This window comes from Ruegeria sp. YTSC230 (assembly GCF_059609665.1).
Window position 1 is genome coordinate 279,891 of record NZ_JBXWMC010000004.1, and the last position, 55,836, is coordinate 335,726.

Annotated in this window: 57 protein-coding genes (1 of these 57 cut by a window edge); 35 read left to right on the top strand and 22 right to left on the bottom strand. The window is 58.4% G+C overall.

Going from position 1 to position 55,836, the window contains the following annotated elements; all coding sequences use genetic code 11:
* From AC2FD9_RS10540 to AC2FD9_RS10615, 16 genes are all read left to right on the top strand, one after another.
* A protein-coding gene (locus tag AC2FD9_RS10540) for a phage portal protein (protein WP_496836746.1) crosses the window boundary here: on the top strand, positions 1-79 show its 3' end. Its footprint begins 1,085 nt before the window's first position; the window shows 79 of its 1,164 coding nt (coding positions 1,086-1,164); its start codon lies off the left edge, out of view; its stop codon occupies positions 77-79.
* A complete protein-coding gene (locus AC2FD9_RS10545) occupies positions 72-290 on the top strand; it encodes a GTA head formation protein, RCAP_rcc01685 family (RefSeq protein WP_108860356.1) in 219 nt (72 codons plus the stop codon). Before AC2FD9_RS10540 ends, AC2FD9_RS10545 begins: the two co-directional genes overlap by 8 nt.
* A gap of 26 nt (positions 291-316) precedes the next feature.
* Positions 317-862: an HK97 family phage prohead protease gene (locus tag AC2FD9_RS10550; RefSeq protein WP_496836749.1), complete on the top strand. Its 546-nt coding sequence runs from the start codon at positions 317-319 to the stop codon at positions 860-862.
* 34 nt (positions 863-896) lie between these two features.
* Complete coding sequence (locus AC2FD9_RS10555; protein ID WP_496836750.1) at positions 897-2,075, top strand: phage major capsid protein; 1,179 nt, start codon at positions 897-899, stop codon at positions 2,073-2,075.
* Between the two features lie 169 nt (positions 2,076-2,244).
* Positions 2,245-2,844, top strand: coding sequence for a head-tail connector protein (locus AC2FD9_RS10560; protein ID WP_496836752.1), 600 nt, complete (start codon positions 2,245-2,247; stop codon positions 2,842-2,844).
* Complete coding sequence (locus tag AC2FD9_RS10565) at positions 2,841-3,179, top strand: phage head closure protein (protein WP_496836753.1); 339 nt, start codon at positions 2,841-2,843, stop codon at positions 3,177-3,179. The genes AC2FD9_RS10560 and AC2FD9_RS10565 overlap by 4 nt, the downstream gene beginning before the upstream one ends.
* Positions 3,176-3,589: a DUF3168 domain-containing protein gene (locus AC2FD9_RS10570; protein WP_496836754.1), complete on the top strand. Its 414-nt coding sequence runs from the start codon at positions 3,176-3,178 to the stop codon at positions 3,587-3,589. The genes AC2FD9_RS10565 and AC2FD9_RS10570 overlap by 4 nt, the downstream gene beginning before the upstream one ends.
* A 20-nt stretch (positions 3,590-3,609) precedes the next feature.
* Complete coding sequence (locus tag AC2FD9_RS10575; protein ID WP_282169350.1) at positions 3,610-4,023, top strand: phage major tail protein, TP901-1 family; 414 nt, start codon at positions 3,610-3,612, stop codon at positions 4,021-4,023.
* A gap of 4 nt (positions 4,024-4,027) precedes the next feature.
* Entirely contained in the window at positions 4,028-4,348 is a 321-nt protein-coding gene (locus AC2FD9_RS10580; protein ID WP_496696790.1) for a gene transfer agent family protein, read from the top strand.
* Positions 4,345-4,554, top strand: coding sequence for a rcc01693 family protein (locus AC2FD9_RS10585; RefSeq protein ID WP_282169352.1), 210 nt, complete (start codon positions 4,345-4,347; stop codon positions 4,552-4,554). The genes AC2FD9_RS10580 and AC2FD9_RS10585 overlap by 4 nt, the downstream gene beginning before the upstream one ends.
* Positions 4,541-5,203, top strand: coding sequence for an RcGTA-type gene transfer agent tail tape measure protein (locus tag AC2FD9_RS10590; protein ID WP_496836756.1), 663 nt, complete (start codon positions 4,541-4,543; stop codon positions 5,201-5,203). The genes AC2FD9_RS10585 and AC2FD9_RS10590 overlap by 14 nt, the downstream gene beginning before the upstream one ends.
* 16 nt (positions 5,204-5,219) lie before the next feature.
* A complete protein-coding gene (locus tag AC2FD9_RS10595; RefSeq protein WP_282120465.1) occupies positions 5,220-5,852 on the top strand; it encodes a phage distal tail protein, Rcc01695 family in 633 nt (210 codons plus the stop codon).
* A complete protein-coding gene (locus AC2FD9_RS10600; protein ID WP_496836757.1) occupies positions 5,852-6,739 on the top strand; it encodes a phage/gene transfer agent baseplate hub protein in 888 nt (295 codons plus the stop codon). Before AC2FD9_RS10595 ends, AC2FD9_RS10600 begins: the two co-directional genes overlap by 1 nt.
* Positions 6,736-7,182 (top strand): NlpC/P60 family protein, encoded by a 447-nt coding sequence (locus AC2FD9_RS10605; RefSeq protein WP_496836759.1) that lies wholly within the window; start codon positions 6,736-6,738, stop codon positions 7,180-7,182. Before AC2FD9_RS10600 ends, AC2FD9_RS10605 begins: the two co-directional genes overlap by 4 nt.
* Position 7,183: 1 nt before the next feature.
* The gene (locus tag AC2FD9_RS10610; RefSeq protein ID WP_496836761.1) at positions 7,184-11,158 is read left to right on the top strand and encodes a baseplate multidomain protein megatron; all 3,975 of its coding nucleotides are present in this window, start codon (positions 7,184-7,186) and stop codon (positions 11,156-11,158) included.
* A 7-nt stretch (positions 11,159-11,165) separates the two neighbouring features.
* Positions 11,166-11,462 carry a DUF7742 family protein gene (locus AC2FD9_RS10615; protein ID WP_496836762.1) on the top strand — a complete coding sequence of 99 codons (297 nt, stop codon included), beginning with the start codon at positions 11,166-11,168 and terminating at the stop codon, positions 11,460-11,462.
* On the opposite strand, the gene AC2FD9_RS10620 is transcribed toward AC2FD9_RS10615, so the two are convergent.
* Positions 11,443-11,781, bottom strand: a complete 339-nt coding sequence (locus AC2FD9_RS10620; protein WP_496836764.1) for a TraR/DksA family transcriptional regulator — start codon at positions 11,779-11,781, stop codon at positions 11,443-11,445. The two genes, AC2FD9_RS10615 and AC2FD9_RS10620, sit on opposite strands and share 20 nt — an antisense overlap.
* An 84-nt stretch (positions 11,782-11,865) precedes the next feature.
* Between AC2FD9_RS10620 and cysE the strand changes: the two genes are divergently transcribed.
* A complete protein-coding gene (gene cysE, locus AC2FD9_RS10625) occupies positions 11,866-12,675 on the top strand; it encodes a serine O-acetyltransferase (protein WP_108860363.1) in 810 nt (269 codons plus the stop codon).
* A 6-nt stretch (positions 12,676-12,681) separates the two neighbouring features.
* Here the strand turns inward: cysE and AC2FD9_RS10630 are convergent, their stop codons facing one another.
* The 4 genes from AC2FD9_RS10630 to pdhA all read right to left on the bottom strand — a co-directional run bounded on the left by AC2FD9_RS10630 (position 12,682) and on the right by pdhA (position 16,767).
* The gene (locus AC2FD9_RS10630) at positions 12,682-12,918 is read right to left on the bottom strand and encodes a hypothetical protein (RefSeq protein WP_496836767.1); all 237 of its coding nucleotides are present in this window, start codon (positions 12,916-12,918) and stop codon (positions 12,682-12,684) included.
* Positions 12,919-13,063: 145 nt separating this feature from the next.
* Positions 13,064-14,380, bottom strand: a complete 1,317-nt coding sequence (locus tag AC2FD9_RS10635; RefSeq protein ID WP_496836768.1) for a pyruvate dehydrogenase complex dihydrolipoamide acetyltransferase — start codon at positions 14,378-14,380, stop codon at positions 13,064-13,066.
* Between the two features lie 14 nt (positions 14,381-14,394).
* A complete protein-coding gene (locus tag AC2FD9_RS10640) occupies positions 14,395-15,762 on the bottom strand; it encodes a pyruvate dehydrogenase complex E1 component subunit beta (RefSeq protein ID WP_496836770.1) in 1,368 nt (455 codons plus the stop codon).
* A gap of 15 nt (positions 15,763-15,777) precedes the next feature.
* Complete coding sequence (pdhA, locus tag AC2FD9_RS10645; protein ID WP_058273998.1) at positions 15,778-16,767, bottom strand: pyruvate dehydrogenase (acetyl-transferring) E1 component subunit alpha; 990 nt, start codon at positions 16,765-16,767, stop codon at positions 15,778-15,780.
* Between the two features lie 243 nt (positions 16,768-17,010).
* Between pdhA and AC2FD9_RS10650 the strand changes: the two genes are divergently transcribed.
* Positions 17,011-17,721, top strand: a complete 711-nt coding sequence (locus AC2FD9_RS10650) for a hypothetical protein (protein WP_496836773.1) — start codon at positions 17,011-17,013, stop codon at positions 17,719-17,721.
* Positions 17,722-17,777: 56 nt separating this feature from the next.
* Here the strand turns inward: AC2FD9_RS10650 and AC2FD9_RS10655 are convergent, their stop codons facing one another.
* The 3 genes from AC2FD9_RS10655 to AC2FD9_RS10665 form a co-directional block, all read right to left on the bottom strand.
* On the bottom strand, positions 17,778-18,077 hold the full coding sequence (locus tag AC2FD9_RS10655) for an FtsB family cell division protein (RefSeq protein ID WP_058273997.1): 300 nt from the start codon (positions 18,075-18,077) through the stop codon (positions 17,778-17,780).
* 164 nt (positions 18,078-18,241) lie between these two features.
* Complete coding sequence (locus AC2FD9_RS10660; protein ID WP_472723981.1) at positions 18,242-18,586, bottom strand: lysozyme inhibitor LprI family protein; 345 nt, start codon at positions 18,584-18,586, stop codon at positions 18,242-18,244.
* Positions 18,587-18,647: 61 nt separating this feature from the next.
* Positions 18,648-19,838: a phosphoglycerate kinase gene (locus tag AC2FD9_RS10665; protein WP_496836776.1), complete on the bottom strand. Its 1,191-nt coding sequence runs from the start codon at positions 19,836-19,838 to the stop codon at positions 18,648-18,650.
* Positions 19,839-19,974: 136 nt separating this feature from the next.
* On the opposite strand from AC2FD9_RS10665, the gene AC2FD9_RS10670 reads away from it, so the two are divergent.
* Both AC2FD9_RS10670 and AC2FD9_RS10675 read left to right on the top strand, forming a co-directional pair.
* Entirely contained in the window at positions 19,975-20,481 is a 507-nt protein-coding gene (locus AC2FD9_RS10670; RefSeq protein WP_108860369.1) for a peptidylprolyl isomerase, read from the top strand.
* Positions 20,474-21,022: a peptidylprolyl isomerase gene (locus AC2FD9_RS10675; RefSeq protein ID WP_109311395.1), complete on the top strand. Its 549-nt coding sequence runs from the start codon at positions 20,474-20,476 to the stop codon at positions 21,020-21,022. Before AC2FD9_RS10670 ends, AC2FD9_RS10675 begins: the two co-directional genes overlap by 8 nt.
* Before the next feature lie 39 nt (positions 21,023-21,061).
* Here the strand turns inward: AC2FD9_RS10675 and AC2FD9_RS10680 are convergent, their stop codons facing one another.
* Both AC2FD9_RS10680 and aqpZ read right to left on the bottom strand, forming a co-directional pair.
* Positions 21,062-21,904, bottom strand: a complete 843-nt coding sequence (locus AC2FD9_RS10680) for an alpha/beta fold hydrolase (protein WP_496836778.1) — start codon at positions 21,902-21,904, stop codon at positions 21,062-21,064.
* An 85-nt stretch (positions 21,905-21,989) separates the two neighbouring features.
* Positions 21,990-22,679, bottom strand: coding sequence for an aquaporin Z (gene aqpZ / locus AC2FD9_RS10685; RefSeq protein ID WP_108860372.1), 690 nt, complete (start codon positions 22,677-22,679; stop codon positions 21,990-21,992).
* Positions 22,680-22,776: 97 nt separating this feature from the next.
* On the opposite strand from aqpZ, the gene AC2FD9_RS10690 reads away from it, so the two are divergent.
* Positions 22,777-23,631: a CREC-EF hand family protein gene (locus AC2FD9_RS10690; protein ID WP_496836780.1), complete on the top strand. Its 855-nt coding sequence runs from the start codon at positions 22,777-22,779 to the stop codon at positions 23,629-23,631.
* Between the two features lie 82 nt (positions 23,632-23,713).
* Here the strand turns inward: AC2FD9_RS10690 and AC2FD9_RS10695 are convergent, their stop codons facing one another.
* The 5 genes from AC2FD9_RS10695 to AC2FD9_RS10715 form a co-directional block, all read right to left on the bottom strand.
* The gene (locus AC2FD9_RS10695; RefSeq protein ID WP_496836857.1) at positions 23,714-24,523 is read right to left on the bottom strand and encodes a M90 family metallopeptidase; all 810 of its coding nucleotides are present in this window, start codon (positions 24,521-24,523) and stop codon (positions 23,714-23,716) included.
* 117 nt (positions 24,524-24,640) lie between these two features.
* On the bottom strand, positions 24,641-25,141 hold the full coding sequence (locus AC2FD9_RS10700; RefSeq protein WP_113789478.1) for a bactofilin family protein: 501 nt from the start codon (positions 25,139-25,141) through the stop codon (positions 24,641-24,643).
* Positions 25,131-26,456, bottom strand: coding sequence for a DUF5930 domain-containing protein (locus AC2FD9_RS10705; RefSeq protein WP_496836781.1), 1,326 nt, complete (start codon positions 26,454-26,456; stop codon positions 25,131-25,133). Before AC2FD9_RS10705 ends, AC2FD9_RS10700 begins: the two co-directional genes overlap by 11 nt.
* 178 nt (positions 26,457-26,634) lie before the next feature.
* The gene (locus AC2FD9_RS10710) at positions 26,635-27,450 is read right to left on the bottom strand and encodes a ferritin-like domain-containing protein (protein ID WP_496836859.1); all 816 of its coding nucleotides are present in this window, start codon (positions 27,448-27,450) and stop codon (positions 26,635-26,637) included.
* Positions 27,451-27,535: 85 nt separating this feature from the next.
* A complete protein-coding gene (locus tag AC2FD9_RS10715) occupies positions 27,536-27,997 on the bottom strand; it encodes a peroxiredoxin (RefSeq protein ID WP_496836783.1) in 462 nt (153 codons plus the stop codon).
* Between the two features lie 68 nt (positions 27,998-28,065).
* Here AC2FD9_RS10715 and AC2FD9_RS10720 point away from each other — a divergent pair, with 68 nt between their 5' ends.
* From AC2FD9_RS10720 to AC2FD9_RS10735, 4 genes are all read left to right on the top strand, one after another.
* Entirely contained in the window at positions 28,066-31,449 is a 3,384-nt protein-coding gene (locus AC2FD9_RS10720) for a YhdP family protein (RefSeq protein ID WP_496836785.1), read from the top strand.
* 48 nt (positions 31,450-31,497) lie between these two features.
* Complete coding sequence (gene queA / locus AC2FD9_RS10725; RefSeq protein WP_496836787.1) at positions 31,498-32,544, top strand: tRNA preQ1(34) S-adenosylmethionine ribosyltransferase-isomerase QueA; 1,047 nt, start codon at positions 31,498-31,500, stop codon at positions 32,542-32,544.
* 112 nt (positions 32,545-32,656) lie between these two features.
* Positions 32,657-33,928, top strand: coding sequence for an MFS transporter (locus tag AC2FD9_RS10730; protein WP_058273985.1), 1,272 nt, complete (start codon positions 32,657-32,659; stop codon positions 33,926-33,928).
* A gap of 109 nt (positions 33,929-34,037) precedes the next feature.
* Positions 34,038-34,616: a DUF924 family protein gene (locus AC2FD9_RS10735; protein WP_108860380.1), complete on the top strand. Its 579-nt coding sequence runs from the start codon at positions 34,038-34,040 to the stop codon at positions 34,614-34,616.
* Here AC2FD9_RS10735 and AC2FD9_RS10740 read toward each other — a convergent pair.
* Entirely contained in the window at positions 34,613-35,047 is a 435-nt protein-coding gene (locus AC2FD9_RS10740; protein WP_282120481.1) for a hypothetical protein, read from the bottom strand. The two genes, AC2FD9_RS10735 and AC2FD9_RS10740, sit on opposite strands and share 4 nt — an antisense overlap.
* 216 nt (positions 35,048-35,263) lie before the next feature.
* Between AC2FD9_RS10740 and lpdA the strand changes: the two genes are divergently transcribed.
* Positions 35,264-36,658 carry a dihydrolipoyl dehydrogenase gene (gene lpdA, locus AC2FD9_RS10745; RefSeq protein ID WP_496836790.1) on the top strand — a complete coding sequence of 465 codons (1,395 nt, stop codon included), beginning with the start codon at positions 35,264-35,266 and terminating at the stop codon, positions 36,656-36,658.
* A 132-nt stretch (positions 36,659-36,790) separates the two neighbouring features.
* On the opposite strand, the gene AC2FD9_RS10750 is transcribed toward lpdA, so the two are convergent.
* Positions 36,791-38,176: a dipeptidase gene (locus AC2FD9_RS10750; protein WP_496836792.1), complete on the bottom strand. Its 1,386-nt coding sequence runs from the start codon at positions 38,174-38,176 to the stop codon at positions 36,791-36,793.
* A 334-nt stretch (positions 38,177-38,510) separates the two neighbouring features.
* Between AC2FD9_RS10750 and hemA the strand changes: the two genes are divergently transcribed.
* The 3 genes from hemA to ispG all read left to right on the top strand — a co-directional run bounded on the left by hemA (position 38,511) and on the right by ispG (position 42,271).
* Complete coding sequence (hemA, locus tag AC2FD9_RS10755) at positions 38,511-39,734, top strand: 5-aminolevulinate synthase (RefSeq protein ID WP_058273980.1); 1,224 nt, start codon at positions 38,511-38,513, stop codon at positions 39,732-39,734.
* A 129-nt stretch (positions 39,735-39,863) separates the two neighbouring features.
* The gene (locus AC2FD9_RS10760) at positions 39,864-41,078 is read left to right on the top strand and encodes a helix-turn-helix domain-containing protein (protein ID WP_282120484.1); all 1,215 of its coding nucleotides are present in this window, start codon (positions 39,864-39,866) and stop codon (positions 41,076-41,078) included.
* Positions 41,079-41,149: 71 nt separating this feature from the next.
* Positions 41,150-42,271, top strand: coding sequence for a flavodoxin-dependent (E)-4-hydroxy-3-methylbut-2-enyl-diphosphate synthase (gene ispG / locus AC2FD9_RS10765; RefSeq protein ID WP_108860386.1), 1,122 nt, complete (start codon positions 41,150-41,152; stop codon positions 42,269-42,271).
* Positions 42,272-42,297: 26 nt separating this feature from the next.
* On the opposite strand, the gene AC2FD9_RS10770 is transcribed toward ispG, so the two are convergent.
* The 3 genes from AC2FD9_RS10770 to AC2FD9_RS10780 all read right to left on the bottom strand — a co-directional run bounded on the left by AC2FD9_RS10770 (position 42,298) and on the right by AC2FD9_RS10780 (position 45,567).
* Positions 42,298-43,368 (bottom strand): agmatine deiminase family protein, encoded by a 1,071-nt coding sequence (locus AC2FD9_RS10770; protein ID WP_496836794.1) that lies wholly within the window; start codon positions 43,366-43,368, stop codon positions 42,298-42,300.
* A 61-nt stretch (positions 43,369-43,429) separates the two neighbouring features.
* Complete coding sequence (locus AC2FD9_RS10775; RefSeq protein ID WP_282151464.1) at positions 43,430-44,188, bottom strand: DsbA family protein; 759 nt, start codon at positions 44,186-44,188, stop codon at positions 43,430-43,432.
* Complete coding sequence (locus AC2FD9_RS10780; RefSeq protein WP_496836796.1) at positions 44,185-45,567, bottom strand: M48 family metalloprotease; 1,383 nt, start codon at positions 45,565-45,567, stop codon at positions 44,185-44,187. Before AC2FD9_RS10780 ends, AC2FD9_RS10775 begins: the two co-directional genes overlap by 4 nt.
* Here AC2FD9_RS10780 and AC2FD9_RS10785 point away from each other — a divergent pair.
* The 3 genes from AC2FD9_RS10785 (at position 45,566) to AC2FD9_RS10795 (ending at position 50,598) form a co-directional block, all read left to right on the top strand.
* Positions 45,566-46,729 carry a pyridoxal phosphate-dependent aminotransferase gene (locus tag AC2FD9_RS10785; protein ID WP_496754372.1) on the top strand — a complete coding sequence of 388 codons (1,164 nt, stop codon included), beginning with the start codon at positions 45,566-45,568 and terminating at the stop codon, positions 46,727-46,729. The genes AC2FD9_RS10780 and AC2FD9_RS10785 overlap by 2 nt on opposite strands.
* Before the next feature lie 66 nt (positions 46,730-46,795).
* The gene (locus tag AC2FD9_RS10790) at positions 46,796-48,016 is read left to right on the top strand and encodes an N-acetylmuramoyl-L-alanine amidase (protein ID WP_282120489.1); all 1,221 of its coding nucleotides are present in this window, start codon (positions 46,796-46,798) and stop codon (positions 48,014-48,016) included.
* A 95-nt stretch (positions 48,017-48,111) separates the two neighbouring features.
* Positions 48,112-50,598 carry a penicillin-binding protein 1A gene (locus tag AC2FD9_RS10795; protein WP_282120490.1) on the top strand — a complete coding sequence of 829 codons (2,487 nt, stop codon included), beginning with the start codon at positions 48,112-48,114 and terminating at the stop codon, positions 50,596-50,598.
* Here the strand turns inward: AC2FD9_RS10795 and AC2FD9_RS10800 are convergent.
* A complete protein-coding gene (locus tag AC2FD9_RS10800; protein WP_496836798.1) occupies positions 50,592-51,425 on the bottom strand; it encodes an aminoglycoside phosphotransferase family protein in 834 nt (277 codons plus the stop codon). The two genes, AC2FD9_RS10795 and AC2FD9_RS10800, sit on opposite strands and share 7 nt — an antisense overlap.
* A 76-nt stretch (positions 51,426-51,501) precedes the next feature.
* Between AC2FD9_RS10800 and prfB the strand changes: the two genes are divergently transcribed.
* The 3 genes from prfB to AC2FD9_RS10815 all read left to right on the top strand — a co-directional run bounded on the left by prfB (position 51,502) and on the right by AC2FD9_RS10815 (position 55,030).
* The gene (prfB, locus tag AC2FD9_RS10805) at positions 51,502-52,629 is read left to right on the top strand and encodes a peptide chain release factor 2 (protein WP_496836800.1); all 1,128 of its coding nucleotides are present in this window, start codon (positions 51,502-51,504) and stop codon (positions 52,627-52,629) included.
* A 190-nt stretch (positions 52,630-52,819) separates the two neighbouring features.
* Positions 52,820-54,214 carry an amidase gene (locus tag AC2FD9_RS10810; protein WP_496836802.1) on the top strand — a complete coding sequence of 465 codons (1,395 nt, stop codon included), beginning with the start codon at positions 52,820-52,822 and terminating at the stop codon, positions 54,212-54,214.
* Positions 54,215-54,247: 33 nt separating this feature from the next.
* A complete protein-coding gene (locus tag AC2FD9_RS10815; RefSeq protein ID WP_496735799.1) occupies positions 54,248-55,030 on the top strand; it encodes a DUF2189 domain-containing protein in 783 nt (260 codons plus the stop codon).
* Between the two features lie 5 nt (positions 55,031-55,035).
* Here AC2FD9_RS10815 and AC2FD9_RS10820 read toward each other — a convergent pair whose 3' ends face one another.
* Positions 55,036-55,770, bottom strand: a complete 735-nt coding sequence (locus AC2FD9_RS10820) for a helix-turn-helix domain-containing protein (RefSeq protein WP_496836804.1) — start codon at positions 55,768-55,770, stop codon at positions 55,036-55,038.
* Positions 55,771-55,836 lie beyond the last annotated feature (66 nt).

Below are 55,836 nucleotides of genomic sequence, written 5' to 3' on the forward strand. Positions count from 1 at the left end.
GCGGGTCAACGGCGCCGAGTTCCTGACAGACGCTGAGAAACGCGTGATGCTGGGGCTGCCGGAGCGTACAGATGGCTGAGGGGTATCCGCCGTTCGACTGTGCGCCGGGCCTGCGTCTGGCTGCGCATGAACGGGTGGCCGAGATTCAGCACGCGCATCTATGCAGGCGGCTGGATCAGATCGAAGAGATGATGGAGCGGCTGGAGAAACGGCTGTGGCTGACGGTCTATGGAGTCGTTGCGGTGATCCTGGCGCAAGCGTTTCAGTCAATTCTGGTGGTGTCGCCATGAATTCAAATGCTTATGAGGAGGTGTTCATGGACTTAGAACACAAGTTTGCGCGGTTTAGCGATGGATTGTCGGTGACCGAGGACGCGGTGATCGAGGGCTATGCCAGCCTGTTTGGGCAGGTCGATCAAGGGAGCGATGTAGTGCAGAAAGGCGCATATCGCAGGTCGTTGGCCGGGCTGAAGGCGGCAGGTCAGCGGGTCAAGATGCTGTGGCAGCACGACCCGGCGCAGCCCATCGGTGTCTGGGACGACGTGCGCGAGGATGAGCGCGGGCTTTGGGTCAAGGGACGTATGTTGGAAAGCACGCAGAAAGGTCGTGAAGCCGCGGAATTGATCCGGGCCGGGGCCATTGACGGGCTGTCGATCGGCTATCGCACCAAACGAGCCAAAAAAAATGAAGAGGGCAATCGGGTCCTGACCGAACTGGAGCTGTGGGAGGTGTCGCTTGTGACTTTTCCGATGCTGCCCAGTGCGCGGGTAGCGGCAAAGGGGGCGACCCCGGACGCCGAGGACACCCTGCGCAGTATTGTCGAGGTGTTTGATCACGCCCGGCAGGAGTTGGCGCGAACCTAGCGCGCCTCAATCCCACCCAAATAAGGAAGTTCTGATGAGCAAGACCGAGACCCCGGCCTTGACCGGAGAGGGTGTGCCCCTGGTTCAAGAGGTGAAGCAGGCGATGACTGGATTCGTGAACGAATTCTATGGCCTGAAGGCTGAAGTTAAAACCAAACTGCAACAGACAGAAGAGCGACTTACCATGCTGGATCGTAAATCAATCATCGCGGCGCGCCCGCATCTTGCGGCATCAATCGAGGACGGTGCGCCGCATCAGAAGGCTTTCGACGCCTATGTAAGATGCGGTGACGATGACGGCCTGCGTGGTCTTGATATGGAGGCCAAATCGCTGTCCAGCGCCGTTAACAGCGATGGCGGATATCTGGTCGATCCGCAAACCGCCGAGATGATCAAGTCGGTGCTGAAATCCACGGCCTCGATCCGTTCGATCGCTTCGGTAGTGAATGTCGAGGCAAATTCGTTCGACGTGTTGATCGACCACACTGACGTGGGCGCCGGCTGGGCGGATGAAAGCTCAGCGGCCACCGAGACAGCGACCCCGTCAATTGATCGAATCTCGATTGTCCTGCACGAACTGAGCGCGCTGCCCAAGGCGTCGCAACGTTTGCTGGATGACAGCGCGTTTGATGTCGAAGGATGGCTGGCCGGTCGAATTGCCGACAAGTTTGCCCGTGCCGAAGCGGCAGCGTTCATCTCGGGCGATGGCGCGGACAAACCTAATGGCATTCTGAACCATGCCAAGGTCGACAATGATGTCTGGACCTGGGGCAATCTGGGCTATGTCCCGACCGGCATTGACGGTGGTGTCGATGCGGATGCGATTGTCGATGTGGTTTATGCGCTGGGCGCGCAGTACCGCGTCAACGGCACCTTTGTGATGAATTCAAAAACAGCCGGGGTGATCCGCAAGCTGAAGGACAGTGATGGTCGCTTCCTGTGGTCGGACGGGCTGGCTGCGGGTGAGCCCGCGCGTCTCATGGGTTACCCGGTGCTGATTGCCGAGGACATGCCGGATGCGGGCACCGACAGTTTCTCGATTGCCTTTGGTGATTTCCAAGCCGGGTACACTATTGCGGAGCGCCCTGATCTGCGCGTCTTGCGTGATCCGTTCAGCGCCAAGCCGCACGTTCTGTTCTATTCGACCAAGCGTGTCGGCGGCGACGTGAGCGACTTTGCCGCGATCAAGCTGGTGAAATTCGGCACCGCCTAAGCGGTGACGGATCCGGGGGGTCATTGGCCCCTCGGGTGCGGGCGCGGGCCGGGGTGAGATCCCCTGCGTTGTCTAGCTGCTCCCCTCCGTCCGAGCAACGTGAGGCGGCGCGTGCCCGTCATTTTCTTGAGTGAGGCCCCGGAGGGGTCCGAGATTGCGGAGTGAATGGATGATGTTGATCGAAGAAACCGCCATCGCGGATGCGGCGCTGCCGGTGGATCAGTTTAAGGCGCATCTGCGGCTGGGCACGGGCTTTGCCGAAGACAGCGTACAGGACGATGTGCTGAAAGGCTTTTTGCGCGCAGCCGTTGCGGCCATCGAAGCGCGCACTGGCAAGGTTCTGATCGAGCGCGATTTTTCCTGGAGCCTGAAGGTATGGCGAGACCAATCGGGAGAGGTGCTGCCGGTGGCTCCGGTCACCGAGGTCAAGAGTGTGACGCTGGCAGATGCAGACGATGCAGAGACGGTCGTCACCCCGGATAGATACCGGTTGGAAAAAGATGCGCAGCGTCCCCGTCTTAGGCCAATGGGGCCACTGATGCCGAAGATGCCAAAGGGTGGTTCTGTCAGGATCGTCTTTGCCGCTGGGATGGCAGCGGATTGGGGCGGGTTGCCCGCCGATCTGGGGCAGGCGGTGCTGTTGCTGGCCGCGCATTATTACGAATACCGCGACGAGACAGCGCTGGGTGCCGGGTGCATGCCATTTGGCGTTACCAGTCTGATCCAACGCTATCGCACAGTTCGGTTTGGCGCTGGGGTGATGCAATGAAAGCGCCGCGGTTGAACAGAAAGCTGGAGTTGGAGGCGCCGGTGCGCATGGCCGATGGGTCAGGCGGATACACCGAAACCTGGGTGCCGCTGGGCACGGTATGGGCCGAGGTGACCGCGCGCAGCGGGTCCGAGCGGCAGGTGGCTGGTGTCCCTATTTCGCGAGTCGGCTATCGCATCGTGATCCGGGGGGCGCCCACGGGTTCGACCACGCGGCCATCGCCGGATCAGCGCTTTGCTGAGGGCGCACGTCGCTTTGTCATCCGCGCTGTCGCTGAGCGTGATCCGCGCGGCCAGTACCTGATCTGTTTCGCGGATGAGGAGGTAGCAGCATGAGCTATGGCGTTTCAGCCGCCCTCCAGGCGGCGGTGTTCAAGCAGATTTCAGAGGACGCGCAGGTTAACGATTTGTCGGGTGGCGCAATATATGACGCGCTGCCAGTCGGAGCAGTACCACAGACTTATGTGACGCTGGGACCGGAAGAAGTTCGTGATGTCTCTGACCGATCGGGCGGGGGTGCGGTTCATCGGTTCACGGTTTCGGTCGTGTCCGAAGCCGCAGGGTTCGGGGCCGCCAAGACCCTGGCAGGAGCTGTGTGTGACGCGCTGGAGGGTGCCATGCCCAGCCTTGATCGCGGGCGGCTGGTGGGCCTTTGGTTCGAGCGCGCATCAGCCCGGCGCACCGGGACCGGTGGAGCGATCCGCCAGATCGACCTGAAATTCCGCGCCCGCGTGGAAGACGACTAACCAATCAACGGAGAGAGCATATGGGTGCCCAGAACGGCAAGGACCTGTTGGTCAAAGTGGATATGAACGGTAGCGGTCTGTTCGAAACGATCGCGGGATTGCGCGCCACGCGCGTCAGCTTCAACGCGGAAAGTGTGGATGTCACCAGCTTGGAAAGTCAGGGTGGCTGGCGCGAACTTCTATCGGGTGCCGGGGTCAAATCAGCGTCGATATCCGGCTCGGGGGTGTTCAAGGACGCCGGGACTGATGAACGCGCGCGGCAATTGTTCTTTGACGGCGAAACACCGGACTTTCAGGTCATCATCCCGGATTTCGGTATTGTCGCCGGGCCGTTTCAGGTCACAAGTGTCGAATATGCGGGCTCGCACAACGGCGAGGCGACCTATGAGATGAGTTTAGCCAGCGCGGGCGCGCTGAGCTTTACGGCGCTGTAAATCGATGGCCAATCCGTGGACGGGCGAGGTGGCATTGACCATCGATGGAGAGCGGCGGGTGCTCAAGTTGACGCTGGGTGCTTTAGCGGAATTGGAACAAGAGCTGGGTGCCGGTTCACTGGTGGAACTCGTGCAACGGTTCGAAGGCGGAGCCTATTCCAGTGGTGACGTATTGGCGCTGATTGTGGCCGGATTGCGCGGCGGTGGCGGCGACGTCAACCGCGCCGATCTGCTGAGCGCCGAAATCGAGGGTGGCCCGATGGCAGCTGCGCGTGCGGCAGCCGAGTTGTTGGCGCGGGCCTTCATGGTGCCGGATCAGGCATGAGCGGGTTCAACTGGCCCGCCCTGATGCGGGTTGCGCTTGTCGGTCTGCGTCTGACGCCAGATCAGTTCTGGCGACTGACGCCAGCCGAATTGCAACTGATGTTGGGGCATGGCGTAGGGCTTCCGGCGATGAACCGGGCTGGCCTGGATGCGATGCTGAAGGCCTATCCGGATAAATTACAAGGAGAGCGTGATGACGGATCGTGACGGGTTTGACGACTTGCAGGAACGCGGCGATGCGCTGGGTGACTCGCTGGGCGACGCGGCATCTATGGCGGCTGCTTTTGACGGCCAGATGAAACGGATCAGCGCGGCGTTTGAGGAAACCGGCAAGGATGCCGCGACGCTGGAACGCGGCATGTCCAGCGGGTTGCGCAAAGCCTTCGATGGCGTGGTGCTGGATGGGATGAACTTGTCAGATGCGCTGGACGTTTTGAAGAATTCAATGATCCGCACCGCATATTCGGCAGCGATCAAGCCGGTGACGGATCACTTTGGCGGGATGCTGGCCGGAACCGTTGGCGGTCTGGTGCAGGGGCTTTTGCCATTTGCCGACGGTGGCAGTTTTTCGCAAGGCCGGGTGATGCCCTTCGCCAATGGCGGCGTTGTCAGCGGCCCAACCACATTTCCCATGCGTGGCGGAACCGGGTTGATGGGGGAAGCCGGACCCGAAGCGATCATGCCTTTGGCGCGCGGGTCGGACGGTAAGCTTGGGGTGCGCACCTCGGGAGGTGGGCGTGCCGTCAATGTCGTGATGAACATCACCACCCCGGACGTGCAGGGGTTCCGTCGCAGTCAAAGCCAGATTGCGGCGCAGATGAGCCGCGCACTTGGGCGCGGCAATCGCAACAGGTAACTTGAGGGAGCAGGCCATGAATTTCCATGAGGTTAGATTTCCCGCCAGCTTGAGCTTTGGTTCGGTTGGCGGTCCCGAGCGGCGCACAGATATCGTGACACTGGCCAACGGGTTTGAAGAACGCAACACGCCCTGGGCCCATTCAAGACGACGCTATGATGCCGGGCTCGGGATGCGCTCGCTTGACGATATCGAAGCGCTGATTTCGTTCTTCGAGGCGCGGCAGGGGCAGATGTTCGGATTTCGGTGGAAGGATTGGTCTGACTTCAAGTCGGGCGCAGCAACGGCTGAGGTAGACAATGCCGATCAGGTCATTGCACGTGGCGACGGCAAGACGACCGAGTTCCAGTTGTTGAAAACCTACAACTCTGGCGGGGTCAAATACGTCCGTCCGATCCTCAAGCCAGTTCTAGGGACCGTCAAACTTGGCCTTGAGCAGGACGAAATGCGCGAAGGCGTGGATTTCGAGGTAGATCTGGCGCGGGGCCGGGTCACGTTTACGAACGCGCCACCGCAAGACGTCGAGGTTACGGCAGGGTTCGAATTTGACGTGCCCGTTCGTTTTGACACCGACAAGATCCAGACCAGCGTGGCCAGCTTTCAGGCAGGTGACGTGCCCAACGTTCCGGTGGTCGAGGTGCGGGTCTGATGGGCGGTAATGCACAGGGGTTGCAGGAGCACCTGCAAAGCGGGATGACGACAACCTGTCGATGCTGGGCCATCACGCGCACGGATGGGCAGGTCTATGGGTTTACCGATCATGATATGGAGCTGCGCTTTGACGGGCTGGTCTTCAAGGCAAGCAGTGGCCTGACCGCGGCAGCGATCGAACAGGCGACAGGCCTTTCGATTGACAACTCCGAGGCGATGGGCGCGCTGTCTGATGCGGCAATCAGGGAAGAAGACATCGAAGCCGGGCGGTTCGACGGTGCTCAGGTCCGAGCCTGGCGGGTGAACTGGGCGAACCCCGAACAAAGGGTGTTGCAGTTTCGTGGCTCGATTGGGGAAATGCGTCGCGGCGGCGGGGCGTTTCATGCTGAGCTGCGAGGGCTGACGGATCTGCTGAACCGGCCCTTGGGGCGGATTTACCAAAAACCCTGCACCGCAGTGCTGGGCGACGGCGCTTGCCGATTCAACATGGCAGCGCCCGGTTTTCAGGCAGAAGCGGAGATTGTCAGCCTGTCGGCAGGCAGTGTGCTTCAACTGAAAGGTGCGGACGCGCCGGATATGGGATGGTTCGAACGTGGCCGTCTGGATGTGATTTCCGGCACGGCCTCGGGTCTTTGGGCGTCGGTGAAACAGGATGAGCGTATTTCGGGGGGGCGCAATGTCACCTTATGGACGGGGATCAGTGGCGGGCTGACAGTCGGTGATCGCGTCCGGCTGACTGCCGGGTGCGATAAGCGAATGGAGACCTGCCGAAGAAAATTCAACAATATCATCAACTTTCAGGGCTTTCCGGACTTACCGGGTGAGGACTGGGTGATGGCTGTTCCCAAGAAAGACAAACCGAACAAAGGGGGCAGCAGGCGATGACAGTAGACCGGCAGGGCATAGTTGCAGAAGCGCGCCGATGGCTAGGCACACCGTATGTGCATCAGGCGTCCGTCAGGGGCGTGGGTGCGGATTGTTTGGGATTGCTACGCGGAATCTGGCGCGCGCTGTACGGAGCTGAGCCGGAGTCCGTGCCGAGCTACAGCATGGACTGGTCAGAGCCGCAGGGGGATGAACGCATGTGGGATGCGGCCCGCCGGAATTTGACATCAAAGCGACCCTCGGAACTGGCAGCAGGCGACGTATTGCTGTTCCGCATGCGCGATGGCGGCGTCGCCAAACATGTGGGTGTTGTCAGCGAAACCGGCGCGGTCCCGCGGTTCATTCACGCATATTCCGGGCACGGCGTTGTGGAAAACGCCCTGAGCGACCCTTGGCGTCGCCGGGTTGTCGCCTGTTTCGCATTTCCGCTGGAGGTCAAGTAAAATGGCTACGATTGTACTTTCCGCAGCCGGGGCTGCTCTTGGCGGCTCGATCGGTGGCACTGTCGCGGGTCTTTCCACAGCGATCATCGGCCGGGCTGTCGGCGCAACGTTGGGGCGGGTCATCGACCAGCGGTTAATGAGTCAATCTGTGATGGGTGGCGGCAGCGAGGTTGTCGAAACCGGGCGTCTGGATCGTTTCCGCCTGACCGAAACCGGAGAAGGGGCTTCGGTCACTACCGTGTTCGGCCGTATGCGTGTTGGCGGGCAGATCATCTGGGCATCGGACTTTCTGGAAACCCGCAGCACCAGCACGACCACCCAATCCACGCGGGGTGGGAAAGGGTCGCGGCGGCCAAGCTCAGCCACAACAACCACGACCACGCATACCTACAGCTATTCGATTTCGCTGGCGATTTCGGTGGGCGCTGGGCAGATATCTGACATCTCGCGTATCTGGGCCGATGGTGAAGAGCTTGAGCGCGCCGGGCTGAATATGCGCCTGTACAAGGGCACCGACAATCAATTGCCTGACCCGTTGATCGAGGCGGTCGAGGGCACCGGACAGGTCCCTGCGTACCGGGGCACCGCCTATGTGGTGATCGAGGACCTACAGCTTGCTTCATTCGGCAACCGCGTCCCGCAGTTTTCCTTTGAAGTTGTCCGACAGGAACAGCCGGGGCTGCCAGACACGCCCGGTGCTGTTTCCCGGATCGTGCGCGGCGTGGCGATGATCCCGGGTACGGGCGAGTATTCTTTGGCCAGCAGGCAGGTGAACTATTCCAAAGGGCAGGGGCAAAGCTGGGCTGCGAACGTGCATTCGGCTTCGGGCGTTTCCGATCTGATCACCTCGACCCACGCGCTGAATGCTGAATTACCCGCCTGCGAAGCGGTATCGCTTGTCGTGTCGTGGTTTGGCGACGATCTGCGGTGCGGTCAGTGCAAGGTGCAGCCAAAGGTCCTGCACAAAGAGTTTGATGGCGAGAACATGCCGTGGAGCGTATCAGGCGTATCCCGAGCTGCTGCACAGGTTGTTCAGATCGAAAATGATCGACCAGTTTATGGGGCGACACCTGCGGATGCGTCGGTGGTCGAGGCGATCCGGCATCTGAACACATCCGGCAAGCGGGTGATGTTCTATCCCTTCATCTTGATGGACCAATTGCGCGGCAATGGCCTGCCGGATCCGTGGTCTGATGCCACCGATCAACCGCACCTGCCTTGGCGAGGGCGGATCACGCTGAGCGAGGCACCAGGCCGCAACGGATCCCCGGACAAGACAGCCGGGGCTGACGCGCAGGTTGCGCAGTTCTTTGGCCAGGCCCGCGCTGGTGACTTTGTCGTCGGCGATGGCACCGTCACCTATACCGGCCCGCAGGAATGGGGTTTGTTTCGGTTTATTTTGCACTATGCGGCGCTCTGCAAGGCAGCCGGTGGTGTGGCGTCGTTCTGCGTCGCATCCGAGATGCGCGGCCTTACGCAGATCAGGGGCGCGACCGGGTTTCCTGCGGTGGCGCAGATGCAAATCCTCGCGGCGGAAGTGCGCAAAATCCTCGGGCCGAACACCAAAATCGGCTACGCGGCCGACTGGAGCGAGTATTTCGGTTACAAACCCGTCGATGCTGGCAGCGACCGGTACTTTCATCTGGATCCGCTTTGGGCCGATGACAATATCGACTTCGTTGGTATCGACAACTACATGCCCCTGTCTGACTGGCGGGACGGAGAAGATCACGCCGACGCCAAAGCCAAAGCGGGCGTAGATGCGATCTATGATCTGGATTACTTGCGCGGCAACGTTGAAGGCGGAGAAGGGTACGACTGGTACTACGCCTCGACCGAGGAATCCAAAGCGCAGATCCGGTCTGCGATCGAAGATCAGGCGCATGATGAGGCATGGATCTGGCGATACAAGGATATTCGCAACTGGTGGTCGCAACCGCATCACGAACGGATCGGAGGCGTGCGTCAAGCCAATCGGACCGCATGGGTGCCTCGGTCCAAGCCGATCTGGTTCACGGAACTGGGTTGTGCGGCTATCGACAAAGGCACCAATCAGCCGAACAAGTTTCTGGACCCGAAATCCTCGGAATCCAAGCTGCCGCGCTATTCCAACGGTCTGCGGGATGATTTCATTCAGGTGCAATATCTCAAGGCGATTTTGGGCTATTGGTCCGAGGCAAAAAATAACCCGGTTTCCAATACTTACGGCGGCCGCATGATTGATCTGTCCAACGCTTATGTCTGGGCCTGGGATGCGCGGCCGTATCCAACCTTCCCGAACATGCAAAGCCAGTGGAGTGATGGCGAGAATTACGCGCGAGGGCATTGGTTGAACGGGCGGTCGGGGTCGCGCACGCTGGCATCGGTAGTGACCGAGATTTGTCATGGGGCTGGGGTGACCGACATCGACACGTCGCGCCTTTATGGTGTGGTGCGCGGCTATGCTATTGAACAGGTCTCAGACGCGCGATCAGCGTTGCAGCCGCTGATGCTGCGCTATGGTTTCGATGCAATCGAGCGGGATGGCGTATTGCGGTTTCAGATGCGCAATGGGCAACGCGCCATCGCGCTGGAACAGGAGCATCTGGCGCTCAGCTCTGATATTGAGGCCGGTATCGAACATCGCCGCGAAGCCGAGGCTGAAATGACGGGCAGGGTGCGCTTGCGCTTTGTCCAATCGGATGGGGATCATGACATCGTCGCGGAAGAGGCCGTTCTGCCCGACACGCGGACCCATTCGGTGTCCGTCAACGAGATGCCCCTGTCCATGACACGTGCCGAAGGTCGCCAGACGGCGGAACGGTGGCTAAGCGAGGCGCGGGTGTCCCGCGAAACCGTGCGCTTTGCGCTGCCGCCTTCGTTGGGGCACATCGGCGCGGGGGATGTCGTCAGCCTGGATGAGAGCGGGCTGGGTGCGCGTTTCAGGATCGATCGACTGGAACAAGCCGAGATGCAATTGGCGGATGCTGTTCGGATCGAACCAGGAATGTACGCGCCGTCTGACCTGCCTGATGACATAGTCTCGACCAAGCCCTTCGTCGCCCCGGTTCCGGTTCTGCCGGTTTTCATGGATCTGCCGCTGATAACCGGCTCAGAGGTGCCGCATGCGCCTTTCCTGGCTGTGTCCGCCGACCCCTGGCCTGGCAGCGCCGCAGTGTATTCGGCCGTGAATGATGAGGATTATACCTTGCAAGAGGTTATCTCGGCACAGGCCGTCATCGGGTTTACTCAATCGCCTTTGCGGCGCGCCGGCCTAGGGGTTTGGGACGACGGTGCGCCGCTGCGCGTCAGGCTGGTCGATGGCTTGCTGGAATCGCGCCCGCGCGACGCTTTGTTGAATGGTGCCAATCTGGCCGCAATAGGGGACGGGACGCCCGGCAACTGGGAACTGTTCCAGTTCGCCAGCGCCGAACTTGTGGGTCAGGGGACCTACGCCCTTTCAGGGCGCCTGCGCGGGCAATTGGGGACGGACAGTGTCATGCCTGACACCTGGCCTGAAGGTTCAACTTTTGTCTTGCTCGATGAAAGAGTGTTCCAAACCGGGCTGTTGCGGTCTGAAAGGCGGGTGGCGAAACACTATCGCATCGGACCCGGAACGCGTGCCTATGACGATCCTTCTTTCCTCCACCAGGTTCACGCCTTCAACGGCAACGGACTTCGGCCATATGCTCCGGTGCATGTCAAATTGGCAAAAATCGGAGCGGGTGACGAAATTTCGTGGATACGTCGAACCCGGCTGGACGGCGATGGCTGGGATGGATTTGACGTGCCGTTGGGGGAAGAGACTGAATCCTATCTGGTGAAAATCAGGATCAACGGGTCAGCAATACGCGAACAGGTTTCGTCAGAGCCGCGCTGGACATACCCATCAACGATGAAAGCCGCCGATGGCGTGACCGGAGCATACGAGGTTGATGTGGCACAGATCTCAGCCAGCTACGGGCCGGGTCCCGCCGCACGTCTTCTGGTTGGGTAAGGCACACATGCGTCCTGTTTTGCATGGCGATGTAAGTGCCGCGGCGCGGGTGTTGCTAAACGCGGCGCCTGCCGATCGGGAACGCCTGTGCACCAGAATGATCAACGAAGCTGAACTGGCCGACATTTATGTCGGCCATACAGGCCGGTTACACCCGCTGTTTGGCAATGGCTCATTGATGACAGTGGCCCGAACCCGTCCATTGGTCAACGAGCCAAGTTTCGACGATTTGCAATATTGCCAGTGTTTTGAGATGGTTCTGCGATGCCTGGTTCAATTCCGCGTTACCCGGATGCGCAGCTGACGCACTTGCTGGCCGCTGGATCAAGGTTCAGACGACCCACCGGAATTTCTTCGCCGCAATCCTCGCAATACCCGAATTCTCCATCTTTTATCCGGGTCAGGGCCACTGACAATCGGCGTGTTTCGATATCCCGATTTGTTTGCTGAGCCTTGGCCATGGCCTGATTTTGCAGGGCGTCCATCCGGCTGAGCCGCCCGACTGCCTGTTGGTCCAGTTCAACAACTGCCTGTGCCTCGGTTCCAAGCGCAGAATGCGCGGCCAATTCGTCCAATCGCGCGCGGATACGGGCTTCGAAATCCTCTAACTGGGTTTCATTCATTTTCGTTGCCCTGCAGATCACGGGTTTGCGTTTGGTGATTTTACAACTAAATGGCATTCTAGGCGCAGCAAAGGATGAAAAGCCATGTTCGAAACGCGCAGTCACGTGACCACCGTAGACCCTGTTTGGGATCGCATCACGACCGAAGCTCAGACGGCCGTCGAAATCGAGCCTTTGATGGGCGGGCTGGTGCATGCCTGTATTTTGCATCACCGCAGCCTGGAGCGGGCGCTGTCCTACCGGATTGCGGCCAAGCTGTGCTCGAACGAAATGTCGATGATGGTGCTGCGTGAGATCGTGGACGAAGCCTATGCCAACGACGCCTCGCTGATCGAGGCCGCGCGCGCGGATCTGATGGCTGTCTATGAACGCGATCCGGCTTGCCACCGTCTGTTGCAGCCAATCCTGTACTTCAAAGGGTATCAGGCCATGCAAGCCTATCGCGTGGGACACTGGTTGTGGCGCAAAGGGCGGCATGATCTGGCATATTTCTTTCAGATGCGCTCGTCCGAGATTTTCGGGATCGATATTCACCCTGCGGCAAAGATCGGCAAGGGGATCATGATCGACCACGCGCATTCCATCGTGATCGGTGAAACGGCCGTTGTCGGCGACAACGTCTCGATGTTGCATTCGGTGACTCTTGGTGGGACTGGAAAAGAAGAAGAAAAGCGCCACCCCACAATTGGCGACGGCGTGCTGATTGGTGCCGGTGCCAAGGTTCTGGGGAATATCTTAGTCGGCCATTGCAGCCGTATCGCTGCAGGCTCAGTCGTGCTGCAAGAGGTTCCTGCGTGCAAAACCGTGGCCGGGATCCCGGCGAAAATCGTCGGAGAGGCCGGGTGTGATCAGCCGTCGATCTCGATGGACCACATGCTGGGCAAAGACCAGTAACTCAAGTCAGTTCAAGCGATTGTTCTTTTCGATCAATCGCTTGCGACGCCGTTCTTCACGCCTCATTTTCCGCTCTTTTTTCCGTTTGGCGCGCTCGGCTTCACGCTTGGCGGTTTCGACCGGGTCGGAGCTGAAGGCAGAATGTTCACCCAAATAGCTGTTGGGCTTTGCATAGGTGCCGGTTGGTACAGCGATCGCAAGGGCTGCGACCAGCAAGAGTTTTGTCGAATGGTCGGAGAACATGGCGCACCTGTGTTTGAAGTTCCTCAACAAACAAGGTGGGTAACTGCGTGTGATTGCGCAACAAATGCGGTGATCACAAACGCTCACGTCACAGTTGTGAATAGGGTGGGCCGCGCTGGTGATTTTCAGCACAGCCCGCTTAATTTCAGGCCAGCATGACCATCGGGTTTTCCAGATTGTCCACGATGGCCTTGAGCAGTTCAGCCCCCAGGGCACCGTCGATGACCCGGTGATCGACCGACATGGTGACGGACATCACGGTCGCTACGGCCAGCTCTCCGTCATCTCCGACGATCGGTTTTTTGACACCTGTCCCAACCGCGAGGATGCCCGCATGCGGGGGGTTCACGATGGCGTCGAAATTGTCGATGCCGAACATGCCGAGGTTCGAGACCGCGAAGGTGCCCCCCTGATATTCATGCGGGGCCAGCTTGCGCTCACGCGCGCGACCGGCAAGGTCCTTCATCTCAGCCGAGAGCGCGGACAGCGACTTGGTGTCGGCGTCCTGCAGGACCGGTGTGAACAGACCGCCTTCGATCGCAACCGCGACCGCTACGTCCGAGGGTTTCAATTGCAGAACCCGGTCACCGGCCCAGACAGCGTTGCAGGCGGGAACCTGTTGCAGCGCGTTGGCTACGGCCTTGATGATGAAGTCGTTGACGCTCAACTTTACGCCGCGGCCTTCCAACTGCTTGTTCAGCTGGCTGCGGAACTTGAGCAGCGCGTCCAGCTTGATATCGCGGCGCAGGTAGAAATGCGGGATCGTCTGCTTGGCCTCGGACAGGCGGGCAGCGATGGTCTTGCGCATCCCGTCAAGCTTGATCTCTTCGTAGTCGCGACCTTCGTACATCCGGGCAACAGCATCCGCGGACGGACCGGCCGGAGCTGCGGCGGCTGCCGGTGCAGCAGCGGCGGGTGCGGATGCGGCAGCCGGAGCCGGAGCCGGGGCAGTTGCAGTTGCGCCTTCGACATCTGCTTTCACGATCCGCCCATGTGGGCCAGAACCAGCGATCTGCGCCAGATCCAGACCTTTCTGGGCCGCGATACGGCGGGCCAGCGGAGATGCGAAGATCCGACCGCCATCCGCCTTGGCCGGAGCAGCCGGAGCAGGGGCGGGCGCCTCGGACGCCGCTGGCGCGGCAGCCTCGTTGCCCGCGGCGGCTGTGGGCGCAGCCGCGGGTGTTGCAGCTGGCGTGGCCGCGATGTCATCGGCGCTCTCGCCCTCTTCCAGCAGGACTGCGATCGCGGTGTTTACTTTGACCCCTTCGGTGCCTTCGGGGATCAGGATCTTGCCGATTGTGCCTTCGTCGACGGCCTCGAATTCCATCGTGGCTTTGTCGGTTTCAATCTCGGCCAGCAGGTCGCCGGACGAGACGGTGTCGCCTTCCTTGACCAGCCATTTGGCAAGGGTGCCTTCCTCCATGGTCGGTGACAGGGCGGGCATCAGAATTTCCGTGGGCATCTGTCTGTCGCTCCTTACCGGTAGGTCACTTGTTTGACGGCTGCGATCACTTCTTCGGTTGTGATCAGCGCCAGTTTTTCCAGGTTCGCGGCGTATGGCATCGGAACATCCTTGCCGGTGCAATTGATAACTGGCGCGTCGAGGTAATCGAACGCCTCTTGCATCACCACGGATGAGATGTAGCCGCCAACCGAGCCTTGCGGCCAGCCTTCTTCGACGGTCACCAGACGGTTGGTCTTCATCACCGAGTTGATGATCGCGCCTGTGTCCATTGGCCGGATAGTGCGCAGGTCGATCACCTCGGCACTGATACCGTCCTCGGCCAGCTTGTCGGCGGCCTCAAGCGCATATTGCATGCCGATGCCAAAGCTGACGATGGTCACGTCCATGCCTTCGCGCCAGATACGCGCCTTGCCCAGCGGGACGGTCAGATCATCCACCTGCGGCATGTCGAAAGAACGACCGTAAAGGATCTCGTTTTCCAAGAACACAACCGGGTTCGGATCGCGGATCGCCGACTTCAACAGACCTTTTGCATCGGCTGCTGAATAGGGCATCACCACTTTCAGGCCCGGTATTTGCATATACCACGCTGCGTAATCCTGGCTGTGCTGCGCACCGACGCGAGCAGCGGCACCGTTGGGGCCACGGAACACGATAGGACAACCCATCTGACCACCGGACATGTAGAGCGTCTTGGCCGCCGAGTTGATGATCTGGTCAATCGCCTGCATGGCGAAGTTGAAGGTCATGAACTCGACAATCGGTTTCAGTCCGGCCATGGCGGATCCGACGGCGATGCCGGCAAACCCGTGTTCGGTAATCGGGGTGTCGATCACGCGCTTGCTGCCGAACTCGTCCAGCATGCCCTGGCTGATTTTGTAGGCGCCCTGATACTCGGCGACTTCTTCGCCCATCAGGTAGACGTCCTCGTCACCACGCATTTCTTCGGCCATCGCATCGCGCAAAGCTTCACGCACGGTCTGCTGTTTCATCGGCGCATCTGCTGGCCAGTCCGGGGAAAGATCCACCTTAGGCGCGGCAGGTGCAGTTGCAGCAGGGGCAGCGGTCTCTGCTGCCGCAGGGGCCGCCTCGGCCACCGCCGCAGGTGCAGCTGCGGGAATGGCGGAGGCGTCTTCGCCTTCTTCAACCAGCACCGCGATAGGAGTGTTCACTTTTACCCCTTCGGTGCCTTCGGCGATCAGGATCTTGCCGACGATGCCTTCATCGACGGCTTCGAACTCCATTGTCGCCTTGTCGGTTTCGATCTCGGCCATGATGTCGCCGCTGGATACGGTGTCGCCTTCCTTGATCAGCCACTTGGCCAATGTGCCCTCTTCCATTGTGGGCGAAAGGGCGGGCATGAGAATTTCGGTTGCCATGTCTTAGTCGTCCTCTCAGGCGTAAATGTCGGTCCAGAGCTCTTCGACGGAAGGCTCGGGGCTTTCTTTCGAGAATTCGGCGGCTTGATTGACGATCTCTTTGATCTCTTTGTCGATCGCCTTCAAATCATCCTCGGTCGCGTGTTTACCGGTCAGCAGCAGCTCGCGCACATGTTCGATCGGGTCGCTTTGCTCACGAACCTTCTGAACCTCTTCGCGGGTGCGGTACTTGGCCGGGTCGGACATCGAGTGGCCGCGGTAGCGGTAGGTCTTGATCTCGAGGATATAGGGGCCTTTACCCGCACGGCAGTGCGCGACAGCCTTTTCCCCTGCGGCTTTGACCGCAAGTACATCCATGCCGTTGACGATCTCACCGGGGATGCCGAACGCTTCGCCGCGGTGGTAGATATCCTTGGTCGAGGTCGAGCGCGCTTGTGCCGTACCCATGGCATATTGGTTGTTCTCGATCACGAAAACTACCGGCAAGTCCCATAGGGCGGCCATGTTGAACGTCTCATAGACCTGGCCCTGGTTTGCTGCACCGTCACCGAAATAGGTAAAAGTCACACGACCGTTGCCTTTGTATTTGTCAGCAAATGCCAGACCCGCGCCCAGCGGAACCTGTGCGCCAACAATACCGTGGCCGCCATAGAAATGCTTCTCTTTCGAGAACATGTGCATCGAGCCGCCCTTGCCTTTGGACAGACCGCCAATGCGACCGGTCAGCTCGGCCATCACGCCACCCGGATCCATGCCGCAAGCCAGCATGTGACCGTGGTCGCGGTAAGAGGTAATCCGCTTGTCACCTTCTTCAGTCGCAGCCTCAAGGCCGACGACAACGGCCTCTTGGCCAATATAGAGGTGGCAGAAACCGCCAATCAGACCCATGCCATAGAGCTGACCGGCCTTTTCTTCGAATCGGCGGATCAGCAGCATTTCACGGTAATATTCGGTAAGTTCTTCCGCAGAAACGTTTGGTTTCTTTGTGGTTTTTCGCGCAGCCATGTTGGCGATCTCCCCCTCTCGGCAAGATAGTTTAGCGTTAAACTATTTCATAAAGCATTTCCTGCTTTCTGGCGAGCAGAAATGTGACGCAGCGTAGGGCGAGCCGTCCGGCTTCAAAACTCAGGCCATTTTTGCGTCAGTTCCATTTCCCGGATGTTATCTCCGATTGACTGGCGCTACGCTTCTTTGACAAGTTACGTTGGGCTATAGATGCTCTCGCCCGAACTGTGGAGTTCTTTCCGAATGATGATCCTGCGACAAGATAAGCTTATGTTTATCAAAACAAAAAAGACTGCTGGGACTTCTATTGAAATTGCACTTAGTAAGCACCTTGCACAGGGCGATTTTGCGACGCCCTTCACCAAGGAGGAGGAAGAACAGCGCGCGGGCAAGCAGTTCATTGTACGCGGCTCGTTGCGTTTGCTTAGGGAAAGGTCGGAAGGCCACGTACGGGCGCGCAATCCCCACAACGGAATCGCAGTGGCGCGAACTTATCTCGGGGACCTTTGCGACGGATGTTTCAGTTTCTGCGTCGAACGCAACCCGTGGGATAAGGCGGTTTCTGCTTTTTATTTCTGGATGCACCAGCGCGGGTATAAGATTGTTGATATTGGGGAATCGTTTCATCGGTTCTGCAATTTGCAGCTGCGATTCTTTTCAGACTTTCATCTGTATTCTGAGAATGGGCAATTGGCGGTCGACCGCGTTCTGCGCTACGAGAGTTTGCAATCAGATTTCAACACCCTGATGGCTGAGAGGGGGATCACAGATGTCTCGCTGGGTGATCGGCGTTGGAACTCTGGTATCCGAAAAGAATATGATATCGGTGTTTTCTACGGCGAGAATTTCGATAATGCGAACGTCGACATCGTGGCGAATGTCTTTGCCGCCGAGATATCCGAATTCGGTTATGAATTTCCGACTAAAGAAAGCGTCAGGCCAAGTTCCGCGTGAGCCATTTCATCCCGGGCCGTCAGGTGCTTTGGTCAAAGAACCATCGCTCAATCGGTTTAGCGGATGACGATCTCATCTGAGCGGATCATGCCCAGCACGGACCGTGCCTGCTGATCCAAAAGATCCAGATCCAGATAATTGTCCGACAGGCGGCGCGTCAGGTTTTCCATTTCCGTGATCTCGGCATCAAGTTTGGCCAAGTCACGCGACAGGGCGTCCCGTTCCGCTGCAATCTCGACCCGTCGGAACAGGCCATAGTCGCCCTGCACGGCGGCAAAGGTGAAATAAACACCTAACGTGAAAGCCACCATGAAAAATGCAACTGCGCCCAAACCGGGCCGATGGGAACGGGACACTCTGTTTACCGCCGTATGAAGTCTGCCTCTAAACGTGCCCTTTTCGGACATCTGTCTGCACTATGTCACAGGTGATTCGGCTTGTGAATCCCTCGATTCGCAATTTTTCATGATCAGCAGAAAAAACATGTTCGCCCCATAAATTTGGCTGGGTTGAAAAGTGGTTATCGCCAGGCTTCAAGCGCTTGATTGCGCTGCAGGGTTTGTTCTTCCATGCAGGCCCAATAGAACATGGGGGCCGCGCTACCGTCGCTTTCCAGCTCGGGGTCACAGGTCGCGTCACGACGTTTCAGCCAGGCGCGTTGCTCGGTCAGCAGGGCTTGGCCATCACCACGCGTGTCCGATAAGGTTTTAATCTCTGACCAAAGGCTGTTCAGATCCTGATCTGCCACTTCCCATTTCTCTTTGGCGCAAAAATTGAGATCGAGCTGTGTGTGCCCGTTGCAGTGGGATTGCGCATATGTCGTGACGGGCAGCAGGGTGGTGGCAAGGACGGCAACAGCTTTCATGGTGCATCTCCCGGTTTGACGAAGAGAGTACCATGAATGCCGATTGCCAGACAGATAGGGGTTACTGATCCAGTGCCGCAACACCGGGCAGCGTTTTGCCTTCCATCCATTCCAGGAAGGCACCCCCTGCAGTCGAGATGTATGAAAAGTCCTTGGCAGCACCGGACGCATTCAGCGCAGCGACCGTGTCACCACCGCCTGCGACCGACACAAGCTGTCCGGACCGTGTCAGCTCAGCCGCTTTCAGGGCCGCTGCGTTGGTGGCGGCATCGAATGGTTCAATCTCGAATGCACCCAGCGGGCCGTTCCAGATAAGCGTTTGGCTCTTGTCGAAAATCGCAGTGATTTCCGCAACGGTTTCCGGACCAGCGTCAAGGATCATGCTGTCTTCGGGGCATTGATCCGCTGGTAGAACCTGATTGGAGGCGTGGGCTTCGAACTTTTCAGCGACCACGACATCGCGGGGCAGGACAATCTGACAGCCGGTTGTCTCGGCCTTGGTCAGAATCTCAGCGGCGGTGTCTTTCATCGCCGTTTCTGCCAGCGACTTGCCGACGTTTACGCCTTGCGCGACGAGGAACGTGTTCGCCATGCCACCGCCAATAATCAAGTAATCCACCTTTTCGATCAGGTTGCCCAACAGGTCCAGCTTGGTTGAAACCTTGGCGCCGCCGACCACCGCAGTGACCGGGCGTTTAGGCGCGCCTAACGCGGCTTCCAACGCGCTCAGCTCTTGCTGCATCAGGCGGCCCGCGCAGGCGGGCAGAAGACGGGCAAGCGCCTCGGTCGAGCTATGCGCGCGGTGAGCCGCCGAAAAAGCATCGTTGCAGTACACGTCGCCCATTTTTGCCATGCCGGCAGCCAGTTCCGGACTGTTCTTTGTTTCCGCAGCGTGAAAGCGCGTGTTTTCCAGTAAAAGCACCTTGCCAGCACCCAGGTTGGCCGCTGCGGTTTCCGCCTCGATCCCGACGCAGTCATCGCCAAACCGAACCTTGGTGCCAAAGGCCGTCTCCAGCGTCGGAACAAGCTGCTTCAGCGACAGGTTCTGCCGGCGCTCTCCGCCCGGGCGTCCGAAATGCGCCAGCAGGATGGGCTTGCCGCCAGCGGCCAAGATGTCCTTAACGGTCGGCACGATGCGCTCAATACGGGTGGCGTCGGTCACGACCCCGTCGACCACCGGCACGTTGATATCCACGCGCACCAGCACGCGTTTGCCGTTCAGGTCCATGTCGTCCAGTGTTTTCCAGCCCATCGCGCAATCCTCGACAAATGTGAAAGTGACTTAGGCGGTTCTTTTCCTGCATTTTGCCCTCAGGTCAATGCGTCACTTGGCATTCGCGCGCCCGGCGCATAGGTATTTGCGCAAGATAAAACGACAGGAGGGCCTCATGGCCGAGATCAAGGATCCCGAAAACACAATCATCGTCGAACTCAAAGGCGGCAATGTCGTCATTGAGCTGCTGCCTGACGTGGCACCGCAGCACAGCGCCCGCATGAAAGAACTGGCGCGCAATGGCGAATATGACAACGTGGCCTTTCACCGTGTGATCGACGGTTTCATGGCGCAGACCGGCGACGTGCAGCATGGCGACATGGAAGACGGGTTCAACCTGCGCATGGCGGGCACCGGCGGATCGTCTCTGCCGAACGTTCCGGCCGAGTTCTCGAAACTGCCCCATGATCGTGGCACTTTGGGCGCGGCCCGGTCCCAGAACCCGGATTCGGCGAACTCGCAGTTCTTCATCAACTTCGGCGACAATCATTTCCTGAACGGCCAGTACACTGTTTATGGCCGTGTCATCGACGGAATGGAGCATGTGGACGCTATCGTACGAGGCGAGCCACCAGCGAGCCCTGACCGCATGATCAGTGTCAAGGTGGCGGCTGATGTATAAGCTGGCTGCCGCTTTTGCCTTGTTGGCCAGCCCTGCGCTGGCCACGGGTCTTGAGGTCGAGATCGAAGGTGAGGGGGCCAATGGCACTGTCACCATCGACCTGTTCGATGATATTGCGCCGAAACATGTTGAGCAGATCGCTGCTCTGGCCAATGAAGGCAAGTACGATGGCGTGGTGTTTCACCGCGTGATTGATGGCTTCATGGCGCAGACCGGCGACGTGGAACATGGCCGCCTGGGTGGCGACATGCGCCGCGCCGGCACAGGCGGTTCCGACCGTGCAGACCTTCCGGCCGAGTTTTCTGATTTCGAATTCGACCGTGGCGTGGTTGGCATGGCGCGGGCGCAAGACCCCAACAGCGCCAACTCACAGTTCTTTATCATGTTCGAACCGGGCCCGTTCCTGAACGGCCAGTACACGGTTGTTGGTCAGGTGACCGACGGCATGGACGTGGTTGACGCGATCAAACGCGGTGAGGGTCAGAACGGTGCCATTATCGGCCAGCCGGACGTGATGAAAAAAGTCACCGTCACCGAATAATCCTTGAACCCGGCGCTGGCACCAGCGCCGGGTTTTTCGTCATTGGTCGATGAAGCCTCTGATCGCTTGCGTGTATGCATCCGGGTCTTGAAACGACGCAAAGTGACTAACGTCTTTCAAGATCAGAAGATCAGAATCAGGGATCGTCTCGGCAATCGCTTGCGAGTGTTCGGTAAGGATGGCCTCGTCATGTTCGCTCTGCACGACCAGAGTGGGCACGGTCACCGATTGCAGCCCCTCAAGCCCGCCGGGCTTTTCCGTGGCCCACATGGCCGCGACACCGCCCAGGAACGCTTCGAACCCGTCCGGGGTGGGGGACATGGCGGCATAGTCCCCGGCCATCATTCCGACGTAAGAACCGAAGACTTCGTTGGTTTCTACTGAAGGATCGATCCCATCCAGCGTGACATTGCCCGCATGGGCGAAATGGCTGGCCAGACGGTCAGGCGCAGTTGTCGAAATCGTGTATCCAATGTTGGCACCATCCGACCATCCAACCAGATGCACTTGTTCGACATTCAGATGATCCAGCAGCGCCAGATAGTCCTGCGCCAGCAATTCATAGCTGTAGGTGCTGCCGTCATTGGTTGACCGGCCATGCCCTCGGGTATCTGCCACAATCACGCTGTGGTCGCTGGCCAGACCAGCCACTTGTGCTGCCCAGATATCGCCATGCGCAAGACCGCCATGGATCAACAGGACGGGTGTGCCCTCTGCCGATCCATAGGTGGCGTAATACATGTCGATGCCATTCACGCTGGCGGTACCACTGGACGCGGCCTCGGGCATATCGGGCGTTTCGGGGATTGTCAGCCAGGCATCCTGTGCCAGTCCCGCTGTCGCGGTCAACGTTATCGCAGTGACCATCAGTGTTCGAAGCATGTCTACCTCCCTGGTTTCGCGTCGTCTCGTCAGGGATGATAGCTTAGGAAGAGGATAGCGGGGGAAATAATCCCCCGCTTGGCCATTAGTCGTCTGTTGTCATCGCCTTCCAGATCAGTGCGCCGATTGCGCCACCGATCAGGGGTGCGACCCAGAATAGCCAGAGCTGCCCAAGGGCAGGCGCGTCCGCGAACAAAGCAACCCCTGTGGACCGGGCCGGGTTGACGGATGTGTTGGTCACCGGGATCGAGATCAGGTGGATCAATGTCAATCCAAGTCCGATGGCGATGGGGCCGAACCCGGCAGGAGCGCCGCTGGAAGTGGCCCCAAGGATGATGATGATGAAGAACGCGGTCATGACGATCTCGATCACCAGAGCGGACATCAGCGAATAGCCCTCGGGTGATGCCTCACCATAACCGTTCGAGGCAAACCCACCCACGCCTTCAAAGCCGGGCGCGCCGCTGACGATCAGATACAAGACCGCAGCTGCAGCAATCGCGCCGATAACCTGAGCGATCCAATAGGGGATAAGGTCCTTCGCCGGAAACCGCCCCCCGATCATCAGCCCAAGACTGACTGCGGGGTTGAAATGGCCGCCCGAGATGTGCCCAACGGCATAGGCCATTGTCAGAACGGTCAGGCCAAAGGCAAAGGCAACGCCAAGCCACCCGATACCTACATCGGCGACCCCAGCGGCCAGAACGGCGCTACCACAGCCGCCAAGCACGAGCCAGAAGGTACCAAAGAATTCAGCCATAAGTTTTGATGACATTAAAAGTCCTCCAGAAAACAATGGGTTTAAGGTTAATTCAAAAAGTTCATTTTGTGAAATTGTAAGAAAGCAGCCTGTACCTGGATTCCTGTTTGGGTTGTATTGGGAAGGGAAAGGACAAATACTCACTCACAATTTTAGCATGTGTAGGTTTATAAAGATGCCCAATCGATTGCGTCTGAGAAATTGCGCTCTGCGCTCCGCATTTCTGTATCTTGGTTTCATCAATTCGGCAGGCGCCGAACAAGTGGAACTTCCAAATGGCGCTGATTTCTATCTCGGTGCAGCGTTTCGCAGCATTATGACCTTTTCTCCTGCCGAGATCACAACCGACGACGTTCGGCAGCAGGTTGCTGGGAATTATTTCGCTCTGATGTCGAACGCGGATGGCGTGCTGTCTCAGGCGGACGCAGTGGACTATTTGCGGGTCGTTTCGAACAAGTATTCGTTTTCCATTACCAAAGAGCCAGCGCGATACGATCTGGACCGGGACGGTGTGGTCACGCAGGCAGAACTTGAAGTGTTCTTCTCAAAAGATGCCTGGGGAGCGGCCTATCATCGGTATGCTCAAGGGGCGACTTTTGAAGAGGCCACCGTGCGGTTTCGGCAAAAACTCGGTGAGCAAACGGCCCGTATCCGGGGTGTGATGGGAGCGGCTGAAAACGGTAATATTCCCGTCGTCGATCCGAAAGGTGGCTGGACGGAGGCTGAAGAAACGGCCAGGCCCAAGCCCGTCCCTTACTTCGATGATTTTGACATTGACGGTGACGCAGCCGTTACGTTTGAAGAGTTTACTGAACAGCTTTGGGCGGCAGTCGCGGCATCGGATCTGGACGCGGACGATCTTTTTTCAGATGATGAAATCAACCGGGTTCGGGAACGCTTTATTCTTGCTAACGAGGCGTTGGAAGGAAATGGGTTCCGTTCAGTGTCAAGCTGGGCGGAGCGTTAAAGACACGCGCTGATCCCTAAGAACGGTCGCAGTGCGCCTCACACAGGATCAATAGATCAATGCTTGTTCCAACTTCCACGAGTTAAGCCCAGCTTACCGGGTCCAGTCGGAACAGTTTGGAAAGCTGGTCATATACCTCGGGTACAGCCGCCTTCAACGCGCGGGGCTGTTCGAAAAAGACCTCGACAGAGACGGCAAAAAACTCCTCGTGCCCGGTCGCGCCATAGGGATCTATGACCGTGTGCCGTCCACTTTCGACAGCGCGTACATGGGAGTCATATGCGGTCAGGAACACGCGTTCCCATTCGGCAAAGCTTTGTCCGTCGCTTAGGATCGGAACACCGTTGGTTCCCCCAGACAGGTCGTCGATTTGGTGGGCGAACTCATGAAGTACGACGTTCTGCCCGTCATGATCATTCAGCGCGCCAAGTTTGCTGTGGGTCCAGGAGAGAATAACCGGTCCCCGGTCCCAGCTTTCACCGGTGCGCACAATCTCTTTCTCGCTGACGACGTACCCTTCCTGTCGGCGCTGCCGAGACTTAAAAGCGTTCGGGTAGATCAGGATCGTTGTCAGATGATCGTACCAGAGGTCGCTGTTTACAATAAGCAGACAGGCCTGCGCGGCGATGGCCAGTTCCATCTCCTCGGTTACGTCCAGCCCGTCGCAACCAAAGAAACGAACCTGATCCAGAAACAGATTCACCTTGCCGTCCAGTTTGACACGCAGGTCCAGGGGCAGGCGGCGGATCAACGGCACTTGCTGTTCGATGAGGATGCGTTGGTGGTCTGTCAGGGGCGTGGACAAAAGCTGTTGGCGCGCCCGGGACTTGGACCAGTAGCGATACAGTACGAAACCGGCGATAAGCGCCAAGGCGGTGAAAAAGAACAACATAAAGGTCACTATAAGGACGCGCCGGGCGGTTGGAACCGGAAAACTCAATCGTCCCCGTCAAATGAAAAACGCCGCAGGTTTCCCCGCGGCGTTTGAAGCTTTGGAAGGTGGTCCGCGCTACTGCTTGACCTCGGCCGCCGGGTTGGCACCCGCCTTGCCGTTGCGGCCCGGGTTCAGAGGGTCGTCCTGACGCTGAACCGATCCTTCGAAATGCGCGCCGCTTTCGATCGCGATGGTCTTGTGGATGATGTCGCCTTCGACACGTGCGGACGAGGTCAGGCGTACTTTCAAACCACGGACACGGCCGACGATGCGGCCGTTGATCACGACGTCATCGGCGGTCACTTCGCCTTTGATGGTCGCGGTCTCACCGATTGTCAGCAGATGCGCACGGATGTCGCCTTCGACAGTGCCTTCGACCTGGATATCGCCCGAGGTCTTCAGGTTGCCAGTGATGTGCAGGTCCGAAGACAGAACCGATGCCGGTGGCTTGGGCTTGGGCGCGGTGCTGGCCTTGTTTTCTGCCGGTGCAGGGGCCGCCGGTGTCGCCGGTGCAGCGGGTTTTGCCGCCTCGGGTGCAGTGGACGAGGGCTCGTTGATTTTGCTCTTAGAAAACATTTCTCGCAGCCTTGATGTAAGTCATTGGGTTAACAGGTTTTCCGTTCACGCGAACCTCATAGTGCAGATGCGTGCCGGTCGACCGTCCGGTGCTACCCATATCAGCAATATGATCCCCGCGCGAGACCCTTTGACCAACCTTCACGCGTATCTTCGTGTTATGGGCATAAAGTGTCTCAATTCCGAACGCGTGCTTGATTTTCACCAGCCGTCCGAACCCGGACTGCCAGCCGGCATGGGTGACCACACCGTCGGCGGTGGCAAAAATATCAGTGCCATGGGCACCGGCGAAATCGGCGCCGTTATGCATGCGGCGACCACCTGTCTTGGGGTCGCGGCGCGTCCCGTAACCGCTCGTGAATCGCACGACGGAATTAACGGGGCTTGCAAACGGCGCTTTCTCTGCCGCAATTCGATACAGGTTCAACTGATCCATCTGTTGCAACAGAGTATTTGCGCGGATCTCGTCGGGGGTCAGTTCCTCACCGCGCGTGCTAAAAGAAATAGGGGTTAGGGGCCCGCCCATGCCGCTATAGCCGCGGCGGACTTCTTCGATGATGCGGTCGGTGGGCATGCCGGCCTGGCGGAACATCTTGTCCAGTGGTTCGACCGAGATCACCATCGCCTCTTCCAACTGGCGGAAAATCTCGTCGCTGCGTTCCTGCATCAGCCGGATTTCCAGCTCAAGATCGTCACGCTGTTCCAGCGCGTCCTTGGCATTGGCGGCAATCTGGTCGCGTTCCTCGGCGGTGCGGGACAGCGCCTCGGTCATAAAGTTCATCTGCTGGGGGTTGGCGACGGCGGCCATGTACATGTCGCCTTCGCCCGCTTCCTGCTGAAGCGTGACCAGTTCTGTACGTGCTTCTTCGCGCTGTTTCATGGTGGCGCGCAGCGTCGTCTGTATAACTTCGATCCCGGTCTCAAGTTCGCGGCGGCGGTTTTCCGACGCCAGCAGTTCCGACTGCATGGCCGAAATCTGATCGAGCGCGGCGTTGAACCGGTCCTGCGCGGCCAGGGCCTCGTGCGCACGCATGTCTCGCTCTGCGGACATGATGTTCAGGCGTTCCTGATAGGTTGCCTGATCGCGCTTGGCCTGTTCCCGGAAGTTGCCCGATCCGATGCTGTCCATCAGAAGGATCGCGGTCGCAACGGCTGTCCAACCCACGAACAGTGCAACGCCAGCGACGGCGACAACTTGCGTTTCCGAGCTTAGCCGAATGAAACGCGTATCATTGTCTGATTTAAGAAAGACACGGCGTTCGGGAAAATGCCGCTCAAACAGTGAGTGTAATTTGATTGCCAGACGTGTTCTCACGCGTCTCACCTCTCCATCCCCATGATCGGGAGCGGTCGTGAGTGATAGCCGTCCCTTGGGCGAAGTGCATAAAGCGGCATTTTGTTTTGGGCAAGTTTGTTAACTTACCGACCCTGCGTTACTGGTTTTTGCCGCCGATTCTAGGCGAGAATTTGCCGATATCGTCAACTTAAGCCCGTTATTGCGTCTGTCCCGGCAATGGCAAGTCCTCCGTCAGAGGCCAATAGAAATCCGGCGGCAGCCCAGCTTCGGCCCGTTTTTCTTCGTTAAACGGGGGTTTCAGGACGCCATGGAAATACTGGCGCACCAACTGGTGAAACACGTCCTTGGGGTCGGCATTTTCACGCCCGCACAGGAAATGGAACCATTTTGAACCATAAGCCACATGGCCCACTTCTTCGGCATAGATGACCTCGAGCGCGGCAATTGCCTGCTCGGCTTTGGCCTTGCGGAATATGTCGATCATGCCGGGTGTCACGTCCAACCCGCGCGCCTCAAGCACCATAGGGACAACCGCCAGCCGTCCCATCAGGTCTTCGGTGGTGTCTTCAGCGGCCCGCCACATCCCGGCATGTGCGGGTAGGGCGCCGTAGTGGCTGCCCATGCTTTCCAGACAGTCACAGACCATCTCAAAATGCCGCGATTCTTCTTCGGCGCATTTGACCCAGTCATCGTAGAACCCGATCGGCATCGGCACGTGGCCAAATCGCGCGATGATGTCCCAATGCAGATCGACGGCGTTCAGCTCGATATGCGCAACTGCGTGAAGCAGGGCGATACGCCCGGCCTCGGTTCCGGGCTTGCGCTTTGGAACCTCACGCGGCGATAGCAGCTCGGGCTTTTCCGGGCGGGCAGGGCTCAGCGGCGGCGTTGCGGTCCCGACCTCAATCTCAGGCGCCTCGCCCTTGCGCGATGCGAACCAGGTGGCAGCGTGGCGTTTGGACAGGGCAGTTTTTTCCCGCCCATCCGCTGTTGTCAGGACTTCGGTCGCCATCTGAGTCAGTGTTTTGGACACCGCGTTGTCTCCGCTGATTGAGGTGGACGGCTCTTAAACCGTATGGCGGCCGTGGTCGAGAGGGTTACAGGGCGCGCACAGCCTCAAGCACCTCGTCCACATGGCCGGGGACTTTGACCTTGCGCCAGACGTTGGCGATCTTGCCCTCGCCGTCGATCAGGAAGGTCGAGCGCTGAATTCCCATGGATTTCTTGCCGTACATGTTCTTTTCAACCCAGACGCCATATTCCTCGCAGACCGAAGACCCTTCGTCCGACAACAGCGGGGTCGTCAGGCTGTGCTTGGCGACAAATTTGTCGTGCTTGGCGACGCTGTCCCGCGAGATGCCGAAAACTTGAGCCCCCGCATCTGCAAAGGCCTGAAGTTGTTCCGAGAAACCGATGGATTCCTTGGTGCAGCCCGGCGTATCATCGCGGGGATAGAAAAACAGAACGACGGTACCGCCGCGCAGGTCCGAAAGGGTCACTTCGCCGCCGCCGTCGCGGGGTAATGTGAAATCAGGGGCGATGTCTGTCACGTCGGGCATTGGAAACTCCGCTAAAGGATTTTAAGTGCTGCCCGGCATAATAGGGCGACGCGAGCGGGTTGAAAGACTTGGATAAAAAATTTGCTCAGCACGAAGACGCAAGTGGCGACCGGCCCGAGACGCCTGTCCGCCGCCGGTCACGCCGTCGTATCGCCGCGCGCTGGAGCATTGGAACCCTGTTTTTAATGTGCCTGCTGGTCGGAGCGGGCTGGTTCTTTCTGATCGGAAAACAGCTGCACGCGCCGGAATGGGTCACGCAGAAAGTAGAAGCGCGTCTTGAACGCAGCCTTGGCGGTTTGAAATTCACCTTTGGGGACGCCAGCTTTATCGTCAACGATAAGTGGCGCCCGCGAATCCGATTGACGGATGTGACCATCAGCGATGCAGCGGGTCATCAGATCGCTCAGATATCGGATTTGCGGACACGCCTGTCGATGCGCGAATTGCTGCGCGGTAAGATCAGACCGCGGCGGATCACTATGCTGGGCGCGCAGATTGCTTTGACCCGTGGTGAGGACGGTGCGCTGTCGCTGACAGTGGGGTCGGGCAGTGCCCCGGTGCAAAAGGCCCCGACGCTGGCACAGCTTATCGAGGAATCGGATGATGTGTTCCTGTCCCCGTTTCTGTCAGGATTGCGGGCGGTCGATCTGGAATCGCTGACGCTGGATTATCAGGATCTGCGGCTGGGGCGGGCCTGGGTGTTTGACGGCGGGCATATCTCGATTATCCGGGACGGTGATGAAATGCGGCTGGCGACCGGGTTTTCGGTGCTGACCGGGCGCGACTATGCCAGCACGATCGAGGCAAACTATACCAGTGTTCTTGGTACACCTCAGGCGAGTTTTGGGGTTTCGATCACCGATCTTCCCTCGGAAGACATCGCCACCCAAAGCGTTGCACTGGCGTGGTTGCAGGTGCTCAATGCTCCGATTTCCGGCGCGTTACGGGGCAGTGTAGATGGGCAGGCCGCGCTGGGTCCGCTTTTTGCGACGTTGAACCTGGGCGAGGGTGTCCTGCAGCCCAGACCCGAGACGCGCCCGATCGGGTTCGAATCCGCGCGCGCTTATTTCACCTATGACCCTGCGCGTCATGTTCTGGAATTCAACGAGGCCTCGGTCGTGTCCGATGTGGGGGCCGTGCAGGCCGAAGGCAAAGCCTATTTGAACGGGGTCGAAAACGGTGTTCTTGAAAGCCTGACGTCACAGCTGACCCTGAACAGTATCGATATCTACCCCGGTGGTCTGTTCCCGGAATCGCTGGAAACGGCGCGGGCGGACGTGGATTTTCAACTCAAACTGGCTCCGTTCGAGCTGCAGCTGGGGCAGTTAACGATCACGGATGCCCTGCACGAATTGCACGCAACGGGCAGGTTGATCGGTCAGCCCGACGGCTGGGATGCCGCGTTTGATGCGCAACTGGACAAGATGGGGTCCGAGAACCTGTTGCGATACTGGCCCGAAAGATTGGCGCCGAACCCGCGGAAATGGGTGTCGGAAAACCTGTTCGAAGGTCAGTTTTCGGATGTGGAGTTTTCACTACGCTTGCATCCGGGCAGTAAGCCGGACCTCTATTTGGGCCTTGGGTTCGATGAGGCCAAGATCAGGTTTGCCAAGACCTTGCCGCTGATCCAGGACGGGCGAGGCCGGCTTAGCCTGCTGAAAGATCGCTTTACCGTCACGGCTGAAAAAGGGGTTGTCATCGCCGATCAGGGTGGCGCGGTGGATGCCTCGGGAACCTCGTTCATCATCCCGGATACAACTGCCAAGGGCGGAACACCGGCGATTGCTCGGATCGAGGCGAGCGGCAGCGTCGAGGCCGCCTTGTCGCTGCTGGACCGACCACCACTAAGCCTGATGTCTAAAGCCAACTTGCCGGTCGATCTGGCGGCTGGTGACATAAGCTTGTCAGGCACCTTGTCATTGCCGCTGAAAAAGGGGCTGAAGTTTCACGACACCGAATTCCATTACACCGGTGAAATCGACAATGTGCAAAGCGACAAACTTGTGCCTGACTATTCCGTCAGCGCTGATCTTTTGAACCTGTCCGGCAATCAGACCGAGGTGAAGATCGACGGCTACGGCTTATTCGGCCAAGTGCCGATGCAGGTCGCGTGGCGTCAGCCCATTGGCGGAGACGGGCCTCAACGCAGCGAATTAAAGGGCCAAATCGAACTGTCGCCGTTGCTGATGAACGAGCTGAAGGTGCCGCTGCCGCCGGGCATGCTGACTGGAAAAGGCACAGCGGATATCACCGTTGGAATCGGCGCGGATGAACCCGTCACACTCTCTGCGACCTCGGACCTCGCCGGGGTCGGAATGGCAATTCCTGAACTTGGCTGGCGCAAAGGGACGGGGGCGACCGGAAAGATGACACTGGACGCCACGCTGGGTGAAAAGCCCAAAGTGGATGATCTGACGCTTGATGTCGCGGGGCTGCGCACTAAAGCCTCGATCTTCTTCCGGGACGGGGGTGCCTTTGACCGGATACGGTTCAGTTCGTTTGATCTGGGCAACTGGCTGGCGGTGCCGGCCGAACTGATCAACACCGGCGGACCTGTCCCCAATATCGTCGTTCAGGGCGGTGTCATGAATCTGGGTCGCGCAACCTTCGGTGAGGGCGGTGGCGGAGGAGGGTCAGGCCCCGGTCCAAGGATCGATGTTCTGTTGGACCGCCTGCAGGTGACCGAAGACATTGCACTGACAGGCTTCCGGGGTGCGTTTCAAACGACAGGCGGGGTGAACGGCTCCTTTACGGCCAACGTAAACGGCGGCACGGCGGTCAGCGGTCAGGTGAGCCCGCGCGACAGCGGTAGCGCCGTGAACATAAAGTCGAAGGACGCGGGGGCCGTCCTACGGTCAGCTGGTGTGATCACCCAGGCGCGTGGCGGCAGTTTGGATCTGCAACTGGAACCGGTCAGCGCGCCGGGGAATTATGATGTGATCCTCAAGATCTTAAACACACGAATTACCGACGCACCGGCAATGGCCGCGCTATTGGATGCGATCAGTCTTGTTGGACTTTTGGACGAGATGACCGGGCAGGGGATCTTTTTCTCGACTATCGACAGCCGCATGCGGATCACCCCGACCGAAATCAAAGTCCTCAGTGGAAGCGCCGTTGGCCCGTCTATCGGCTTGTCCTTTGACGGCACGATCGACACGGTTGCGGGCATGCTGAACCTGCGTGGCGCGATCTCTCCGATCTATCTGGTGAACGCGATCGGAAGTGTTTTCACAAAAAAAGGCGAGGGGGTCATCGGGTTCAACTACAGCCTGACCGGGCCGCTTACGAAGCCAAAGGTTTCCGTAAATCCGCTGTCTGGCCTTGCACCATTGTTCCTACGAAATTTACTGCGCGCACCGGCCCCGACTGTATCAGATGGCCCCAACGCGCTGCCGAGAAAGCCGGATGAGCCCAAAAAGACCTTTGGCTCTCCACCACGGGACAATTGACCCGGATGGGCTGTTGCTGATTCCGATGCGGAATTGTATGGCGCGGCTATGAAACTCAGCGATTTTGACTTCCATCTGCCCGAAGACCGGATTGCCACACGTCCCGCCAGCCCGCGCTCATCCGCGCGCCTGCTGGTGGCCGAAGGTGACGCGATCTCGGATGCGCATGTTTTTGATCTACCCGACTGGTTGCAGCCGGGTGACAGATTGGTGCTAAACGACACGCGCGTCATCCCCGCACGTCTGAACGGACGGCGCCATCGCGACAGTGCGCAAGGACCGGTGTCTGCTGCAATCGAGGCGACTTTGCTGGACCCGCAGGCTGATGGCACATGGGCAGCCCTGATCAAACCGCTGAAGAAAGTGAAGCTGGGCGAAGACATTCAATTCTCGGATCAACTGAGCGCCACGCTGGAGCGGGTTGAGGACGGGCAAGCCTATCTGCGGTTCAATCTGTCGGGCGATGATTTTGATGCTGCGCTGGAACAGGCCGGTGCAATGCCTCTGCCGCCCTACATCGCCGCCAAGCGGCCTGCGGATGAGCAGGACAAGACGGATTACCAGACAATCTGGGCCTGCAATTCCGGTGCTGTTGCCGCCCCGACGGCGTCGCTGCATTTTGATGAGGCGTTGATGCAGGCGCTGGGCGCGCGCGGTGTCGCAGTCACTCATGTCACGCTGCATGTGGGCGCGGGAACGTTTCTGCCGGTCAAGGTTGAGGACGTGACGACCCACAAGATGCACGCTGAATGGGGCAATGTCAGCGCCGCCGCCGCGCAAGAGATACGCGAGACCAAGGCCGCAGGGGGCAGGGTCATCCCGGTGGGCACCACCGCGCTGCGTCTGATCGAAAGCGCCAGCCGGTCGGGCCAGATCGAGCCATGGGAAGGTGAGACCGATATCTTCATATATCCCGGCTTTCAGTTCCACGTGACCGACGCGTTGATGACCAATTTCCACCTGCCGAAATCCACCTTGTTGATGCTGGTGTCGGCCCTGATGGGGCAGGAGCGAATGCGGAAGGTGTACGCGCATGCGATTGAACAGAAATACCGGTTCTTCTCTTACGGCGATGCGTCGCTTTTGATCCCGTAAGGGACGTGTTGTCGGGATCGAATCTTTTCAATGTCGTAGACAAGCATGACCAAAGCCGTTTTTGATTGCAAAACGGTGTCACAGTCTTGGTCGGAATTTTTCGGAGGCCCCAATGATTCAGGTCCTTTCCAGCGCATGGGCGCTATTGCTTGGTATGGGCCTGTTAATGGTCGGAAACGGCCTACAGGGTACGATCCTGGGTGTCCGGGGCGAGATCGAGGGGTTTTCGACCCTTCAGATGTCATTCGTCATGTCAGCCTATTTCGTTGGTTTCCTGGGTGGATCACGACTTGCACCCGAAATGATCCGACGTGTCGGACATGTGCGGGTCTTCGCGGCACTGGCATCGTTCATTTCTGCCGTGATGATCATGTATCCGTTGATGACCGACCCGGTTATCTGGATTCTGGGCCGTGTCGTGATCGGGTTCTGTTTTTCCGGAGTGTACGTCACTGCGGAAAGCTGGCTCAACAATGCTGCCAGCAACGAAAATCGCGGCCAGGCACTGTCTCTTTACATGATCTTCCAGATGACAGGCATCATCAGCGCTCAAGGTTTGGTTCTTTTGGGCGACCCGGCCGGGTTCGATACCTTTGTAATCGCCTCCATACTGGTTTCGGTCTCTTTTGCGCCCATTCTCTTGTCGATCTCACCGACACCTGCGTTTGACACAACCAAACCGATGACTTTGCGCGAATTGTTCGGATATTCGCCCTTGGGCTGTGTTGGCATGTTTCTTCTGGGGGGCGTGTTCTCTGCGCAGTTTGGGATGGCGTCGGTATACGGTGCCCGCGCGGGTCTGACGCTGGTCGAGATTTCGACTTTTATTGCCGCATTCTATATCGGTGCTCTGGTCTTGCAGTATCCATTGGGATGGATGTCCGACCGCATGGATCGCCGTTTCCTGATTATGCTTGTTGCAGGGGTCGGCAGCTGCGCGGCAGTTGTGGGCTTGGTGTTCGGTGTGACATTTCCAATCCTGCTGGGCGCGGCCTTTGTGATCGGCGGTATGTCGAACCCTCTGTATTCACTGCTGATTGCGCACGCTAATGACTTTCTGGAACACGAAGACATGGCCGCAGCGTCAGGGGGTCTTTTGTTCATCAACGGCATGGGGGCCATTGCGGGCCCGTTGATCACCGGTTGGCTCATGGGGGATGCGGTCTTTGGACCTCCGGGCTTTTTCCTTTTCATCGCAATACTGCTGGTCGTTATGGCGGGCTATGCGCTTTACCGTATGACCCAGCGCGCGGCGATCCCGGTCGACGAAACAGGCACCATGTCGCCGCTCTATCCAACGGCGTCTCCGGTTGTGATGGAATTGGCGCAGGAGGTGGCCATTGAGGCCGCAGAAGCCGAGCAGGAAACGCAAGATGTTGCCTAGAACACGAATTTATGTCGCAAGTGTTGCAATAATTTACTGTTACAATTCTGTAAAACACACTTAAATGAATTTAAGTCCCTTGGGGGGGAAACACGACGGAGTTAAGGGCATGGCAAGTCCTGAAGATGTATTGAGTTTTTGGTTAGATGAGGTTGGTCCCAAGGGTTGGTATCTGCAGGATGACGCATTGGATGCAGAAATCCGCGAAAGGTTCCTGACCACATGGGAGGCTGCGAGTGAAGGCAAGTTCTCTCTCTGGCTGACCTATCCCAGCGGTGCATTGGCGTACATCATCCTGATGGATCAGTTTCCACGCAACATGTTCCGAGGAAGCGCTGAGGCCTTCGCCTCAGACCGCGCGGCGTTGTCAGCAGCGAAATGTGCGGTGGACAAAGGGTGGGATATGAAGATCGACGAACCGGCCCGCCAGTTCTTTTATCTTCCATTGATGCATTCGGAAAACCTGTGTGACCAGGAACGCTGTGTGCGCCTGATGTGTCAAAACATGACCGATGGCGACGACGGCAACCTGTTGCACGCAAGGGCGCATCGCGAAGTGATCCGCAAGTTCGGTCGGTTCCCATACCGCAACGACGCTCTCTCGCGCCCAATGACCGAGCACGAGGCCGCCTATGTCGACATGGGCGGATACGGCGCGACCGTGCGCGAGCTGCAGACAGCCGGCTAGGACGCCGGCTCGCAGCCTCGGATTGCAATGATCCGGTCGGCGACAATGTCGGCCGAATTTTCAATTGCAGTGTTGATTAACTGGTCCGGGGCCTCGGTCAACTCGGCTATTCTCGCCTGTGAAGCTTGCAGGTTATTCTCTAAATCATTCAGCTTTTCCAAAGCTTCAGACAGTTTTCGGGCGGTGGCACTATCGGCTGCTGTTCCGCTAAGCTGAAGGGATGACAGGTCGCTGCGCAATGCCGTCAGTTCACCGCGTATCCCTTGAACGTCTTCCTTCAGGGGCGCTACGATCTGGACCTTCTCGGCAAACTTGACGGTAATGTCGTCGACTGTAGAAGCCAGCTTCCATCCCAGAAACAGGCATAGTGCAATCAGGATAAGCGTTGCATTCAGCACGGCGAGCAACAGATCTTTAAGCGTTTTGGCCATGGTAAGCCTTTCGAATGACTTGGGTTTCACAAAGTCCGGACAGGCCCGGTGCGTATCTTCTAGCCATAGGTTCACGCGCGGTATAGGCTGAAAACAGCGCATACCGCGCCAGTTTACCCTGCGTCTGTTTTGTCGCGGGAGCAATATGTTGATGCATTCAGGAGATTAGTTTAATGGTAAACTAATTTCTGAATCGACCTGCGCCGAGAGGGAAACATGGCAGCACAATCTTTTGATCTGATCGTAATTGGCGCCGGTCCCGGTGGCTACGTGGCCGCTATCCGTGCGGCTCAGCTGGGCCTGAAGACCGCCGTGGTCGAACGCGAGCATTTGGGCGGTATCTGTCTGAACTGGGGTTGTATCCCGACCAAGGCGTTGCTGCGAACGTCCGAAGTGTTCCATCTGATGGAGCGCGCCAAGGATTTCGGCCTGAGCGCTGACAAGATTGGCTTTGATCTGGATGCGGTCGTCAAGCGTTCGCGCGGCGTTGCAGCTCAGCTATCGGGCGGCATCGGTCATTTGTTGAAAAAGAACAAAGTTACCGTGGTCATGGGCGCGGCAACGATCCCTGCAAAAGGCAAGGTCACTGTCAAAACCGACAAGGGTACCGAGGAACTGACCGCCAAGAACATCGTTCTGGCCACCGGTGCACGGGCGCGGGAACTGCCCGGATTGGAAGCGGATGGCGATCTGGTTTGGACCTACAAGCACGCACTCCAGCCGCCGCGGATGCCAAAAAAATTGTTGGTGATCGGGTCCGGCGCAATTGGGATCGAATTCGCCAGCTTCTATAATACCTTGGGCGCAGACACGACCGTGGTCGAGGTTATGGACCGGGTCCTGCCGGTCGAGGACGCCGAAATCAGCGCGCTGGCCAAGAAGGCCTTTTCCAAACAAGGCATGACCATCATGGAAAAGGCGATGGTCAAGCAACTGGACCGCGCCAAGGGTAAGGTCGCCGCGCATATTGAGGTTAAGGGCAAGGTCGAAAAGCACGATTTTGACACCGTGATCTCGGCAGTAGGGATTGTCGGCAATGTCGAAAACCTTGGGCTCGAGGCCTTGGGCGTCAAGATTGACCGTACCCATGTCGTCACGGATGAATTCTGCCGCACAGGTGTCGACGGACTTTACGCAATTGGTGATATCGCAGGCGCGCCCTGGTTGGCGCACAAAGCCAGCCATGAAGGTGTCATGGTCGCGGAATTAATTGCCGGTAAACACGCGCATCCAGTGAAACCCGAAAGCATCGCCGGCTGCACCTACTGCCAGCCTCAGGTCGCATCGGTGGGGTACACCGAAGCCAAGGCCAAAGAGCTTGGCTATGACATCAAGGTCGGCAAGTTCCCGTTCATCGGCAACGGCAAAGCCATTGCGTTGGGTGAACCCGAGGGCCTGATCAAAACGATTTTCGACGCCAAGACAGGTGAATTGCTAGGGGCACATATGATCGGCGCGGAAGTTACTGAGTTGATTCAAGGCTACGTAGTGGGACGGCAATTGGAGACCACCGAGGAAGACCTGATGAACACTGTCTTCCCACACCCGACTCTGTCGGAAATGATGCACGAAAGCGTGTTGGATGCCTACGGGCGTGTGATCCACATGTAAGAATGGGGGCTCTGCCCCCACCGCCCGTGCCGGGCGTCTCCCCCGGGATATTTAATGGCCAGATGAATGAAGGATCCTTCCTTCATCTGGCTAAAAATATCACGGAGCACGAGGCAGAGCCTCGCAAGTATCTTATTTATTCAATGCGTCCAGTATGCGCGCCCACGAACGAATGCCCTTGTGGAAACTTTTCACGTCATACTTTTCGTTCGGTGAGTGGATGGCATCGTCGTCATTGGCGTAGCCGACGAGCATCGAGTCCAGTCCGAGAACCAAATCAAAATAGCCAACCACCGGGATCGAACCGCCCATGCCGGTAAAGACAGCTTCGCGGTTCCACTCATCTGATAACGCGCCGCGCGCGGCCTCGAATTCGGGGCGATCTAGGTTCATCACCGATGCCGGAGCCCCTTCGAGATCGTTGTCCCAGACAACTTTCGCGTCGGGCGACAGGTGATCTTCGACATGTTTGCGGACTTTGTCGCGCAGGGCATCGGGGTCCATGTCGCCGACCAGCCGGCAGGTGATCTTGCAGTGCGCTTCGGACGGGATCACGGTTTTCGATCCTGCACCGTTATAGCCGCCCCACAAGCCGTTCACTTCCAGCGTTGGACGTGCCCATTGCTGTTCCAGTGTGGAATAGCCCTTTTCTCCATGCGGTTGCGAGTAACCGACAGAACTCAGGTATTCCGCCTCATCAAAACCGCAATTTTCCCATTGGCGGAGCTGCTCTACGGGCACTTCGTGTACACCTTCGTAAAACCCGTCAACGGCCACGCGACCGGTTTCGTCGTCGTAGAACGAGGCGACGATCTTCGACAACTCACGCAGCGGGTTCAGGCCCGGGCCGCCGTAGTGACCGGAATGCAGATCGATGCGGGGACCAATGATGGTGAATTCATCCTTGAGCATACCGCGCAATTGCGAGGCGATGGAGGGCACGCCACGCGAGACCATCGAGGTGTCGCAGACCAGTGCTAGATCGGCTTTCAACTCTTCCTTGTTGGCTTCCAGGAACGGAACCAGCGAGGGCGAGCCGGATTCTTCTTCGCCTTCGAAGAAAAACGTGATGCGGCAGGGCAGGGTGCCGTGGATGGCTTTCCATGCGCGGCAAGCCTCGACGAAGGTCATCAACTGACCCTTATCATCTGAAGAACCTCGGCCACGGATGACCTGACCATTTTCGGTGTCTTCCAGAGCGGGATCAAAGGGGTCTCGGTTCCAAAGTTCCAGCGGGTCAACGGGTTGGACGTCGTAGTGGCCATAAAAAAGAACATGAGGACCGTCGCCGTCTTCGCCCACATGGCCAACGACCATCGGGTGACCCGGGGTCTCGCGCTTTTCGGCTGCAATGCCAATGCTTTGCAGGTCGGCGACCAGCCAGTCAGCGGCCTGGTCGACCTGCTCTTTGTATGCGGGGTCGGTCGAGATCGACGGGATGCGCAGAAACTCCATCAAACGGTCGATGGAAGTGGTCAGATCGGAATCGATCTTGCTCAGAACAGCGTCTAGCGACATGAGCTTCTCCTGAATGGCGTGAACTGCTGCGGAACCTATCAGCACCGGCGGCGCCGTCCAGTGCGTATCGGCAGGATTTGCAGTATACTGTCGGAAACAGAATGTGTGGCAGGGTTATCGCCTGCGTCGTTTCCTCGCGTCTTATGGCCGTAACTTTACTTGTCGGGGGGCGTGAACAGGGATAATTGATACAGATCAATGCTGCGACTCCTGCAATGCCACTAGGCAAGGTACTCAAGGGGAAGCAAACCGCGGGGACGGCTTGATCCGTCATTCGGGGAAATAACGGGTTCGACAAACAGCACGTCTATGTCGGGCACAGAAGGAGAAACTGGTGGACTATACTGCTCAGCTCGATTCAGCGATTGCCAGGCTGCATGACGAAGGCCGTTATCGGACCTTTATTGATATCGAACGCCAGAAGGGTCATTTCCCGCATGCTGTACGGACGCGTCCGGACGGCTCGCAGCAGAATATCACCGTGTGGTGTGGAAACGACTATTTGGGTATGGGCCAGAACCCGGTTGTTCTGAATGCAATGCATGATGCGGTTGATGCTGCTGGTGCGGGTTCGGGCGGAACGCGTAACATCTCGGGCACCACGGTCTATCACAAGCAGCTTGAGGCTGAGCTGGCCGATCTGCACGGCAAAGAGGCAGCGTTGCTGTTCACCAGCGCCTATATCGCGAATGACGCGACGCTCAGCACTTTGCCGAAACTATTCCCCGGTCTGATCATTTATTCCGATGCACTGAACCATGCTTCAATGATCGAAGGCGTGCGCCGCAATGGAGGCGACAAGCGAATCTTCCGTCACAACGACGTCGCGCATCTGCGCGAGCTGCTTGAGGCCGACGATCCTGCGACACCCAAACTGATCGCTTTCGAGTCGGTCTATTCGATGGACGGCGATTTCGGCCCGATCGAAGAGATCTGCGACCTGGCAGATGAATTTGGCGCGCTGACCTATATCGACGAGGTGCACGCGGTTGGCATGTACGGTCCCCGTGGTGGTGGCGTGACCGAACGTGATCGCTTGGCGCATCGCATCGACATCATCAACGGAACATTGGCCAAGGCTTATGGCGTGATGGGGGGCTATATCGCCGCCAGTGAGAAAATGTGTGACGCTGTACGTTCTTACGCGCCGGGCTTCATCTTCACGACGTCGCTTCCGCCGGCCGTTGCCGCCGGTGCTGCCGCTTCGGTGGCATATCTGAAAGGTGCGTCAGAGTTGCGAGAGCAGCATCAGACACAGGCCAAGGTGCTTAAGCTACGCCTGAAAGGGATGGGCCTGCCGTTAATCGATCATGGCAGCCACATCGTACCTGTGATCGTCGGCAACCCGGTGCACACCAAAATCCTGAGTGACAGACTGCTGGATGACCATGGAATTTACGTCCAGCCGATCAACTTCCCGACCGTGCCGCGCGGCACGGAACGCCTGCGTTTTACCCCGTCACCGATCCACGGACCGGGTGAAATGAATCGATTGATCCATGCGATGGACGAACTTTGGTCACATTGTGCGCTAAATCGCGCCGAACTTGCAGGTTAACCTCACGCCAAAGTGTGCAATGCGTTTGTCGCGTGTTAAGCTTACGCTAACAAAAGAGACGCACGAATCGTTACGTAGGCGATTCGCCGTTGGCGTGTAACACGCGCAAGGCAGAATGGGGCAGCAGGGATGATTGGGCGCAGATCACAGCGCGATTCCGAAGAAAACACGGACGTCAGGCCGAAGGGCTTTGACGACTATGAGGTACGACTTGGCGACAGGATGCGCGGCGAACGCGCGACCATGGGTAAGTCTCTTCTGGATGTTCAGCGCGAACTGCGGATTAAAGCCAACTACATAGCTGCAATCGAAGACGCTGATCCCGATGCGTTTGACACACCCGGCTTCATCGCCGGGTATGTGCGTTCTTATGCGCGTTATCTGGGTATGAACCCGGATGATACCTTTGCCACGTTCTGCGCCGAAAGCGGGTTCGAAGTGGCCCATGGTATGTCGGCCGAGGCTTCGGTTGTTCGTAAACCATCCGGCGGGTTGCCCGCGCGGGGTCCGATGGGGCGCGATCCGTTCATCTCGCCGAATACACCTTACATCCCAGGCAGGGAATCTCTGGTCAGCCAGATTGAGCCCCGCGCCATTGGCTCGTCTCTGGTCCTGCTGGCGGTGATTGGTGGCATTGGCTATGGCGGTTGGGCGGTTCTGAACAAAATCCAACAGGTTCAGGTGAGCCCGGTCGAACAGGCCCCGGTGGTTCTGTCCGATCTCGACCCGTTGGATGCAGCCCGCGCACCGGTAGAACTTGCCGAAGCAGCAGAATCCGCAGCACCGACCCCCGAAGCGCTGGATCGTCTTTATCGCCCACAGGCGCTGGATGTTCCGGTTCTTGTGGCACGTGACGCGCCGATTGCCACATTGGACCCTCGCACAGTCGGAACGTTCCGCCCGCCAGAGGCACCCCGGATTGAAGTGGCCGAAGTGCACACAGTTGAACGCCTCGCATTGCCGCAGGTTGTTGAACAGGTTGATACCGCACTGAAAATCGTAGCCGTTGCGCCATCGTGGATGCGTATTCGCGCCGCCGATGGAAGCGTTCTGTTTGAAGGCACATTGGGTACGGTCGAGCAGGGCAATACATTCGAGATTCCGCTGACCGAAGAACCTCCGCAACTGCGCGCAGGGGCTTCGGGTTCCGTTTATTTCTCGATGAATGGTGAACATTTTGGGCCCGTCGGCGCGCCGGGCACAGTGACCAAAGGGGTTCTGCTGTCTAAGGACGCGGTTGCCGAACGCTATGAGATCGCCGATCTGGAATCCGAACAGAACAGCGCCCTCAAACAATTGGTGGCCGAACTTCAGTCGGAAGTACCTGAAACGCCGGCTGAGTGATCTGGCCATTGCGGTGGCCGGGTAGGCGGACTATTTAAAGACGCAACTCAGGCAGCTTTGGACCCGTCCTCATGTCCCTTAATCACGTCCGCCCGTGGCGCAACATCTATCGCCGCAAATCCCGCCAAATTATGGTTGGAAATGTTCCGGTCGGGGGCGACGCACCCATTGCTGTCCAGACGATGACAAACACCCTGACAACGGATGTTGCCGGGACCATTGCGCAGGTTCAGGCCGCAGCAGAGGCGGGTGCCGATATCGTGCGGATTTCCGTCCCTGATGAGGCGTCATCGAAAGCACTGAAAGAGATCGTGCGCGAAAGCCCGGTTCCTATCGTGGCCGACATCCACTTTCACTATCGGCGCGGTATCGAAGCTGCCGAAGCGGGTGCCGCATGCCTGCGCATCAACCCGGGCAATATCGGCGATGAAAAGCGTGTGAAAGAGGTTATCAAGGCCGCGCAGGACCATAATTGCTCGATCCGCATCGGGGTGAACGCCGGTAGCCTGGAAAAGCACTTGCTTGAGAAGTATGGCGAACCATGTCCTGAGGCGATGGTCGAAAGCGGGTTGGAGCATATTCGCATCCTGCAGGACAACGACTTTCACGAATTCAAGATCAGCGTGAAGGCCAGCGACGTCTTTCTGTCCGCAGCGGCCTATCAGGGCATTGCCGAGGCTACGGATGCGCCGATCCACCTAGGCATCACCGAGGCGGGCGGGCTGGTGTCTGGCACCATCAAATCGGCTATCGGGCTGGGTAATCTGCTGTGGATGGGCATCGGCGACACGATCCGTGTCAGCTTGTCCGCTGACCCGGTCGAAGAAGTAAAGGTGGGCTTCGAGATTCTGAAATCTCTGGGCCTGCGCCATCGCGGCGTGAACATCATCTCGTGCCCCTCCTGCGCGCGGCAGGGGTTCGACGTGATCAAAACGGTTGAGGCGCTGGAACAGCGTTTGGAACACATAAAAACACCGATGAGCCTCTCGATCATCGGCTGCGTGGTGAACGGCCCCGGTGAGGCGCTGATGACCGATGTCGGTTTCACCGGAGGTGGCGCTGGATCGGGCATGGTTTATCTGGCAGGTAAGGCCAGCCACAAGATGTCGAACGACCAGATGATTGACCACATCGTCGAAGAGGTCGAGAAGAAGGCGGCGGAACTGGACGCCGTGGCTGAGGCGGCTGAATAGTTGATGTCACTGACCCTCGGGTCAATTCAGACGGCGGGCATTTGTTGCGTTGCGCAGTGAATACCGCCACCAAGTTCGCCTAGAATATCGACGTTTAGTGCCACAACTTCGCGCCCCGGGTAATGCCGGGACAGGGCGTCGCGCGCGATGGTGTCGGTTTCTTTGTCACCAAATTGGGCCATGATGACCGCGCCATTGCAAACATAGTAGTTTGCATAGGACGCTACGAACTCTGGATCTTTGATCCGTCTTCTGATCGGTTCCGGAATGACGTCTACTTGTAAGCCTTCCGCGACCAATCGGTCATGGGTGTCCAACGCCGCAAGGTGGAAGGGGTCCTGAAAATCAGGTTCGTCCGGAAGGTTGACCAGAACACGACCGGGGCCAGTAAAGCGTGCCAGGCTGTCGATATGGTAGTCGGTGATGTCTTCGCCCCAAACACCCTCGGACCAAATCATGCGGTTTGCTCCGTAGGCGGCCAAAAGTTTGGCTTCGATCTCGTTACGGGACTGGCCAGGGTTGCGATTGTCATTCACCCATGAGCTTTCATGCGCAATGAGCAGGCCGTGCCCGTCTTGCTCAACACCTCCACCTTCACCGTTCAGGCCGGAAGGAAGAAGCGGCAAGCCCAGTCGTTCGGCAACGCGACCAGCGACACGAGCATCCTGTTTATGTGCTTGCTTCTCACCCCAGCCATTGAACTGGATTTTGCGGATCGCCATGTCACCGGCGTCAGAAATCAAAAAGATCGGTCCGGAATCCCGGCACCAAAGGTCTTCGGTTGGGACGTCCCACAATTCAACTTCCGTTGAAAGTTTTTCACGCGCTGCCGAATGCTGTTCGGCGGCAGCCAGCATCGTCACCGGTTCAAATGGCGATATCGCATTGGCAATATCGGCGATCGTTTGCTGCACCAGATCACGCAAGTGGGCATCTGGATACACATTGCGGCTTACCGGCCACTGCATGAAAGTGCGTTGGTGTCGCGTTTCTTCCGCCGGAACAAAATAGCCCAAACCAGCTTGGGCAAAAGGTTGCTGTGTGACACTCATTAACCCAATCGCCCCGCCGGACAGCAGAACTTCCCTACGCTTCATTGTGAAAACCCCAATAGGCTGTTGGGTGAAGAGCACCTCAGCGAGAGGTGCTCATTGTTCATCAACCCTGTTCTGCGCGCACACCGTCCGCAATCTGCTTCATCTGATCCGCTGGCAGGAACCCACGCAGCATCTCGGTGCCCAGAACAAATGAAGGTGTTCCCGAAATCTGCATACGCTGCGCCAGCGCACGGGTCTGACCGATTTCATCCGTAACCTGCTCGCTGTCCATGGCCGCAATGATCGCATCGCTGTCCAGGCCGAGGCCATCCGAGATCCGGCGCAGGGAGACTTCGGAAGGCTCTCCGCCGAATTCCATCAGCGCGTCATGGACCTGTTTGTAGGCGTCAGCGCCAGCCACATGTTTGGTTGCGACCGCAAAGCGCGAAGACAGGACCGAGGCGTCGCCCAAGATCGGGAATTCCTTGATCACAAGGCGGATGTTGCCATCTTCGGCCAACAGGCTCGCGACTTCGGGCACGGCGCGGCGACAGTAGCCGCAGCGGTAATCCATGAATTCGACCAGAGTGATGTCGCCATCCGGGTTGCCGCCAACCCAGCTATAGCCGTCGTTGAACAGCTCGTCCGCATTGGCGGCGACCAGTTCCTTGTCAGCAGAAGCTTCGGCAGCAGCGTTGCGCTGTTCAAGAATGTTGATCGCTTCGATGATCACTTCGGGGTTTTCCAGAAGGTACTCGCGCACCTGCACACCGAACTGCTCGCGTTCGGCATCGCTCATGGTGCTCAGGTCTAGGGCCTGCGCGGGGCCGGTGATCAGGGAAAGCCCCAGAAGGGCGGGTGCAGCATGTCTGAGGATCATTTCCGGTTCCTTTTCTTTTTCTTCGCTCGTTCCGAGGCAATCAACACATCCTGTGCCCGTTGCCAACCAGGTGAACCTTCGGGCAATTGCCCGACGGCGCGTTTTGCGTGAATGCCTGCATCGACCAGGCGGCCTTGCAGGGCATAGCGTTCTGCGGTCACGGCCGAGGCCATGCCGTTATTTCCGACCTTGGCATAAGCCATTCCAAGATCCTGCATCAGTCGTGCATTGCGATAGTCCCGCGCGCGCGCCTTTTCAAGCATCTTCAGGGCGTCGGCCGTCTGCCCATCTGCCAGCAAGGCGCGCCCGTACCCCGCCAGAAGCAATGGATCATTCGGAGACATCTCAACTGCCTGTCCGTAAGCTTTAATTGCGTCTGGCAACTTTCTGTTTTCCAGCAGAATTTGCCCTTTTAGTTCATAAAAGAACGGATCATCGGGCCGTATTTCCAGCGCGCCGTCGATTGCGGCCCTTGCGCGGGCCAGATCGCGGTTCTGATGGTGGGCGGCGGCTTCGCGCATCAGGCGGATGTCCTGTGCGCTTTCCTCTTTCAACCGGCGCATGGTCCATCCCGGCGAACGCAGGAAAGCCGAAAGCTTGCCCTTGACCCGCGCAAACCAGTAGTCGGCGTTGGGGTTGGGGGAGGCATGATCGCTGAACTCGCCCACAAACGCCTCAGCGGCGCGCAGCCGTTCGCGGCTAGTGGGGTGAGATCGCATATAGGGGTCTTGATTGGCGGTGTTCAGCAACTCCTGACCTGCAAACTTTTGGTGAAGGGCAACCATCCCGTTGGGTGAGATCCCCGCCGCGCGCAGGTAGCTGGCCGAACTGCGGTCGGCCGATGCCTCTTCTGCCCGTGTGTGCCCAAAAAAACTGCGCAGGGCAGACGCGGATGTGCCAGCGGCGATTCCCGCTGCGGCCTCGCCACCACCTGCGGCTGCGGCGATTAGGGCCAGCGCAGTGCCCAGCTGGGCTTTGCGCTGTGCGGCGCGCATGTTTTCAACCCGTCTGGCCAGATGGCCGTTGGCGATATGAGCCGCCTCATGCGCGATCACGGCTTGCAGCATCTCGGGGCTTTCGACGGTCAGGATTAGCCCGTAATTTACGTATATTGCGTTGTAATCAATGACAAATGCGTTGAACGTGCTGTCATTGACGACCAGAATTTTCACCCGATTGGTGTTTAGCCCGGCGGCCCGCAGAATGGGAAAGGCCAATTCGCGCAACCCGTGCTCGATATCGGGGTCGCGGATCAGGCTTTGAGCGCTGGACTGAAACGCACTGCTCAACCATGTCACTGCAATCAGCAACAGGGCCGGGATTGACGCCAGCTTGGATAAGCGTTCAAAAGCCATGGCTGCAACATGGGAGATGGGCATGAGAAACTCAACCCGATCCGGGGTCGATCCCTTCATCGTGATGGATGTGATGGAGGCCGCGCGCCGCGCTGAAGAGGCCGGGCGGCACATCATTCATATGGAGGTCGGCCAGCCGGGAACGGGCGCGCCCAAAGGGGCCGTTCAGGCCTTGGCCAGAGAAATGGATCAAGGCCCGCTGGGCTATACCGTGGCTTTGGGTCTGCCCGCGCTGCGGCAACGGATCGCAAGCCTGTACGGTGAGTGGTATAACGTCGATCTCAACCCCGACCGCGTCGTGATTACACCAGGGTCGTCCGGCGGGTTTCTGCTGGCTTTCACTGCCTTGTTTGATAGCGGCGACCGCGTAGGTATCGGCGCGCCGGGCTATCCCTCTTACCGGCAAATTCTGAAAGCGTTAGGTCTGGTCCCTGTCGATCTGCCCACCGCACCCGAAAACCGGCTGCAACCCGTGCCATCCGATTTCGCAGGGCTCGACCTGCAGGGCCTGATGGTTGCGTCGCCTGCGAACCCCACGGGCACGATGCTGGATCACAGAGCCATGGGCGCGCTTATTGACGCCGCACAAGGGCAGGGCGCTTCGTTCATCAGTGATGAGATTTACCATGGGCTGGAATATGAGGCCAAAGCCGTCACCGCGCTGGAGCTGACGGATGACTGCTATGTGATCAACTCGTTTTCCAAGTATTTCTCGATGACCGGCTGGCGCGTTGGCTGGATGGTGGTTCCCGAAGATCAGGTGAGGGTGGTTGAGCGGATCGCTCAGAACATGTTCATCTGTGCGCCGCACGCCAGCCAAGTGGCTGCGCTGGCGGCAATGGACTGCAACGATGAATTGCAGGCCAATCTGGATGTTTATCGCCGCAACCGCCAATTGATGCTGGACGGGCTGCCCAAGGCCGGTTTCACCAATATCGCGCCGCCAGATGGGGCGTTTTATGTCTACGCCGACGTCTCGGACCTGACCGACGACAGCCGGGCCTTTGCGGCCGAGGTGTTAGAAAAGGCGGGGGTAGCCGTCACGCCGGGGCTGGATTTCGACCCGCTGCGCGGTCATACAACGCTGCGGTTTTCATACGCGCGATCGACGGCGGACATCGAAGAGGGTCTGCAGCGCCTGCACCGCTTTATGGCGGATCGCGGTGCGATCACGGAACAGGCCTGAGCCGTTCACAACGGGCCCCGGATGCGATAGAGTGCCAGACAAACGATCTCGGGAAAACTTGAGGCCATGAGCAGGATCATTTACGCCATTGCGCTGTTTTGGGTGCTGTCGACTGCCGCCGTCGCGCATGACTTCAGCGCGCTTGCGCGCGTGTTGCCGGATGACAGTCGCATTGTGGACGAAGGTCGCGCAGGGGTGAGGGTCGATCTGGGCCTCAGCCAGGGCGTCCCTTACCGCGTGTTCACATTGCAAGATCCCTACCGCATGGTACTTGATTTTCAAGAGGTTGACTGGACCGGGCTTGACCGCGAAGCGCTTCTGCAGACCGATCGTATCAGCGGTGTTCAGTTCGGAGCATACGTTCCCGGTTGGTCTCGGATGGTTCTGGAGCTTGGTGCGCCTTTGGCCGTCGACCGCGCCGAAATGAAAATTGATCAAACGGGTGGAGGCGCGCAACTGTCGCTGCTTCTGCAAGGAACCGATTTCGATTCATTCGCTGCGGGCGCGGGCGCACCCCGTCAACAAGGTTGGGATTTGCCCGAACCCGCGGTGACAGCGACCCGGCCGCGCCAGGGCGGGGCAGGCGCGTTGCGGGTCATGCTTGACCCCGGCCATGGCGGTATTGACCCGGGGGCCGAGGCCGACGGATTGGACGAAAAGACCCTGATGCTGACCTTCGCGCGCGAGCTTCGCGAGCATTTATTGCGGACCGGAGGGTTCGAAGTGGTGATGACGCGGGTTGATGACCAATTCGTCTCGCTCGAACGGCGCATCGCGCTGGCGCATAGGGCCGGTGCCGATGTGTTTATCTCATTGCATGCAGATATCCTGTCTGAAGGGCGGGCGCATGGTGCCGCAGTATATACTTTGTCGGACGAAGCATCTGATGTGGCCAGTGACAAGCTGGCGGAACGTCATGACCGCGGTGACCTGATCTCGGGGATCGATCTGAGCGGTGCGGATGACCAGGTGGCCGATATTCTGCTGGATATCGCGCGGCAGGAAACCAAGCCCCGAACTGATGCGCTGGCCCGTGCGTTGGCAGATGGCATGACACAACAGGGCGGCCCGATGAACAGCAGGCCGATCCGCACAGCGTCCTTCTCGGTTCTCAAGGCAGCGGATATTCCTTCGGTTTTGGTCGAGCTTGGGTTTCTATCCAGTCCCCGGGACCTGCAGAATATCAGGAACCCGGAATGGCGCGTTGGAATGGCGCAGGGCATTGTCGATGGTCTTAAGAAATGGCGGCAGGACGACCTGATCAAAAGATCCTTGATTGGTCAGTGACCCTGCGACGTAAACCGGCTATTATTGGCCATCGTGTTTTGACCCTGCGCCGGGCCATCACTATATAGGCGTCACCGCGAGTAAAAGGCAGTAACGTGATCCGTTTCATTCTTTCGATTTTCGGGGCGATCTTCAGCCTCGTGACATTGGGTATCTTCATGGCCGCGCTGGTCGTCGGCGCGATCTTCTGGATGTATGGGCGCGACCTGCCCAGCCATGAATCGTTGGCGCAGTACAAACCGCCCACGATCAGCCGAATCTATTCGGGCGAAGGCCAGTTGATCGACGAGTTCGCGCAGGAACGTCGCCTGTTCACACCGTCCGAAGAGATTCCCGATCTGGTGAAGCAGGCGTTTATCTCGGCTGAGGACAAGAATTTCTACACCCACCAGGGTTACGATCCGCGCGGTATCATTGCCGCTGGTGTTGAGGCGGTGAAGTCCAAGGGTGAAACCGTTCGCGGTGCATCGACCATTACACAGCAGGTGATGAAGAATTTCCTGCTGTCCGGCGACCGCCGCGCCGAGCGGAAAATCAAGGAAATCATCCTCGCCACTCGGCTTGAGGATACGCTGGACAAGGAACAGATCCTCGAACTTTACATGAACGAGATCTTTCTGGGTCAGAACTCCTATGGTGTGACCGCCGCCGCACAGACTTATTTCAACAAGACCCTGCAAGAGCTGGAGCCGCACGAGGCCGCGACATTGGCCGCGATGCCGAAGGCGCCGTCGGATTATCATCCGGTTCGGCAAAAAGAGCGTCTGCTTGCACGTCGGGACTATGTTTTGCGCGAGATGAACCAGAATGGGTATATCGATCAGGCGACCTATGAGGTCGAAGTCGAAATGCCCCTCCGCTCGGTCCAGAACGGAGATTTCGAAAGCTTCCGTACGGCGTTGCCGCCGCGTGACTATTTCACCGACGAGATACGCCGCCAGCTGAGCGACGATTTCGGCGAGGGTGAGTTCTTTACCGGCGGCTTTGCTGTCCGCGCCTCGGTCGACGAAGAAATGCAACTTGAGGCCGCCAAAGCCCTGCGCACCGCGCTGCAAAAATACGACCGCTCGCGCGGGAAATGGCGCGGGACTGGTGAAGTTATTGCGGAAGAAAAACTGACCGACGAAACTCAGTGGCGCGAAGCGTTGGCCATCATAGAAATCCCACGTGACGTTGTGCTTCCGACGCAGTGGTATCCGGCAGTTGTGATGAACGTCGGTGAACAGCAATTGACCGTGGGGATCGAGGACGGCCCGGCCGACGGCATCATCCCACGTTCCGATATCAAATGGATGCAAGGTGATTTCGCAGCGAACTTCAAACGTGGCGACGTCATTCTGGTTATGGCCGGGGAAGAAGGCCAGTGGTCTGCACGTCAGGTGCCTGAAGTGCAGGGTGGCTTTGTCGCGATGGACGTGAACTCGGGCCGTGTTCTGGCGATGCAGGGTGGGTTCTCGTATCAGGATTCGGTGTTCAACCGCGCCACGCAGGCACAGCGCCAACCGGGTTCCAGCTTTAAGCCTTTCGTCTATGCCGCCGCACTGGACAGTGGTTATAGCCCCGCAACCATCGTTGTGGATGCCCCGATTGAGGTGAACACGCCCCAAGGACTGTGGAGACCCAAGAACTCGTCGAACAAATTCTACGGCCCAACGCCGCTGCGCACGGGGATCGAACAGTCACGGAACCTGATGACCATTCGTCTGGCGCAAGAGGTGACTATGCCTGTTGTCGCTGGCTACGCGGAACGGTTTGGTGTCTATGACCGTATGGGTGCGTTCCTGGCGAACTCGCTGGGGTCGGAAGAAACCACGCTGTACAAGATGGTCGCCGCCTACGCGATGTTCGCCAACGGCGGTGAGCGGGTGGAGCCCACTCTGGTCGACCGTATTCAGGATCGGTTCGGCAAGACGATCTATCGTCACGACGACCGTCAGTGCTTGGATTGTAACTCGGCCTGGCTTGAGCCGGACGAGTCGCCCACCATCGAGACCAATCGCTCTCAGGTCATGGATGCGATCACCGCGTATCAGCTGACGTCGATGATGAAAGGTGTGGTGGATCGTGGGACCGCGTCCAGTGTTGTCAATCTGCCGGTGCCGACTGCGGGTAAAACGGGTACGACGAACGAATCCAAGGATGCGTGGTTCATCGGCTTCACCTCGAACATCGTTGCTGGTTGCTATATCGGTTATGACCGCCCGCGTCCGATGGGGCGGGGGGCCTATGGGGGCACGTTGTGCGGACCAGTGTTCCAAAGCTTCATGGAGAAAGCGGTCGAAAAATACGGGGGCGGTCCGTTTGATGTGCCCGAAGGTGGCCACTTCATCAAGATCGACCGCTTCAGTGGCGCGCGCCTGCCTGCCGATGCTTCCGGTGACTATGTTGTGGCTGAATATTTCCGCGATGGCGTCGACGGCTTTATCGACCGTGTCTATGACGGTGGCTTTGCGATGGGCTCCGACCTGCCTCTGTTCGAAGAGGCCAACTCTGGCCGTCAGGTCACCACGTCGACTGGCAACACAATCACTGTTGGCCCCAACGCCAGCCAGGGTGATCTGCAGGGCGGCGGTCTTTACTGATCCGCTGCCTGCAGGAGTAGGTTCAACAGGTCTTCTTCCGGGTCATTTGTGACGGTGCCATCTGCGCGCCAGAAGATCGACAGAGCACATTTCGCGGCAGCCCATTGGGCAAGTCGTCTTTCGTTAACCCGCATGGCGGTCGCGTATAGCGCCAGGCCAGTTTCAATCTGTTCAGGTCGCCGAACCAACTCTGGCATGCCTTTTGGGTGGCGTAGGGCATTGGCCAGCTCAAAAGCCGGATCACCGATGTACCCCTTGGCGTCAAAGACCCGAGGCCCGGCGCGTGTTGTGATCACGTTGTCATGATGCAGATCCCCGTGCAGTGGAACAACCATATCCTGCGTGTCCAGAAGGTGACGGCCAATGCTGATCGCTTGCATCATGTCGTGCCGTAGCCGGGTCGGGCAATGGTCCGAGAATTGACAGTCGAAAACTGGCGCGAAGACTTCCTGAAGCGGTTTCAGCCCGGTCGTGTTGATGGTCGGACTTTGGTGCAGTCGATCCGCTGCCGTCGCCAGACCGCGTACCGCATCATCCGGGCGGCCAGACCGCGCGATGTCCCCAAGCGATGGCCCTTCAAGCCATTCCGTCAAAACGGCGTTGGGGGCCTCGGCCAGTATGTGCACAGCGCCCCGGTTACGCCACAGATGCATAAGGTGCGGACCAGCTGTTTCATTGCCACGGTTTGGGCGGCGATAGATCTTGAGGGCGGCAAGCGTGTTGTCCAAAGTTCGGACCTTCCACACATGTGCATGCCCGGTATCCGCAACGAGCTGAGGGTCTTCCAATTCCCATCTGGTCAGAAACTCGTTCAGTGCGTTTTGCATTCCGTCTTGCCTGTCTTGTGGTGGCCCGCGCCTCTTGCTATCACGCAGGCCTGATTGAGCAAGTTGGGACAAGACCATGCGCGCCGAAACCCAGAACACCGTGGCGGAAATCGAAAAGTCGCTGGAGCTGCTGGCGCAGCGCATGGACTATGAGTCTGCCCCTCATCGTCTTGAGGAATTCAACGCGCGGGTCGAAGATCCCAACCTGTGGGACAACCCCGAGAACGCGCAAAAACTGATGCGCGAACGTCAGATGTTGGTGGACGCCATTGAAACTTATGAGTCGATCAAGACCGATCTGAGTGACAATATCGAGCTGATCGAACTTGGTGAGATGGAAGAGGACGAAGAGGTCGTCACCGACGCCGAAGACGCCATTCAGAAATTGGGGGCGAAGGCCGCCAAGAAAGAGCTTGAGGCGCTGCTGGATGGCGAGGCCGACGGCAATGACACGTTCCTTGAAATCAACTCAGGCGCCGGTGGCACCGAAAGCTGTGACTGGGCCTCGATGCTGGCGCGGATGTATGTCCGCTGGGCTGAGAAGAAAGGCTACACGGTCGAGCTGCAGTCCGAGACGGCGGGCGAAGAGGCTGGCATCAAATCCGCTGCGTACAAGATTTCCGGCCATAACGCCTATGGTTGGTTGAAGTCCGAAAGCGGTGTGCATCGTCTGGTGCGTATTTCGCCATTTGACTCGGCAGCCAAACGGCACACTTCGTTCAGCTCGGTCTGGGTCTATCCGGTGGTCGACGACAATATCGAGATTGAGGTGAACCCGTCCGAAATTCGCATCGACACATATCGGTCTTCGGGTGCGGGCGGTCAGCACGTGAACACCACGGATTCGGCGGTTCGAATTACGCACATTCCAACCGGGATCGTCGTGACCAGTTCTGAAAAGTCGCAACACCAGAACCGCGATATTGCCATGAAGGCCCTGAAATCGCGCCTGTACCAGCAGGAATTGGACCGTCGCAACGCGGACATTAACGCAGCACATGAGGCCAAAGGTGATGCGGGCTGGGGCAACCAGATCCGGTCTTATGTTTTGCAGCCTTACCAGATGGTAAAGGACCTGCGTACCAACCATGAGACCTCGGACACCAAGGGTGTTCTGGATGGCGATCTGGATGGGTTCATGGCAGCGACCCTTGCAATGGATGTTGCGGGCAAGAGCCGCTCCGAGGCGCAAGGCGACGGCTGAGACGCCGCCAGGGGGCACTGCCCCCGTCTCCGCAGGCGGAGACTCCCCCGGGATGATTTTGGCCAGATGACGCGGATCTGTGCACTGCGGTGCGCATGGTAAAAGATATATGTAAAACACGGGTTTAAATGGGGTTGCTGCCTCGCTAGGCTGATCGCGACTTGGTAACACTGAATGCGATGGATCCCGGATGGATTTAAGTCAGACAACCGCAACTGCCTTGTTGGCGGCGCTTTCGGCCCGGCGTCTCTTAGCCGCTGATCTGATGCGTGAAACCTTGGATCGCATTGCGGCGGTCAACCCGCCGCTGAATGCGATTGTTGCGCTGCGTGATGAAGAGGCGCTGATGGCCGAGGCGCGTGCGCTGGATGCGGGGTCAGTGACGGGCCCGTTGCATGGGTTGCCAATTGCGGTCAAAGATCTGGTGAATGTCGCCGGGGTGGTGTCGTCGCAGGGATCACCGCTGTATCGCGATCATGTACCCGAACAGGACGATCTGATAGCCGCACGAATGCGGGCGGCCGGCGCAATCCTGATCGGTAAAACAAATACGCCAGAGTTCGGTTTGGGCTCGCACACGTTCAATCCCGTTTATGGTGCCACGCGTAACCCGTATGATCACTCTAAGACATGCGGTGGATCATCGGGTGGGGCAGCGGTTGCGCTGGCCACCGGGATGGTGGCGCTGGCGGATGGCTCTGACATGATGGGCAGTCTGCGCAATCCCGCGGCCTGGAACAATGTCTATGGGTTTCGCCCAAGTTGGGGACGTGTGCCGCCTGAACCGGTGGGCGACATATTCCTTCACCAACTGTCCACGCTTGGCCCAATGGCACGAGCCCCGGAAGATCTGGGTGTGTTGTTGGACGTGATTTCAGGGCCGGACCCGCGGCATCCTGCAACCCCGCACAATGCTGCAGTGTCTCCTGTTCAGGCGGCCGATCTGGCCGGTATGCGGATTGGCTGGCTGGGCGACTGGGGTGGGGCGTTCCCGTTTGAGGATGGTATTTTGGACCTGTGCCGGGATGCGCTGTCCGTTTTCGTACAGCAGGGGGCGCAGGTTGAAGCTGTTGCGCCGCCCTTTGATGCCGAACGCATATTCGAAAGCTGGTCGACCTTACGATCCTGGAGCGTGGCGGCAAGTCTCGCCCCGCAGTCTGAACAGCGGGCGCAGTTGAAGGACACGGCGCAATGGGAGCTTGACCAGGGGCAAGCCTTGACGGCGATGCAGGTGCATCAGGCAAGTGTTGTACGATCGGATTGGTTCCGGCGCGCGGCTGAACTGTTCGAAGGATTTGATGCGTTGATCCTGCCGTCTACTCAAGTCTGGCCGTTTGAACTTGAGCTCCCGTATCCCACCGAGATTGCCGGTAAAAGCATGGATACCTATCACCGCTGGATGCAGGTCATGATTCCAGTCAGCTTGATTGGCTTGCCGTGTATGTCGGTGCCGGTAGGGTTTGGGGCAGGCGGGTTACCGATGGGTATGCAGGTCTTTGGCCCGCGCGGCGCGGATGCGAGTGTATTGTCAATCGGGGCCGCGTATCACGACGCGACCGGGTGGCCACAAAACCGACCGGCTTGAGGAGAGCGCCGGAAACAGGAGGAGAGACAGAGCATGGAAAAACCCTTTGGGGTTCCGGAAATGGGACCTGTGGATACCGGTATGCTGGGCGAGGCATTGCGCCGTGCCTGGGCTGATTTTCGTCGTGCACCAGTTTTTGGCCTGTTGTTCGGTGGGTTCTATGTGCTGGCGGGCTGTGCCATGGCCTGGATTACGGTGCAGACGCAGACGTCATACTGGCTCGTGCTGGCCACCATAGGATTCCCATTGCTCGGCCCCTTTGCAGCGGTGGGGTTGTATGAGGTGTCTCACCGGCTGGAACAGGGCGACCCCTTGAAGTTCAGAGAGGTTTTTGGCGTGATCCTGCAGCAGAGCCGTCGGCAATTGCCGTCCATCTGCGCGATCATCGTGGTGATTTTCCTGTTCTGGTTTTTCTTGGGTCACATGATATTTGCTCTGTTCATGGGGTTGTCGACCATGACCAACGTCTCAAGTTCGCTCGAGATCTTCAGGACGCCCAATGGCCTGACAATGCTGGCTATCGGAAGTATCGTGGGGGCCATTTTCGCGCTTATTCTATACATGATCACCGTCCTTTCGATCCCGATGTTGCTGGACCGGGAACTGGACTTCGTGACCGCGATGATTGCCAGTTTCAGCTATGTCCGGTCGAACCCGAAGATCATGCTGGGGTGGGGTGTGTTCGTGGCTGTCGTGACATTTGTGGCCATGATCCCGTGGTTTTTGGGGTTGTTGATCGTCTTGCCTTTGCTGGGGCATGCCAGTTGGCACCTGTATCGTCTGATCACTCTGGCAGGGGCCGGGAAAGACGCTTGAAGAGCCTATGCAGCGCTTTGCTTGAGCCGTTTGGCAGCGCGCGCCGCAGGAAGGGCGGCCTTTGCCTGATTGCCCAAATAGTTCAGCGAAATCCGGCGCATTGTGGTCGCCTGAGCGTTGGTCTTGGACAGGCATATTGCAATGCCACGCCATCGCTCGGAGTTTTCTTCAGCACCGCGCGTTACAAGGTAGATACGGCTGTTTTGGGCCGCGCGGCTGGACATAAGGATAAAAATCTGCCGTCCGGCGCAAGCCGCGATGCCTTGTACTTCACGTCTGGTGGTGTCGGCCGGTATCCCCTCATTTTCGGGCTCATAGCTGCGCACCAGCGTGCATTGCGGCAAACGGCGCGTGTGGATCAGCCGGTGTCTGGTCATGGGAGATCCGTCCAGCCCCGTTTCCGTCGCATAATAAAAGCCCGCCGGCAGCAGGTTTTCGGTTAGCGTAGAAGGGCCGGACCCCAGGAATTCAGTCAAGGCAGAGGCAGCCGGATGTTCGGGAGGCGTTTCAATTTCCTCCAAAGGCCGCAACAGGATACGGGCGTCGACCTCAAAAAACCGGCACATGCGATCCAGAACATCGGGGCGGGGAAAGCTTTCACCCGCCAGATACCTGTTAAATTGGGTCCTGTTGATGCCCAGCTGGCGGCACAGTTCGGACACGGACGAATATTGCCGCGACAATTGTCGCAGATTGGCACCGAACATCCGGCGCAATTCATCAGGACTGCGGATACTCATGGTCATTTCTGTCCCAGGTTCCAGAGTGTCATTCCAAAAAGTGCGACGCACCCGACCTTTTGGCCG

Coding starts and splice junctions, on each gene's coding strand:
- AC2FD9_RS10545 (WP_108860356.1), top strand. CDS start 72: ATGGCTGAGGGGTATCCGCCGTTCGACTGTGCGCCGGGCCTGCGTCTG.
- AC2FD9_RS10550 (WP_496836749.1), top strand. CDS start 317: ATGGACTTAGAACACAAGTTTGCGCGGTTTAGCGATGGATTGTCGGTG.
- AC2FD9_RS10555 (WP_496836750.1), top strand. CDS start 897: ATGAGCAAGACCGAGACCCCGGCCTTGACCGGAGAGGGTGTGCCCCTG.
- AC2FD9_RS10560 (WP_496836752.1), top strand. CDS start 2,245: ATGATGTTGATCGAAGAAACCGCCATCGCGGATGCGGCGCTGCCGGTG.
- AC2FD9_RS10565 (WP_496836753.1), top strand. CDS start 2,841: ATGAAAGCGCCGCGGTTGAACAGAAAGCTGGAGTTGGAGGCGCCGGTG.
- AC2FD9_RS10570 (WP_496836754.1), top strand. CDS start 3,176: ATGAGCTATGGCGTTTCAGCCGCCCTCCAGGCGGCGGTGTTCAAGCAG.
- AC2FD9_RS10575 (WP_282169350.1), top strand. CDS start 3,610: ATGGGTGCCCAGAACGGCAAGGACCTGTTGGTCAAAGTGGATATGAAC.
- AC2FD9_RS10580 (WP_496696790.1), top strand. CDS start 4,028: ATGGCCAATCCGTGGACGGGCGAGGTGGCATTGACCATCGATGGAGAG.
- AC2FD9_RS10585 (WP_282169352.1), top strand. CDS start 4,345: ATGAGCGGGTTCAACTGGCCCGCCCTGATGCGGGTTGCGCTTGTCGGT.
- AC2FD9_RS10590 (WP_496836756.1), top strand. CDS start 4,541: ATGACGGATCGTGACGGGTTTGACGACTTGCAGGAACGCGGCGATGCG.
- AC2FD9_RS10595 (WP_282120465.1), top strand. CDS start 5,220: ATGAATTTCCATGAGGTTAGATTTCCCGCCAGCTTGAGCTTTGGTTCG.
- AC2FD9_RS10600 (WP_496836757.1), top strand. CDS start 5,852: ATGGGCGGTAATGCACAGGGGTTGCAGGAGCACCTGCAAAGCGGGATG.
- AC2FD9_RS10605 (WP_496836759.1), top strand. CDS start 6,736: ATGACAGTAGACCGGCAGGGCATAGTTGCAGAAGCGCGCCGATGGCTA.
- AC2FD9_RS10610 (WP_496836761.1), top strand. CDS start 7,184: ATGGCTACGATTGTACTTTCCGCAGCCGGGGCTGCTCTTGGCGGCTCG.
- AC2FD9_RS10615 (WP_496836762.1), top strand. CDS start 11,166: ATGCGTCCTGTTTTGCATGGCGATGTAAGTGCCGCGGCGCGGGTGTTG.
- AC2FD9_RS10620 (WP_496836764.1), bottom strand. CDS start 11,781: ATGAATGAAACCCAGTTAGAGGATTTCGAAGCCCGTATCCGCGCGCGA.
- cysE (WP_108860363.1), top strand. CDS start 11,866: ATGTTCGAAACGCGCAGTCACGTGACCACCGTAGACCCTGTTTGGGAT.
- AC2FD9_RS10630 (WP_496836767.1), bottom strand. CDS start 12,918: ATGTTCTCCGACCATTCGACAAAACTCTTGCTGGTCGCAGCCCTTGCG.
- AC2FD9_RS10635 (WP_496836768.1), bottom strand. CDS start 14,380: ATGCCCACGGAAATTCTGATGCCCGCCCTGTCACCGACCATGGAGGAA.
- AC2FD9_RS10640 (WP_496836770.1), bottom strand. CDS start 15,762: ATGGCAACCGAAATTCTCATGCCCGCCCTTTCGCCCACAATGGAAGAG.
- pdhA (WP_058273998.1), bottom strand. CDS start 16,767: ATGGCTGCGCGAAAAACCACAAAGAAACCAAACGTTTCTGCGGAAGAA.
- AC2FD9_RS10650 (WP_496836773.1), top strand. CDS start 17,011: ATGATGATCCTGCGACAAGATAAGCTTATGTTTATCAAAACAAAAAAG.
- AC2FD9_RS10660 (WP_472723981.1), bottom strand. CDS start 18,586: ATGAAAGCTGTTGCCGTCCTTGCCACCACCCTGCTGCCCGTCACGACA.
- AC2FD9_RS10665 (WP_496836776.1), bottom strand. CDS start 19,838: ATGGGCTGGAAAACACTGGACGACATGGACCTGAACGGCAAACGCGTG.
- AC2FD9_RS10670 (WP_108860369.1), top strand. CDS start 19,975: ATGGCCGAGATCAAGGATCCCGAAAACACAATCATCGTCGAACTCAAA.
- AC2FD9_RS10675 (WP_109311395.1), top strand. CDS start 20,474: ATGTATAAGCTGGCTGCCGCTTTTGCCTTGTTGGCCAGCCCTGCGCTG.
- AC2FD9_RS10680 (WP_496836778.1), bottom strand. CDS start 21,904: ATGCTTCGAACACTGATGGTCACTGCGATAACGTTGACCGCGACAGCG.
- aqpZ (WP_108860372.1), bottom strand. CDS start 22,679: ATGTCATCAAAACTTATGGCTGAATTCTTTGGTACCTTCTGGCTCGTG.
- AC2FD9_RS10695 (WP_496836857.1), bottom strand. CDS start 24,523: ATGTTGTTCTTTTTCACCGCCTTGGCGCTTATCGCCGGTTTCGTACTG.
- AC2FD9_RS10700 (WP_113789478.1), bottom strand. CDS start 25,141: ATGTTTTCTAAGAGCAAAATCAACGAGCCCTCGTCCACTGCACCCGAG.
- AC2FD9_RS10710 (WP_496836859.1), bottom strand. CDS start 27,450: ATGGCGACCGAAGTCCTGACAACAGCGGATGGGCGGGAAAAAACTGCC.
- AC2FD9_RS10715 (WP_496836783.1), bottom strand. CDS start 27,997: ATGCCCGACGTGACAGACATCGCCCCTGATTTCACATTACCCCGCGAC.
- queA (WP_496836787.1), top strand. CDS start 31,498: ATGAAACTCAGCGATTTTGACTTCCATCTGCCCGAAGACCGGATTGCC.
- AC2FD9_RS10730 (WP_058273985.1), top strand. CDS start 32,657: ATGATTCAGGTCCTTTCCAGCGCATGGGCGCTATTGCTTGGTATGGGC.
- AC2FD9_RS10735 (WP_108860380.1), top strand. CDS start 34,038: ATGGCAAGTCCTGAAGATGTATTGAGTTTTTGGTTAGATGAGGTTGGT.
- AC2FD9_RS10740 (WP_282120481.1), bottom strand. CDS start 35,047: ATGGCCAAAACGCTTAAAGATCTGTTGCTCGCCGTGCTGAATGCAACG.
- lpdA (WP_496836790.1), top strand. CDS start 35,264: ATGGCAGCACAATCTTTTGATCTGATCGTAATTGGCGCCGGTCCCGGT.
- AC2FD9_RS10750 (WP_496836792.1), bottom strand. CDS start 38,176: ATGTCGCTAGACGCTGTTCTGAGCAAGATCGATTCCGATCTGACCACT.
- AC2FD9_RS10760 (WP_282120484.1), top strand. CDS start 39,864: ATGATTGGGCGCAGATCACAGCGCGATTCCGAAGAAAACACGGACGTC.
- ispG (WP_108860386.1), top strand. CDS start 41,150: ATGTCCCTTAATCACGTCCGCCCGTGGCGCAACATCTATCGCCGCAAA.
- AC2FD9_RS10770 (WP_496836794.1), bottom strand. CDS start 43,368: ATGAAGCGTAGGGAAGTTCTGCTGTCCGGCGGGGCGATTGGGTTAATG.
- AC2FD9_RS10775 (WP_282151464.1), bottom strand. CDS start 44,188: ATGATCCTCAGACATGCTGCACCCGCCCTTCTGGGGCTTTCCCTGATC.
- AC2FD9_RS10785 (WP_496754372.1), top strand. CDS start 45,566: ATGAGAAACTCAACCCGATCCGGGGTCGATCCCTTCATCGTGATGGAT.
- AC2FD9_RS10780 (WP_496836796.1), bottom strand. CDS start 45,567: ATGCCCATCTCCCATGTTGCAGCCATGGCTTTTGAACGCTTATCCAAG.
- AC2FD9_RS10790 (WP_282120489.1), top strand. CDS start 46,796: ATGAGCAGGATCATTTACGCCATTGCGCTGTTTTGGGTGCTGTCGACT.
- AC2FD9_RS10800 (WP_496836798.1), bottom strand. CDS start 51,425: ATGCAAAACGCACTGAACGAGTTTCTGACCAGATGGGAATTGGAAGAC.
- prfB (WP_496836800.1), top strand. CDS start 51,502: ATGCGCGCCGAAACCCAGAACACCGTGGCGGAAATCGAAAAGTCGCTG.
- AC2FD9_RS10810 (WP_496836802.1), top strand. CDS start 52,820: ATGGATTTAAGTCAGACAACCGCAACTGCCTTGTTGGCGGCGCTTTCG.
- AC2FD9_RS10815 (WP_496735799.1), top strand. CDS start 54,248: ATGGAAAAACCCTTTGGGGTTCCGGAAATGGGACCTGTGGATACCGGT.
- AC2FD9_RS10820 (WP_496836804.1), bottom strand. CDS start 55,770: ATGAGTATCCGCAGTCCTGATGAATTGCGCCGGATGTTCGGTGCCAAT.